Source organism: Mesorhizobium sp. P2_E10 (genome assembly GCF_056404235.1).
This window is the reverse complement of record NZ_JBFUEK010000019.1, coordinates 1-55,394: the sequence shown is the minus strand read 5'-3', so window position 1 is coordinate 55,394 and position 55,394 is coordinate 1. Positions and strand designations below refer to the sequence as shown.

Annotated in this window: 58 protein-coding genes (1 of these 58 running past the window's edge); 29 read left to right on the top strand and 29 right to left on the bottom strand. The window is 63.1% G+C overall.

Features of this window, described 5'->3' with window-relative positions:
- The 4 genes from AC1D0N_RS28450 to AC1D0N_RS28435 form a co-directional block, all read right to left on the bottom strand.
- Positions 1-501: the 5' portion of a glycosyltransferase gene (locus tag AC1D0N_RS28450; RefSeq protein WP_477249562.1), read on the bottom strand. Its footprint begins 441 nt before the window's first position; the window shows 501 of its 942 coding nt (coding positions 1-501); the start codon lies at positions 499-501; the stop codon falls past the left edge of the window.
- Complete coding sequence (locus AC1D0N_RS28445) at positions 501-1,466, bottom strand: CPBP family intramembrane glutamic endopeptidase (protein ID WP_477249560.1); 966 nt, start codon at positions 1,464-1,466, stop codon at positions 501-503. Before AC1D0N_RS28445 ends, AC1D0N_RS28450 begins: the two co-directional genes overlap by 1 nt.
- Positions 1,467-1,613: 147 nt before the next feature.
- The gene (locus AC1D0N_RS28440; protein ID WP_477249558.1) at positions 1,614-2,216 is read right to left on the bottom strand and encodes a DUF1236 domain-containing protein; all 603 of its coding nucleotides are present in this window, start codon (positions 2,214-2,216) and stop codon (positions 1,614-1,616) included.
- Between the two features lie 65 nt (positions 2,217-2,281).
- Positions 2,282-3,379, bottom strand: a complete 1,098-nt coding sequence (locus AC1D0N_RS28435) for a zinc-binding metallopeptidase family protein (RefSeq protein WP_477249557.1) — start codon at positions 3,377-3,379, stop codon at positions 2,282-2,284.
- Positions 3,380-3,645: 266 nt separating this feature from the next.
- Here AC1D0N_RS28435 and AC1D0N_RS28430 point away from each other — a divergent pair, with 266 nt between their 5' ends.
- Positions 3,646-4,443 carry a lytic murein transglycosylase gene (locus AC1D0N_RS28430; protein WP_477249555.1) on the top strand — a complete coding sequence of 266 codons (798 nt, stop codon included), beginning with the start codon at positions 3,646-3,648 and terminating at the stop codon, positions 4,441-4,443.
- 82 nt (positions 4,444-4,525) lie between these two features.
- Here the strand turns inward: AC1D0N_RS28430 and AC1D0N_RS28425 are convergent, their stop codons facing one another.
- Entirely contained in the window at positions 4,526-5,215 is a 690-nt protein-coding gene (locus AC1D0N_RS28425; protein WP_477249553.1) for a TetR/AcrR family transcriptional regulator, read from the bottom strand.
- A 147-nt stretch (positions 5,216-5,362) separates the two neighbouring features.
- On the opposite strand from AC1D0N_RS28425, the gene AC1D0N_RS28420 reads away from it, so the two are divergent.
- Positions 5,363-5,839 (top strand): RidA family protein, encoded by a 477-nt coding sequence (locus tag AC1D0N_RS28420; protein WP_477249551.1) that lies wholly within the window; start codon positions 5,363-5,365, stop codon positions 5,837-5,839.
- 87 nt (positions 5,840-5,926) lie between these two features.
- On the opposite strand, the gene AC1D0N_RS28415 is transcribed toward AC1D0N_RS28420, so the two are convergent.
- The 4 genes from AC1D0N_RS28415 to rlmN all read right to left on the bottom strand — a co-directional run bounded on the left by AC1D0N_RS28415 (position 5,927) and on the right by rlmN (position 9,477).
- A complete protein-coding gene (locus AC1D0N_RS28415; RefSeq protein WP_477249549.1) occupies positions 5,927-6,256 on the bottom strand; it encodes a hypothetical protein in 330 nt (109 codons plus the stop codon).
- Between the two features lie 174 nt (positions 6,257-6,430).
- Positions 6,431-7,654: an argininosuccinate synthase gene (locus AC1D0N_RS28410; RefSeq protein ID WP_477249547.1), complete on the bottom strand. Its 1,224-nt coding sequence runs from the start codon at positions 7,652-7,654 to the stop codon at positions 6,431-6,433.
- Between the two features lie 144 nt (positions 7,655-7,798).
- Complete coding sequence (locus tag AC1D0N_RS28405; protein WP_477249546.1) at positions 7,799-8,248, bottom strand: hypothetical protein; 450 nt, start codon at positions 8,246-8,248, stop codon at positions 7,799-7,801.
- Entirely contained in the window at positions 8,245-9,477 is a 1,233-nt protein-coding gene (rlmN, locus tag AC1D0N_RS28400; protein WP_477249545.1) for a dual-specificity RNA methyltransferase RlmN, read from the bottom strand. Before rlmN ends, AC1D0N_RS28405 begins: the two co-directional genes overlap by 4 nt.
- Positions 9,478-9,737: 260 nt before the next feature.
- Between rlmN and AC1D0N_RS28395 the strand changes: the two genes are divergently transcribed.
- The gene (locus tag AC1D0N_RS28395; RefSeq protein ID WP_477249544.1) at positions 9,738-10,037 is read left to right on the top strand and encodes a hypothetical protein; all 300 of its coding nucleotides are present in this window, start codon (positions 9,738-9,740) and stop codon (positions 10,035-10,037) included.
- Between the two features lie 103 nt (positions 10,038-10,140).
- Here the strand turns inward: AC1D0N_RS28395 and AC1D0N_RS28390 are convergent, their stop codons facing one another.
- From AC1D0N_RS28390 to AC1D0N_RS28380, 3 genes are all read right to left on the bottom strand, one after another.
- Entirely contained in the window at positions 10,141-10,644 is a 504-nt protein-coding gene (locus AC1D0N_RS28390; protein ID WP_477249542.1) for an invasion associated locus B family protein, read from the bottom strand.
- A gap of 239 nt (positions 10,645-10,883) precedes the next feature.
- Positions 10,884-11,240 (bottom strand): YkvA family protein, encoded by a 357-nt coding sequence (locus AC1D0N_RS28385; RefSeq protein WP_477249540.1) that lies wholly within the window; start codon positions 11,238-11,240, stop codon positions 10,884-10,886.
- Positions 11,241-11,566: 326 nt separating this feature from the next.
- Positions 11,567-11,860 carry a 4a-hydroxytetrahydrobiopterin dehydratase gene (locus tag AC1D0N_RS28380; protein WP_477249539.1) on the bottom strand — a complete coding sequence of 98 codons (294 nt, stop codon included), beginning with the start codon at positions 11,858-11,860 and terminating at the stop codon, positions 11,567-11,569.
- A 110-nt stretch (positions 11,861-11,970) separates the two neighbouring features.
- On the opposite strand from AC1D0N_RS28380, the gene AC1D0N_RS28375 reads away from it, so the two are divergent.
- The gene (locus AC1D0N_RS28375; protein ID WP_477249537.1) at positions 11,971-12,489 is read left to right on the top strand and encodes a low molecular weight protein-tyrosine-phosphatase; all 519 of its coding nucleotides are present in this window, start codon (positions 11,971-11,973) and stop codon (positions 12,487-12,489) included.
- On the opposite strand, the gene thpR is transcribed toward AC1D0N_RS28375, so the two are convergent.
- Together thpR and AC1D0N_RS28365 are read right to left on the bottom strand one after the other, a co-directional pair.
- Entirely contained in the window at positions 12,393-12,989 is a 597-nt protein-coding gene (thpR, locus tag AC1D0N_RS28370; RefSeq protein ID WP_477249536.1) for an RNA 2',3'-cyclic phosphodiesterase, read from the bottom strand. The two genes, AC1D0N_RS28375 and thpR, sit on opposite strands and share 97 nt — an antisense overlap.
- Positions 12,990-13,120: 131 nt before the next feature.
- Positions 13,121-13,765: an arylesterase gene (locus tag AC1D0N_RS28365; RefSeq protein WP_477249535.1), complete on the bottom strand. Its 645-nt coding sequence runs from the start codon at positions 13,763-13,765 to the stop codon at positions 13,121-13,123.
- 79 nt (positions 13,766-13,844) lie between these two features.
- Between AC1D0N_RS28365 and AC1D0N_RS28360 the strand changes: the two genes are divergently transcribed.
- The 4 genes from AC1D0N_RS28360 (at position 13,845) to AC1D0N_RS28345 (ending at position 18,734) form a co-directional block, all read left to right on the top strand.
- On the top strand, positions 13,845-14,540 hold the full coding sequence (locus AC1D0N_RS28360) for an ABC transporter ATP-binding protein (RefSeq protein WP_477249533.1): 696 nt from the start codon (positions 13,845-13,847) through the stop codon (positions 14,538-14,540).
- Positions 14,540-17,089, top strand: a complete 2,550-nt coding sequence (locus AC1D0N_RS28355; protein WP_477249531.1) for an ABC transporter permease — start codon at positions 14,540-14,542, stop codon at positions 17,087-17,089. Before AC1D0N_RS28360 ends, AC1D0N_RS28355 begins: the two co-directional genes overlap by 1 nt.
- Before the next feature lie 220 nt (positions 17,090-17,309).
- A complete protein-coding gene (locus tag AC1D0N_RS28350) occupies positions 17,310-18,056 on the top strand; it encodes a Bax inhibitor-1/YccA family protein (RefSeq protein WP_477249530.1) in 747 nt (248 codons plus the stop codon).
- A gap of 108 nt (positions 18,057-18,164) precedes the next feature.
- Positions 18,165-18,734: an N-acetyltransferase family protein gene (locus AC1D0N_RS28345; protein ID WP_477249529.1), complete on the top strand. Its 570-nt coding sequence runs from the start codon at positions 18,165-18,167 to the stop codon at positions 18,732-18,734.
- A gap of 4 nt (positions 18,735-18,738) precedes the next feature.
- Here AC1D0N_RS28345 and AC1D0N_RS28340 read toward each other — a convergent pair whose 3' ends face one another.
- From AC1D0N_RS28340 to acnA, 3 genes are all read right to left on the bottom strand, one after another.
- The gene (locus tag AC1D0N_RS28340; protein WP_477249527.1) at positions 18,739-19,125 is read right to left on the bottom strand and encodes a DUF2794 domain-containing protein; all 387 of its coding nucleotides are present in this window, start codon (positions 19,123-19,125) and stop codon (positions 18,739-18,741) included.
- Positions 19,126-19,777: 652 nt separating this feature from the next.
- A complete protein-coding gene (locus AC1D0N_RS28335; protein WP_477249526.1) occupies positions 19,778-20,542 on the bottom strand; it encodes a DUF1223 domain-containing protein in 765 nt (254 codons plus the stop codon).
- 210 nt (positions 20,543-20,752) lie between these two features.
- Positions 20,753-23,443, bottom strand: coding sequence for an aconitate hydratase AcnA (gene acnA, locus AC1D0N_RS28330; RefSeq protein ID WP_477249524.1), 2,691 nt, complete (start codon positions 23,441-23,443; stop codon positions 20,753-20,755).
- A gap of 285 nt (positions 23,444-23,728) precedes the next feature.
- Here acnA and ccmA point away from each other — a divergent pair, with 285 nt between their 5' ends.
- From ccmA to AC1D0N_RS28310, 4 genes are all read left to right on the top strand, one after another.
- Positions 23,729-24,388, top strand: a complete 660-nt coding sequence (ccmA, locus tag AC1D0N_RS28325; protein ID WP_477249522.1) for a heme ABC exporter ATP-binding protein CcmA — start codon at positions 23,729-23,731, stop codon at positions 24,386-24,388.
- Between the two features lie 61 nt (positions 24,389-24,449).
- Positions 24,450-25,115 (top strand): heme exporter protein CcmB, encoded by a 666-nt coding sequence (gene ccmB / locus AC1D0N_RS28320; protein WP_477249520.1) that lies wholly within the window; start codon positions 24,450-24,452, stop codon positions 25,113-25,115.
- A 114-nt stretch (positions 25,116-25,229) separates the two neighbouring features.
- Positions 25,230-25,397, top strand: coding sequence for a heme exporter protein CcmD (gene ccmD / locus AC1D0N_RS28315; RefSeq protein WP_477249518.1), 168 nt, complete (start codon positions 25,230-25,232; stop codon positions 25,395-25,397).
- Complete coding sequence (locus AC1D0N_RS28310; protein ID WP_477249516.1) at positions 25,394-25,972, top strand: DsbE family thiol:disulfide interchange protein; 579 nt, start codon at positions 25,394-25,396, stop codon at positions 25,970-25,972. The genes ccmD and AC1D0N_RS28310 overlap by 4 nt, the downstream gene beginning before the upstream one ends.
- Before the next feature lie 264 nt (positions 25,973-26,236).
- On the opposite strand, the gene AC1D0N_RS28305 is transcribed toward AC1D0N_RS28310, so the two are convergent.
- Entirely contained in the window at positions 26,237-26,404 is a 168-nt protein-coding gene (locus tag AC1D0N_RS28305; protein WP_477249514.1) for a hypothetical protein, read from the bottom strand.
- A 284-nt stretch (positions 26,405-26,688) separates the two neighbouring features.
- On the opposite strand from AC1D0N_RS28305, the gene AC1D0N_RS28300 reads away from it, so the two are divergent.
- Entirely contained in the window at positions 26,689-27,609 is a 921-nt protein-coding gene (locus AC1D0N_RS28300) for an SMP-30/gluconolactonase/LRE family protein (protein WP_477249513.1), read from the top strand.
- A 33-nt stretch (positions 27,610-27,642) separates the two neighbouring features.
- Positions 27,643-27,852: a tautomerase family protein gene (locus AC1D0N_RS28295; protein WP_477249512.1), complete on the top strand. Its 210-nt coding sequence runs from the start codon at positions 27,643-27,645 to the stop codon at positions 27,850-27,852.
- A 124-nt stretch (positions 27,853-27,976) separates the two neighbouring features.
- On the opposite strand, the gene AC1D0N_RS28290 is transcribed toward AC1D0N_RS28295, so the two are convergent.
- The 9 genes from AC1D0N_RS28290 to AC1D0N_RS28250 all read right to left on the bottom strand — a co-directional run bounded on the left by AC1D0N_RS28290 (position 27,977) and on the right by AC1D0N_RS28250 (position 35,910).
- Positions 27,977-28,510 (bottom strand): NADPH-dependent FMN reductase, encoded by a 534-nt coding sequence (locus AC1D0N_RS28290; protein ID WP_477249511.1) that lies wholly within the window; start codon positions 28,508-28,510, stop codon positions 27,977-27,979.
- A 40-nt stretch (positions 28,511-28,550) separates the two neighbouring features.
- On the bottom strand, positions 28,551-29,171 hold the full coding sequence (locus AC1D0N_RS28285) for a pyridoxamine 5'-phosphate oxidase family protein (protein ID WP_477249509.1): 621 nt from the start codon (positions 29,169-29,171) through the stop codon (positions 28,551-28,553).
- Between the two features lie 12 nt (positions 29,172-29,183).
- On the bottom strand, positions 29,184-29,846 hold the full coding sequence (locus AC1D0N_RS28280) for a septation protein A (protein WP_477249585.1): 663 nt from the start codon (positions 29,844-29,846) through the stop codon (positions 29,184-29,186).
- Positions 29,847-29,906: 60 nt separating this feature from the next.
- Positions 29,907-31,736: a signal recognition particle-docking protein FtsY gene (gene ftsY, locus AC1D0N_RS28275; protein WP_477249508.1), complete on the bottom strand. Its 1,830-nt coding sequence runs from the start codon at positions 31,734-31,736 to the stop codon at positions 29,907-29,909.
- A gap of 12 nt (positions 31,737-31,748) precedes the next feature.
- Positions 31,749-33,056 carry a tRNA (N(6)-L-threonylcarbamoyladenosine(37)-C(2))-methylthiotransferase MtaB gene (gene mtaB, locus AC1D0N_RS28270; protein ID WP_477249506.1) on the bottom strand — a complete coding sequence of 436 codons (1,308 nt, stop codon included), beginning with the start codon at positions 33,054-33,056 and terminating at the stop codon, positions 31,749-31,751.
- A complete protein-coding gene (dapF, locus tag AC1D0N_RS28265; protein ID WP_477249505.1) occupies positions 33,056-33,940 on the bottom strand; it encodes a diaminopimelate epimerase in 885 nt (294 codons plus the stop codon). The genes mtaB and dapF overlap by 1 nt, the downstream gene beginning before the upstream one ends.
- Positions 33,941-34,013: 73 nt before the next feature.
- Positions 34,014-34,175, bottom strand: coding sequence for a DUF1328 family protein (locus AC1D0N_RS28260; RefSeq protein ID WP_224669222.1), 162 nt, complete (start codon positions 34,173-34,175; stop codon positions 34,014-34,016).
- A gap of 75 nt (positions 34,176-34,250) precedes the next feature.
- Entirely contained in the window at positions 34,251-34,817 is a 567-nt protein-coding gene (locus AC1D0N_RS28255; protein WP_477249502.1) for a hypothetical protein, read from the bottom strand.
- A gap of 73 nt (positions 34,818-34,890) precedes the next feature.
- Entirely contained in the window at positions 34,891-35,910 is a 1,020-nt protein-coding gene (locus AC1D0N_RS28250; RefSeq protein WP_477249501.1) for an MBL fold metallo-hydrolase, read from the bottom strand.
- A 374-nt stretch (positions 35,911-36,284) separates the two neighbouring features.
- On the opposite strand from AC1D0N_RS28250, the gene AC1D0N_RS28245 reads away from it, so the two are divergent.
- From AC1D0N_RS28245 to zapE, 4 genes are all read left to right on the top strand, one after another.
- Entirely contained in the window at positions 36,285-36,896 is a 612-nt protein-coding gene (locus tag AC1D0N_RS28245) for a gamma-glutamylcyclotransferase (RefSeq protein WP_477249499.1), read from the top strand.
- A gap of 75 nt (positions 36,897-36,971) precedes the next feature.
- Complete coding sequence (locus tag AC1D0N_RS28240; protein ID WP_477249497.1) at positions 36,972-38,399, top strand: hypothetical protein; 1,428 nt, start codon at positions 36,972-36,974, stop codon at positions 38,397-38,399.
- A gap of 188 nt (positions 38,400-38,587) precedes the next feature.
- A complete protein-coding gene (locus tag AC1D0N_RS28235; RefSeq protein ID WP_477249495.1) occupies positions 38,588-39,127 on the top strand; it encodes a protease inhibitor Inh/omp19 family protein in 540 nt (179 codons plus the stop codon).
- A gap of 187 nt (positions 39,128-39,314) precedes the next feature.
- A complete protein-coding gene (zapE, locus tag AC1D0N_RS28230; protein WP_477249493.1) occupies positions 39,315-40,514 on the top strand; it encodes a cell division protein ZapE in 1,200 nt (399 codons plus the stop codon).
- A gap of 54 nt (positions 40,515-40,568) precedes the next feature.
- Here the strand turns inward: zapE and AC1D0N_RS28225 are convergent, their stop codons facing one another.
- Complete coding sequence (locus tag AC1D0N_RS28225) at positions 40,569-40,997, bottom strand: GNAT family N-acetyltransferase (protein ID WP_477249492.1); 429 nt, start codon at positions 40,995-40,997, stop codon at positions 40,569-40,571.
- A 213-nt stretch (positions 40,998-41,210) separates the two neighbouring features.
- On the opposite strand from AC1D0N_RS28225, the gene mdh reads away from it, so the two are divergent.
- From mdh to AC1D0N_RS28170, 11 genes are all read left to right on the top strand, one after another.
- On the top strand, positions 41,211-42,179 hold the full coding sequence (mdh, locus tag AC1D0N_RS28220; RefSeq protein WP_477249490.1) for a malate dehydrogenase: 969 nt from the start codon (positions 41,211-41,213) through the stop codon (positions 42,177-42,179).
- Positions 42,180-42,238: 59 nt separating this feature from the next.
- Positions 42,239-43,432 carry an ADP-forming succinate--CoA ligase subunit beta gene (sucC, locus tag AC1D0N_RS28215; protein WP_477249489.1) on the top strand — a complete coding sequence of 398 codons (1,194 nt, stop codon included), beginning with the start codon at positions 42,239-42,241 and terminating at the stop codon, positions 43,430-43,432.
- 4 nt (positions 43,433-43,436) lie between these two features.
- Positions 43,437-43,808, top strand: coding sequence for a cupin domain-containing protein (locus tag AC1D0N_RS28210; RefSeq protein WP_477249488.1), 372 nt, complete (start codon positions 43,437-43,439; stop codon positions 43,806-43,808).
- Between the two features lie 2 nt (positions 43,809-43,810).
- Positions 43,811-44,308: a DUF1579 family protein gene (locus tag AC1D0N_RS28205; RefSeq protein ID WP_477249486.1), complete on the top strand. Its 498-nt coding sequence runs from the start codon at positions 43,811-43,813 to the stop codon at positions 44,306-44,308.
- A gap of 11 nt (positions 44,309-44,319) precedes the next feature.
- On the top strand, positions 44,320-45,222 hold the full coding sequence (gene sucD, locus AC1D0N_RS28200; RefSeq protein ID WP_477249484.1) for a succinate--CoA ligase subunit alpha: 903 nt from the start codon (positions 44,320-44,322) through the stop codon (positions 45,220-45,222).
- Between the two features lie 131 nt (positions 45,223-45,353).
- Positions 45,354-48,338 (top strand): 2-oxoglutarate dehydrogenase E1 component, encoded by a 2,985-nt coding sequence (locus AC1D0N_RS28195; RefSeq protein WP_477249482.1) that lies wholly within the window; start codon positions 45,354-45,356, stop codon positions 48,336-48,338.
- Positions 48,339-48,386: 48 nt separating this feature from the next.
- Complete coding sequence (odhB, locus tag AC1D0N_RS28190; protein WP_477249480.1) at positions 48,387-49,673, top strand: 2-oxoglutarate dehydrogenase complex dihydrolipoyllysine-residue succinyltransferase; 1,287 nt, start codon at positions 48,387-48,389, stop codon at positions 49,671-49,673.
- Positions 49,674-49,714: 41 nt separating this feature from the next.
- Positions 49,715-50,233: a hypothetical protein gene (locus tag AC1D0N_RS28185; protein ID WP_477249478.1), complete on the top strand. Its 519-nt coding sequence runs from the start codon at positions 49,715-49,717 to the stop codon at positions 50,231-50,233.
- Complete coding sequence (locus tag AC1D0N_RS28180) at positions 50,230-50,985, top strand: SDR family oxidoreductase (RefSeq protein ID WP_477249476.1); 756 nt, start codon at positions 50,230-50,232, stop codon at positions 50,983-50,985. Before AC1D0N_RS28185 ends, AC1D0N_RS28180 begins: the two co-directional genes overlap by 4 nt.
- Before the next feature lie 88 nt (positions 50,986-51,073).
- Positions 51,074-52,477, top strand: a complete 1,404-nt coding sequence (gene lpdA / locus AC1D0N_RS28175; protein ID WP_477249475.1) for a dihydrolipoyl dehydrogenase — start codon at positions 51,074-51,076, stop codon at positions 52,475-52,477.
- A 907-nt stretch (positions 52,478-53,384) separates the two neighbouring features.
- Entirely contained in the window at positions 53,385-53,861 is a 477-nt protein-coding gene (locus AC1D0N_RS28170; protein WP_477249472.1) for a DUF2867 domain-containing protein, read from the top strand.
- A gap of 23 nt (positions 53,862-53,884) precedes the next feature.
- Here the strand turns inward: AC1D0N_RS28170 and AC1D0N_RS28165 are convergent, their stop codons facing one another.
- The gene (locus tag AC1D0N_RS28165) at positions 53,885-54,955 is read right to left on the bottom strand and encodes a TraB/GumN family protein (protein ID WP_477249470.1); all 1,071 of its coding nucleotides are present in this window, start codon (positions 54,953-54,955) and stop codon (positions 53,885-53,887) included.
- Positions 54,956-55,394 lie beyond the last annotated feature (439 nt).

Below are 55,394 nucleotides of genomic sequence, written 5' to 3'. Positions count from 1 at the left end.
GTCGAGGCGGAAATGGAATTTCCTGGCGAGGTCGACGGCACGATTGAGGTTCTTGCCGGCGCGCGCGATGCCGGCGAGAAACAGCAGGCGGTCATTCTTCGAGCTGGCCAGCCGATAGGAATCGGCGGGAAAGCCGTTGTAGACGAACGTCTTCCGGCCGTGATTGCGCGCATGGCTGGCGCTGACGAAATTCCAGTTTTTCTGCCGCCTGGGTTCGCCCGGCAAATAGCCATGCTCGGTGTTGAGGGTCGGAAACGGAACCTCGACGTACCAGCCGTTGAAATGGACGATGTCGGTATCCATCGGAATGGCCGCCCGGCATTGCGCTTCCGACGATACGCCGCGTACCTCGCAAAGCGGATGGCTTGAGCCGGCGCCGGCAATCAACACGACATGGTGGCCGGCGCGAACCAGTTCGCTCGCCAGCCAATCGACCTGGCGCTCAGTGCCGCCATAGCCCCTGGCAGGCAGCACACCCGAAGCGACCAGGGTGATGCGCATCAGCCTGGTCCGCCGGTGCGCGAAATGTCGGGTTCGACCTTCAGCGGCGAGCGCGGGTGCAGCAGCAGCAGGATCGTCAACAGGCTGCTGACGATGCCGATCATCGCGATGAGGACCGCATTCGTCGTCGTCCAGCCGGCGCCTTCGAGCGGCTTGGCGTTGAACAAAGCGAAGGAATTGTAGCTTTCCTGGTGCGAAATCAGCAGGAAGCCGGTCAGATTGTTGCCAAGATGGGCGCCGAAGCCGGCGCCGAGGTTGCCGGAGATATAGACCAGAAGCGTCAAGAGCAGTGCGAAGGCGGCGATCGAGGCCAGCACGCTGGCGTTGATGGCGGCGGTCGAACTCGTGCTCCAGTGCAATGCGGTGAACAGCATCGCCGGCAGCAGCGCCCAGATGAGGGGGCTAGCGAAACGGCTTGCCAGGCCTCTGAGCAGATAGCCGCGGAAAAGCGCCTCCTCGGACGATGTCTGCAGCAAGGTAAGCGCTACGATCGGGATCAGGTACAACAGCCAGGACGACAGGCTGATTGCGCCGCGCGCGATCCCGGGCTGCAACCAATAGAGCAGGATTTCGGAAAACAGCGAGGTGATCAGCACCGCGGCCAGGCCTTTCAGGAAGCCGTTGCGCGAAACTCGGCGGCTGGCACCGATCAGCGCCGCCAGTGGCTCGCCATGGACCCAGCGCATCGCCGCCCACAGGCCGAGCCAGATGCCGGCGAACGAGCTCAGCGCAACGAGAATGCCGGGGGGCGATGCCAGAAAATTCTGCACCGGCTGGATGCCGACCGAGCCGCCGGTCGAGGCCATCCAGACAACAAAGGCATAGGTGCCGCCAAACACCACGACCACGGTGACTGCCAACCAGAAGACGACGACGATCACCGTTCCGAGCAGCAGGCGCGGCAAGGTCGTCTTGTCGTTCGGCGAACGCCGGTAGCGCTCGAAGGCGGCATTGTCGATGATCACGCGGGTCCCCTTGCCGAACGCTTTCGGGTCGCATGATCTATGGGATCGGGGCCTCGCGCGCAATCATCCTCGTAGGTCTCATGCGCGCGGGCCAAAATGGGGCGGGGGCCGCCTGCGCCGGCGGCCGCCCGTTTGAGCGGTTCCGCGTCAGCGCACGACGTACATGATGCGGCGTGTCTGCGGGTCAACCAGGGCCGGCTGGCCGTTCACATAGACATAGCGGTAGTTGTAGTCGGGGATTTCGCGCAGTTCGACGGTGTCAGGCAAGGTCGCGCCCGTCACCACCTCGCCATCGAGATAGACTGGGTCGAGCCGGTGGGTGCTGATATACGTGCCCACTTCAGCCGGCGGCCTGGCGATCGGATCGACCGGTTCGGCCGAGATGATGGCACCGGTATAGCTGTCGGGATAGTCACTGTCGTCGGCCGGCGCCTCGACGACCGCTATGCCGGCGTCGGCCGGACGCCGTGTCAGCACGACTGCGTTGCCGCCGAAATCGGCCGTCACATAGTCGGAATAGACCCAGCCTTGGCCATTGGCCTCGGCGATGGTGCACCATTTGCTGTTTTCGATGCAGCCATTGAGCGTTGCCGACTGGCCGGCGGCCAGCACGCCGATGACCGGATATTGCGGGCCAGGGCCGGCGCGCACGTTGAGATCGGTGACAGCAGATACCGCGGTATCGGCCAAAGCCGCGCCGGACATGGCGACGAGCGCCCCGGCGACGGCAGGAAACAGTATCCGTTTCATGGCATTCTCTCCGTTTTCGTAGTCCCTCGCGAAACGGAAACGAAGCACAGCCTTATGCGTTCCGGCTAAAATGCCTGGGCCGGCTCACGAATTATTCCCCTTTCTTTCGGCAAATCGGTCAGCAGTTCATGAACGAAAGCCAGTTTTTGCGCGGTCACGTCCGAGATGACGAACGGGTAGAGGTCGGGCAGGCCCATGCAGCGATTGATCGAGTTGGAGGCCTCCGACAGCACCAGCCAGCGGGCGAGAACATCTTCAAAGCGTTCTGGCGTGGCGGCAGGTTCGGCGGGTGCGGCCTGCGGCCTGCCGCCGGTGTCGCCTTGCGGCAGAGTGTTGGGTTCCACGGTTTCCAGCCGGCCAAGCGGAAAGTTCAGCGCATGCACCATCTCCAGCGTATCGGTGATGTGCAGATGGTGCGCCCAGGTCTCGGCCCAGTCCTCCCATGGGTGGGACGTCGCATAGGCCGAGATGTGGCCCTGCTGCCAGTCCGGCGCAGCACCATCGGCATAATAGGTCTTCAGCGCCTGCTCGTAGTCGGCGCGGTCATCGCCGAACAGGGCGCGGAAGGCCGCAAGCCGCTGCGGATCGTCGCGGATCAGTCGGTCCCAGTAATAGTGGCCGAGCTCGTGGCGGAAATGACCGAGCAGCGTGCGGTAGTTCTCGCCCATCTCGACCCGCCGCTTTTCGCGCTCGGCTGAATCAGCCTCGGCGACGTTGAGCGTGATCAGGCCGTTGTCGTGGCCGGTCAGGATGCGCTCGCCGCCGGGACCGCCGCCGATCGGATCGGCAAGCAAGTCGAAGGCAAGGCCAATTTCGTCGGCAGCGCCCTGCTTGGGCGCCACCGGCAATCCAAAGGCAAGCAGCGAATAGATGGCGCGTTTCTTGGCTGCTTCGACGCGGATCCAGCGGCTGCGGTTGCCGTCGACGGAAAGATTGGGGATCAGCTGGTTCAGCACGCAGGCGCGGCAAAAGGCGTGACCCGGCTCGGCCATCCAGTTGCAGGCGCATTCGTCGGCATTGGTGCATTGGAAGACGCCGTCGACACCCGACAGCGCAAAGCGCGCATGCTCGGGATCATAGAGCACCGGGCTGGCGCAGTTCAGGCACTGGGCGTTCTCGAAATAGAGGCGGTGGCCGCAATGCGGGCAGTCGAAGAGTTTCATCTCGATCTCAAATGGTCAGGGCAGGGATATAGTGCGCAGCCGCCCCAAAAGCCTGCCATCGGCCGGCATTCCCTGCCGAAAAGCCCGATCAGCGATGCGGCAGATGGAACAATCGGGCTTCAGCTTGCATTCTCGCCACAGTAATCCCTTGATCGTAGGCAAATTCCCCTGCATTGGCCAGCGCAGCGCCGGCAGACAGTGACAAGTGCACGTTTCGCTGGCAAATTCGCAACCGGGACGTGATTCAGGCAAATCAGGAGAACAGCATGGCATTTTTTGCCAAGGGTAGGATTTTTGTGGCCGCGGCGGTGGCGGTGCTTGCGCTGGCGACGGGCGCGCAAGCGGCGGCCAGCTGTGGCAAAACCGGCGCCGGCTTCGACGCCTGGAAGCCGGAGTTCGCCGCGGAGGCCAAGTCCGAAGGTGTCGGCGCCAAGGGTCTGGCCGCTCTGGCTGGCGCCAGCTACGCAACAAAGACGATCTCCGTCGACCGCGCCATCCACAAGGCGTTCAGCGGTTCGGTGGACGCTTTCATGAAGCGCCGTGGCGGGGCCTCGATCATTTCCAGGGGCCGTTCGCTGAAGAAGCAGAACGCAGCGCTTTTCGAAAGGATCGAGAGCAATTACGGCGTCTCGCCGGGCGTGCTGCTGGCTATCTGGGGTATGGAGACCGGCTTCGGTTCCGCTATGGGCAACCAGAATACGGTCTCTGCCATTCTGACGCTTGCCTATGACTGCCGCCGCCCGGGGTTCTTCTATCCGCATGCCATTGCGGCCTTGAAGTTGGTCGATCGCGGCGCGCTGAGCGCCTCGTCGACCGGCGCCGCGCATGGCGAGATCGGCCATACGCAGTTCCTGCCCGGAAATGTCTTGAAGTATGGCGTCGGCAACGGAAATCTGCGCGACAAGGCGACGGCGCTGGCGTCCACCGCCAACTTCCTCAAGGCGCACGGCTGGCGGGCGGGCGCGAGCGCGAGTGCGAATATGGGCGCCATTGCCGGCTGGAATTCCGCAAGTGTCTACCAGCAAGCCATCGCCCAGATCGCCACGGCGATCGACGGCGACTGACAGGTAGCAATGTCCATCCGACAAGGAAGCCCGGCCATGCGCCGGGCTTTTTGTTGATGGTGCGGAGGTAGGAAGTCGTTTCTTATCCTGGAGTGAGGCCATCGAGCAGGAAGCCGAGGCCTTTGCGGAAAGCACCATCCCAATCGTCATCTAAAAGCAGGCGGGAGCGCTCGATTGTCGGGTAGCGTTCGGTGAGACCTTCAAGGCGCTGCCGCGCGGCGGCCCGGTCGTCGTCCGAAAGGTCGAAGCTCGCCCGGGTGACGGTGGCGCCCATCACATAGTTCCAGAGCGACCATATCGCGACGTTCAGGTCTGCGTCGGCGACACCTGCTGCGGATAAGGTCTTGCCCAGCAGTTCCAGGCGGCCGAGCATGTTCGGGCCGAGCGCCCGGCGCGGCAGCAGCGATGCCGACCAGGGGTGGTGCAGCATGCTGGCGCGCCAGTCTTCGAGCATATGAACGACGTCCTCGCGCCAGTCTGGAGGCTCGGCTGTCTGCGACGGTCCGCGATAGTCGAGCACCGAGTCGAGCGACAGATCAAAGACATCCTCTTTGTTGTCGACATGCCAATACAGGCTCATCACGCCCGAGCCGAGACGATCGGCCAGCCGACGCATGGTCAATCCGTCGAGCCCTTGCGCATCCAGCAGTTCCACAGCGGTCGTCACGATGCGTTCCCTGGAGAGGGGCGGTTCACCGGCCTGCGCCGGCTGGGGCAACTCCCTTGTCTGTCGAGACCGTTTGCTTCGGGCGCCGCTGCGTTTGGCTGCCATTCGTCTTCCTCGCTGGCCGAACCTCGATTTTGGCAGTCACCGTCAGGAATGTCGATGCTGACCGCTTGACTCGTACGGCGTACCGGGACGATGACTCGTACATCGCACGAGCCATATGCTCGCAATCCGCAGAGCCAAGAGAAAATCATGTCGCGAGCAATCAAGCATCTGCTTATCGGAGGGCTAATCATCATGACCATTCCCACGGCGACGACGGCGAATGATCGCAAGCTGACCATCGTCAATCCTCAGACCCTCTACGACCCGTCGCCGAATGGCTACAGCACGGCAGTGATCACGCCCCTCGGAGCCCGGGTGGCCTACATCTCCGGGCAGGGCGGCCAAGACAGCACGGGAGGCTTGTCGCCAGACTTCGCGGCCCAGGTAAAGCAGGCCTACGCAAATTTACGCAGCGCGCTTGAGGGGATCGGCGCCAGGCCGGATCAGGTCGCCAAGCTCACCGTCTTCGTGGTCGACCACGATATGTCGAAGCTTGAGGTGTTGACCAGGAACGTCAAGGACATGTTCGGCGAGACGCTGCCGGCGCAAACCCTGGTTCCCGTTCCCAAGCTTGCCATCGACCCGATGCTGTTCGAGGTGGAGGCCGTGGTCGTGCTCGACTAGCGCGGGGCAGCCGCTGACCGAACGCAGGTGGCGTCATCCATCGAGACTGCTTGCCAAAACCGAGCCGAGTGTCTGGGCACACCACTCTCAATAATGCGAGTAGCCGCTCAGCGGGCATTTCTGGGAAATGGGAACCTGGAAGGCGCCGTCAACACCGTTGCAGGTACGGAAGTAGGAGTTCCGCGGCGGCGTAGCCGCCTTTGGCTTGCCCTCGATGACGATCGGGACTCCGGGAGCCTGCGCGTAGCCGCTCAACGGGCATTTCTGGGAAGCGGGTATCTGGAAGGGCCCGCCGTCAAAACCGTTGCAGGTACGGAATTTGGATGTCTGCGCCGCCGGGGCTTGCGTGGATTGGCACCCGGTAAAGACGATGACCGCCGAAAGAAGAAGAAAAGCATTATTTTTCACTGTCAACACCCCTCTGTCCCGCATGAGGACTAGGAAAAAGGCGCTCAGAGGTCAAACAGGAATTGATGCGGGCGGGTTTAACTTCCCTTGTATAGATGGGTCAAATAAAAACCCGGCGCCGTCGCCGGGTTTTCTCAGCCGTTTCAACGTTGACGAGGTCGGGCGCGGCCTGCTCTCAGAACATCAAGCCTTGCGGTTGCGCGCGGCAAGCGTCCTCAGCCTCAGCGCGTTGAGGCGGATGAAGCCGGCAGCGTCCTTCTGGTCGTAGGCGCCACGATCGTCCTCGAAGGTGACCAGCGCGTCGGAATAGAGCGTCTTTTTCGACTTGCGGCCGTTGACCATGACGTTGCCCTTGTAGAGCTTCAGCCGCACCGTCCCTTCGACGTCTTCCTGGCTCTTGTCGATCATCGCCTGCAGCATCAGCCGCTCGGGCGCGAACCAGAAGCCGTTGTAGATCAGCTCGGCATAGCGCGGCATCAACTCGTCCTTGAGATGCGCGGCACCACGGTCGAGCGTGATCGATTCGATGGCGCGGTGGGCGGCGATCAGGATGGTGCCGCCGGGGGTCTCGTAGACGCCGCGCGACTTCATGCCGACGAAACGGTTCTCGACTAGGTCGAGCCGACCGATGCCATTGTCGCGGCCGAGGTCGTTGAGCGCGGCCAGCATCGTGGCCGGCGACAGTTTCTTGCCGTTGAGCGCAATCGGATCGCCCTTGAGGAATTCGATCTCGATCTCGGTGACCTTGTCCGGCGCGTCCATCGGCGAGACGGTGCGCTGGTGGACGAATTCCGGCGGCTCCACCCACGGATCTTCCAGCACCTTACCCTCGGAGGAGGAATGCAGAAGGTTGGCGTCGACCGAGAACGGTGCGTCGCCCTTCTTGTCCTTCGGAACCGGGATCTGGTGCTGCTCGGCAAAGTTGATCAGATCGGTGCGCGACTTGAACGACCAGTCGCGCCAGGGCGCGATGACCTTGATGTCGGGGTTCAGCGCATAGGCCGACAGCTCGAAACGGACCTGGTCGTTGCCTTTGCCGGTCGCGCCGTGCGCAATCGCATCGGCGCCGGTCTCCTTGGCGATCTCGACCAGGTGCTTGGAGATCAGCGGCCGGGCGATCGAGGTGCCGAGCAGATAGGTGCCTTCATAGACGGCATTGGCGCGAAACATCGGAAAGACGAAGTCGGAGACGAATTCCTCGCGTACGTCGACGACGCGGATGTCCTTGATGCCCATCATCTCGGCCTTGCGGCGCGCCGGCTCCAGTTCGCCACCCTGGCCGAGGTCGGCGGTGAAGGTGACGACTTCGGCGCCGAGTTCGGTCTGCAGCCATTTCAGGATGATGGAGGTGTCGAGGCCGCCGGAATAGGCGAGCACGACCTTCTTGACGTCTTTTGCTTTTTGCATTTGGCGGTTCCGCGATCACGAGTTCTCGGCGGGCGAGGTATCACGGCGTTTCCGGCTAACGCAAGGGACGAACGGGCCTTCGGTCGCCGCAGCCACTGGACCAGACGCCGACGGCGTAGACGAAATAGGCGCTACAACGAACCTTCAGGCGGCTTGCCGCCAGCTTCCGGCCCAGCGCCCCGCGCTCAGCCAGTAGAAAATGCCCCCGACCATGCCGCAGCCGACCACCACCAACACGGCGCTGGTGTCGGTGACGTCGAAATTGGCATCGGCGGTCCGGTGGACGAAGCCGAGGAAGACCGCCGCCACCACCGCGCCAGCGAGCGCATAGAACAGCCAGTCGCGACGGCTGAGGATTTCCGAGACAATGATGACGATCGCCGCCGGCATGAAAGCGAAATAGGCGACGAACAACGCCACGAAGGGAAATGAAAAATACAGCGATGCGGTCGCCGTCGGGTGGGCATGCTCCGGCGCGTAGCCAAGCGACGCCAGCACCATGATGTTGAGAAAGGCGCTGGCCGCCAGCGAGGCGACGACATAGCCGATCAGGATGACGGCAAAGCGGATGAGATAGGCGACGAGACGGTTCACGCCTCGCCGTGCCCCGCGATCATCATGGCTTCCAGCGCCAGCCGGTCCACTTTCCGCATGCGCTCGGAGTCCGACTTGAGCTGGCCGCAGGCGGCCAAAATATCGCGGCCGCGCGGGGTGCGGATCGGCGAAGCGTAGCCGGCATTGTTGATGTAGTCGGCAAACTTCTCGATCGTCTCCCAGTCCGAGCACTGGTAGTTGGTGCCTGGCCACGGGTTGAACGGGATCAGATTGATCTTGGCCGGAATGCCCTTGAGCAGTTTGATCAGCCCCTTGGCGTCCTCGATGGAATCGTTGACGTCCTTCAGCATCACATATTCGAAGGTGATGCGCTTGGCGTTCGACAGGCCGGGATAGGCGCGGCAGGCCTCGATCAGCTCCTTCAGCGGATATTTCTTGTTAATCGGCACCAAGAGGTCGCGCAGATCGTCATTGGTCGCATGCAGCGAGATAGCAAGCATGACACCGATCTCTTCGCCGGTGCGAAAGATTTCCGGCACCACGCCGGAGGTCGACAGCGTGATGCGGCGCTTCGACAGCGACAGGCCGTCGCCGTCGGAGGCGATCAGCAGCGCCTTCTTCACCGCTTCGAAATTGTAGAGCGGCTCGCCCATGCCCATCATGACGATGTTGGACACCTTGCGGCCCTCGGCCGGCACGATGGCGCCGTCGGGCGTGTCGCGGTCGGGGAAATCGCCGAGCCGGTCGCGGGCGGTCAGAAGCTGGGCGAGGATTTCCTCCGCCGTCAGATTGCGCACCAGCTTCTGCGTGCCGGTGTGGCAGAACGAGCAGGTCAGCGTGCAGCCGACCTGCGATGAGATGCAGAGCGTGCCGCGGCCTTCCTCGGGAATATAGACGGTCTCGATCTCGACCGGACGGCCGGCGCCGCGTGGCGGAAAGCGGAACAGCCATTTGCGGGTGCCGTCGGCGGAAATCTGCTCCTCGACGATTTCCGGCCTGGCGACGGTAAAATGCTTGTCCAGTTCGGCGCGCAGATCCTTGGAGATGTTGAACATGCCGGCAAAGTCGGAAACGCCGCGCACATACATCCAGTGCCACAGCTGCTGGGCGCGCATCTTGGCCTGGCGCTCCGGCACGATGCCTGATGCAACGAGGGCCTCGCCAAGCTCGGCCCGGGTCAGGCCGATCAGCGACGGCTTCTCGGGCGCGGCGCGGGCGCGCAACGCGTCACGAGCGCCCTCAATGGTGAGATCGAATGAAAGGGTCATGGTGGCACTTGATATAAGCGGTTTGCGGCCGATTTCAGCATCGTGCCGGAATTGAAGCGCGGCGCATAGCACAGGTTGGGGGCAGAGTCATGCGCGGGGAATGCGCCGGCTGATAGCTCGCTACGGCCATCTGGCACCCTGCCCAGTCCTCGCGCTGCAAATGGACCGATCACATAGTCGTGTGTTTGCGTAACGATTCCCATCGCGCCTTCGAAGTCCGAAGGGGGCAACTATGCCCCTACAAAATGGGAGTATGCAGAATGAACTCTATCAAGCTCGCCGTCATTGCCGGCCTCGTCGGCCTTTCCGCCTCGCCGGCATTTGCCGAAGACGCGATGGGCACGATGACCATGATGAAGGGTGGAGAAGTGATGGCGATCATGCCGGACGGGCATATGGGCACCATGATGCCGGATGCAAAGATGGGCGCCGAGATGATGAAGATGGCAAAGCCGATCAAGCACTGCATGATGATGATGACCGACGCCAAGGGCAAAGCCTTCATGATCGATACGTCGACCAAGAAAGCCCAGGCCGAATGTGAAAAAATGGCCATGTAAGACTGAACCGCCGGCACGCACGCCGGCCTGAAAAAGCAAAAAGGCCGGGCTTTGCGGCCCGGCCTGTCATTGCAAAACGAAGTTGCCTAGTTACAAGCCTTGCCTACTTGCACTTGGCGATCGACGTCAGCGCCGCTGAAATGCCTTTCAACGAGAAGACGTAGGAGGTGGGGTTGCCGCGACCGGACTTGGCCGACACCTTCATGTCGGTGCCGGTCTTCATCGCGGCGATCAGCACCGGCTCCTCGGCGGCATTCTCCACCCAGGCCGACTTGCCGCGCGTGAACATCGAGAAGGACTTCTTGTCGATGGTGACGGTGGCCTTGGAGCCCTCCTGGAATTTGTAGCCGGCAATGAATTGCGGCTCGTAGGACACCTGCTGTCCCGGTCGCTGGCTGACGAAGAAGAACATGTCGCCATGGTCGAGCGTCGGCGGCTGCTTGTCGGTCGGCACGGTCAGCACGTAGCAGACCTTGCCGCCGGAAGCCTGGTAGCTGTAGGTGCCCCAGGCATTGTGCTGGCCGGTCTTGGTCGCGGTCTGCGCCAGCGCCGGCGCTGTCAAGGCCACCAGGACCAGGCTCGAAACTGTAGCAATCAATCCGCGCATCGTTTTTCCCGTATTCCAACTGGTGCGGCGGCAGGCCGGTCTGGCGTCCTGCCCGTCGCTTCATTTTGATTTAATCTGGGTTACCAAACGGTGAATTTCCCTCGCGAAAAGGACATTCACCCCGGGAAACCACCGCCATTTCCCCGCCGCCTGCCGAAAAGCGACCGTCAGAATGTCCCTGGCGCGACTTGGAGGCCACGAAAGCGGCAAGAGTTTGACTTTTCAACTGGACTGCCGGCTCAGCTCTTGTCGGCAATCGCCCGCTTGGCGGCGAGGCGGTGCGCCGGCGTGATGTGGGCGCTGACGGCGGTGATCGCGGCGGTCAGCACAGCGATATCGTCGGTGAAACCAAGCCCGAAGACGAAGTCGGGGATGACATCGACCGGCAGCACGAAATAGCCGAGCGCCGCCAGCAAAATGCCCTTGGCGCGCACCGGCGTCTTCTTGTCCATGGCGCAGTAGTAGGCGGCAACCACCTCTTCCATGAACGGGATCTGGCGGGCCGCCTTCTTGGCCGTGCGCCAGAATTTCTCGCGCACTTCGCCTTCATCGCTGCCGCCAAAGCCGAAGAAATCAAAACCGGGTTGTTGCGCCATCAGTCTCTCCTTGCGGGCTCAAGCGCATCGTTGCGTTGGCGCCTGCGAGGGAAAATGTGGTGAAAGCCTAGGTCCGCTACAAGCTCTCCTTGGAAATTAGCCGAAACACCCCTCACTTCGTCATCCACGGGCGACGCAAGGAGCGAAGCGACGCGGGGCTGACCCGAGGATCCATGCCGCTACCGCAAAGCGATGCAGCGGTTCAGAATTCTGCGCCGCTGGACTCCACGACAAGGGTCGCGGCATGGATCCTAGGGTCTTCGCGACGGAGCTTCGCTCCTGCTTCGCCCTAGGATGACGAAGCGAGGCTACTTGCGCTCCTGCACTCAGCCAAAATAGCGGTTCATCTTCTTCGCCAGTTCGATGTCGAGGGCGGTGACGCCGCCGGCGTCGTGGGTGTTCAGCGTTACGTCCACCGTCTTGTAGACGTTCGACCAGTCGGGGTGATGGTCCATCTTCTCCGCGGCAAGCGCGACGCGGGTCATGAAGGCGAAAGCTTCGGAAAAATTCTTGAAGGTGAAGGTGCGATTGATGGAGGCGCCATCCGCGGCCTGCGACCAGCCGCCGAGTTCGGCCAGCGCGGCGGCGATGGCTTCCTTGCCCAGTTTCTCTCTCGTCATCTCAGCTTCCTGTGCTATTTCGAAAAATGACCTTCACCATAATGCATGTCGCCCAAAAGTGTGTCGCGGTTTTGGGATAACGACATGCATCAAGACAAAATGCCGGATCGATGAGCGCGAACCCCATAAAATCCATTCTCTTCGTCTGCCTCGGCAACATCTGCCGCTCGCCCTTGGCGGAGGGCACCTTTCGCGCGGTGCTGGCCGAGCGCGGGCTGGGCGGGGATATCCTGCTCGATTCAGCCGCAACCAGCGGCTGGGAGGTCGGCTCTGCTCCGGATCCACGCACGATTTCGATCGCGGCACGGCACGGCATCGACATTTCCAGTCAGAGGGCGCGCAAGGTGACGCCGGACGATTTCTCCCGCTTCGACCTCATTTTGGGTATGGACCGGTCGAATGTCCAGGACCTGAAAGCGCTGGCGCCGGCCGCCTTGCGCGACCGGGTGCATCTGTTCCTGGAGTTCGCCAACGGTACAGCCCGCGACGTGCCGGATCCCTATTATGACGGGGCCGACGCGTTCGCTTTGGTCTACCGCATGATCCGCGAAGCGTCGGAGATGCTGTCCACGCGGCTCGCGACACGGGTATCCGTGCCCGACAGCGGCCAGGCCTCCTCGACGATGTAGGGTCCGCCGCCGACCGAATCGCGCGACGACATCAGGACGAAGCGGCCGACGCGGAACGGCAATGTCGAAAAATTGCCGCGTGCCGAAAGATACTGGGCGACGTCGAGCGGGCTCGAATTGCGCAAGCGCGCCAGCGTCACATGCGGGGTGAATTTGCGCGGATCGGCGGGGAGGCCGAGCCGCTGGCAGATGCGGTCGATCTCGCCCTGCAGGGCGGAAAGATCGGGCGAAGCTGAAACGCCGGCCCACACCGCATGCGGCTTCTTCTGGCCGAAAGCGCCGACACCCGACAATGTCAGCGAGAAGGAGGGGCGGTGGATCCGGTCGAGCGCATTGGCGATCTCGTCGGCGACATGGCCCTCGACATCGCCGATGAAGCGCAGCGTCATGTGGTAGTTCTCAACGTCGATCCAGCGGGCTCCGGGCAGGCCGCCCCGGAGCAGGGACAGCGAAAGAGCGGCGTCACGCGGTATTTCGAGGGCGGTGAAAAGACGCGGCATGGAGAGCCTCCCTTCCTCGAATCGAACTATGCCCCTAGCGAATCATCGATATTGAAACTCGGCAAGTGGTTTGTTGGTCGCAGGCTCGTCGGACAAGCTTCCCCAACGGCATGCCGCGGGAATAACTCACTTCAGGGATTGCCCTGCACCGCGGCAATTGCCTTTTCCACGGTCGGCAGGATGCGTTCGACCATCTGGTCGACACCCCGGGCATTTGGGTGCAGGCCGTCTTCAAGCTGCAAAGGCGCTTGGCCGGCAACGCCGTCGAGAAAGAACGGATAGAGCGGCACATCGTATTTCGCGGCCAGTTTTGGATAGATCGTGTCGAAAGCGTTCTGGTAATCGGCACCGAGATTGGGGGCAGCGCGCATGCCGGCCAGCAGCACGGCAATCTTGCGCTGTTTCAGCTTGGCCAGCATCTCGTCCAGGTTCTTTTCGGGAATGTCGGGTGAAACGCCGCGCAGCATATCGTTGGCGCCAAGCTCGAGGATGACAAGATTTGTGCCGTCCGGCACCGACCAATCGAGCCGAGCCAGGCCACCGCTCGACGTATCGCCGGAAACCCCGGCATTGGCGACGCTCACATCAAGACCTTTGGCGCGAAGGGCTGCCTGCAATTTGTCGGTAAACCCTTCGCCAGGGCCGAGGCTGAAGCCCGCCATCAGGCTGTCGCCGAAGCCGACGATCTTGAACGTCTCGGCGTGCGCCAATGAGACGGCACTGCTGAGGCCAAGAAAAAGCATGAAGCCTGCGGCAAAGATGCGTTTGAAAGACATGCGGCAGGCCCCATATGACCAAGGATTCTTCCGGCCCGACAAGCAGAGCCTTCATCCTCCCATATAGGACGCTTTCATTTTGACAGAAGCCGTCATCGCGCTGAAAGACGTATCGCTGACGCTCGGCGAAGGTGCGTCGTCCGTCCATGTGCTGAAGGGCGTCAGCCTCGATGTGGCCGAGGGCGAGGCGACCGGCATCGTCGGCCCCTCGGGGTCCGGCAAGTCGACGCTGCTGATGGTCCTGGCAGGGCTGGAAAGGGTCGATTCGGGTACGGTCCGAATCGCCGGCGAGCTGTTGAACGGCAAAAGTGAGGACCAGATTGCTTCGTTTCGGGGACGAAACATTGGCATCGTCTTCCAGTCCTTCCACCTCATCCCCAACATGACGGCGCTCGAAAATGTCGCGGTGCCGCTGGAGCTTGCCGGCCATGCCGATCCGTTCGGGGTGGCCGCGCGGGAGTTGGGAGCTGTAGGCCTCAGCGATCGCGTCACCCATTATCCGGGCGAGTTGTCCGGCGGCGAACAGCAGCGTGTGGCCATTGCCCGGGCGCTAGCGCCCTCGCCGCGTCTTTTGATTGCCGACGAGCCGACCGGCAATCTTGACCAGGCGACGGGACGACAGGTTGCCGATCTTTTGTTCGCCAAGGCGGCCGAGCGCGGCATGACCCTGGTGCTGGTCACCCATGATCCGTCGCTGGCGGCGCGCTGCTCGCGCCAGGTTTCGATGCGCTCGGGACGGATCGAGGCGCCAGCACCGGTCAAGGTGCCGGCCTGATGCCGCTGTCGCGCACGCTGAAACTGGCCTTCCGTTTCTCGCTGCGCGAGATGCGCGGCGGGCTGTCCGGCTTCATGATCTTCCTTGCCTGCATCGCGCTTGGCGTCGCAGCGATCGGCGGCGTCAATTCGGTGGCGCAGGCGATTACATCAGGCGTCGCCAACCAGGGCCAGACGCTGCTCGGCGGCGACATCCGTTTCCAGATCAATCAGCGCGATACCAGCCAGGCCGAGCGCAGCTTCCTCGATGGGCTGGGCGCGATCTCGCGTAGTGCCAACATGCGCTCGATGGCACGGCTCGAAGACGGTTCCGACCAGTCGCTGGTCGAGGCCAAGGCGGTCGACGAGGCCTATCCGCTCTATGGCGCGCTGGTGACTGCGCCGGCGCTGTCGAAACAGGATCTGTTTGGCGAGAAATCCGGCGTGTTCGGCGCCGTCGCACCCGATCTTCTGTTCGATAGGCTCAAAGTGAAGATCGGCGACCGGCTAAAACTCGGCAGCGCCACATTCGAACTGCGCGCCAGGCTTGTCACCGAGCCGGACGCCGTGTCCGACGGTTTCGGCTTCGCGCCGCGGCTGATGGTGTCGACTGAGGGGCTGGCCGCCTCCGGCCTGATCCAGCCGGGCAGCCTGGTCGAGAATGCCTACAAGATCCGCCTGCCCGCCGGGGCCAGCGAGGCCGATATCAAAGGCATCCAGGAGCAGGCGGCAAAGGACTTTCCAGAAGCCGGCTGGTCGATCCGCTCGCGCAGCAATGCCGCGCCGGCGCTGTCCTCCAACATCGAGCGCTTCTCGCAATTCCTGACGCTGGTCGGGCTGACGGCGCTGGTGGTCGGCGGCGTTGGCGTCGCCAACGCGGTGCGCGCCTATCTCGACGGCAAGCGCGGCGTCATCGCCACCTTCAAGAGCCTGGGCGCTTCCGGCGGCTTCGTCTTTACCGTCTATCTCGTGCAGATCCTGATGATCGCCGGGCTCGGCATCATGCTTGGCCTGGTGCTTGGCGCGCTGATGCCGTTTGCGGCAAGTGCTGCCCTGCAGTCGGTCATTCCGGTGCCGGCCGAGGGCGGCTTCTATCCCGGCGCGCTCGCCATGGCGGCGCTGTTCGGGCTTTTGGTGACGCTGGCCTTTGCGCTTCTGCCGCTCGGCCGCGCCCGCGACGTGCCGGCAACCGCGCTGTTTCGCGAAATGGGGTTTGAGGGTCGCGGCTTTCCGCGCCCGCCCTATGTCGGCGCGGCAATCGGCATTGCGCTGCTCCTGGCGGCGCTGGCCATTTTGTTCTCCGGCGACCGCCGTATCGCCTCGATCTTCGTCGGCGCCACCATTTTTGCCTTTCTTGTGCTGCGCCTGGTTGGTGGGCTGGTGCAATGGGTGGCGAAAAAGAGCCCGCGCGTTCGCTCCGTGGCGCTCAGGCTGGCCATCGGTAACATCCATCGGCCAGGCGCGCTGACCCCGTCGGTGGTGCTGTCGCTGGGCCTCGGGCTGACTCTTTTGGTGACGCTGGCGCTGATCGACGGCAATCTGCGGCGGCAGATCTCCGGCAGCCTGCCGGAACGGGCCCCGAACTTTTTCTTCGTCGATATCCAGAGCAATGACGTCGATGCCTTCTCGACGCTGATCGGCAGGCAAGCGCCGCAAGGCACGCTGCTCAAGGTGCCGATGCTGCGCGGCCGGGTGATGGCGCTGAACGGCGTCGATGTCGGCAAGGTCAACGTTCCGCCCGCAGGCGCGTGGGTGCTGCGCGGCGATCGCGGCCTGACCTATGAGGCGAAACAACCCGCCAACGCGACACTCACCGAAGGCGCGTGGTGGCCGGACAATTATGCCGGCGAGCCGCTGGTTTCGTTCTCGGCCGAAGAGGGCAAAGAGATCGGGCTGAAGCTGGGCGATACCATCACCGTCAATGTGCTGGGCCGCAATGTGACGGCCAGGATCGCCAATTTCCGCCAGGTCGAGTGGGAGACGATGGGCATCAACTTCGTCATGGTGTTCTCGCCCAACACTTTTGCCGGGGCACCGCATGGCTGGCTGGCGACGCTCACCGAGAAGAACGCTTCGGCGACCGACGATGCCCGCCTGCTCAACGCCGTCACCCGTGCCTTCCCTGCGGTGACGACGGTCCGGGTCAAGGACGCGCTCGACATCGTCAACCGGCTGGTGGCGCAGCTCGGCACGGCGATCCGGGCGGCGGCCGGCGTGGCGCTGTTCGCCTCGGTGCTGGTGCTGGCCGGGGCGCTTGCCGCCGGCAACCGCGCCCGCATCCATGACGCGGTGGTGCTGAAGACGCTGGGCGCGACGAGGAAAACGCTGATTGCGGCCTTCTCGCTGGAATACATGCTGATCGGGCTTGCCACCGCCATCTTCGCGCTGGTTGCGGGCGGGGTTGCGGCGTGGTTCGTCGTCGCGCGCATCATGACGCTGCCGTCGCATTTCATGCCCGAAGTGGCAGTCGCCACAATCGTCTTTGCGCTGGTGATCACGGTCGGCATCGGCCTTGCCGGCACATGGCGGGTGCTGGGGCACAAGGCGGCCCCGGTGCTGCGGAATCTCTAGTCTGGGCGACCCGCTTTTGGTTAAATTTTGTTAATGTTGCGGGTCTGAAAGCCGCCAAACCGGGTCTGCAATGTTTCACAAAGCATTACATCCGGTTACGGCCTTGTTCTTGAGGCAAAGAACCATCATATTTCGCCATAGGCATGCTGGAGCCCCGCCAGCGGCGCCTGGGCCCAAATGGGCCTGACACCGGACGGGGCAGAAGCAATAGAGGACTCTCATGGCTGAACCCCTTCGCAACTACCAGACGCGCGCCGTGCCCGGCGCCCGCGTTGACGCAGGCATCGACCAGGGCCTGCGCGCCTACATGATCAAGGTCTACAATCTGATGGGGCTTGGCCTCCTCATCACCGGCCTTGCTGCCTGGGGCGCTTTCCAGCTCGCCGTCACGGGTGATGGCCAGCTTACCGCTTTCGGCGCGCTCATCTACACAAGCGCTTTCCGCTGGGTCGTCATTCTGGCCCCGCTGGCTGCCGTGTTCTTCCTGTCGTTCAGAATCCAGTCGATGAGCGTTGCCGCGGCGCAGACGACCTTCTGGGTCTATTCGGCCCTGGTTGGCCTGTCGCTGTCGACCATCTTCCTGGTCTACACCGGCGCCAGCATCACCCAGACCTTCTTCGCCACGGCGGCCGCCTTCGGCGCGCTGTCGCTCTACGGCTACACGACCAGGCGCGACCTGACCGCCTTCGGCTCGTTCCTGATCATGGGCGTGGTCGGACTGATGATCGCGATGGTGATCAACATCTTCCTGCAGTCGTCGGCGCTCGGCTTTGCCGTCTCGGCGCTCGGTGTGCTGATCTTCGCAGGCCTCACCGCCTATGACACGCAGAGCATCAAGGAAATGTATTACGATGGTGACGCCACGGATGTCGCCGGCCGCAAGGCGATCATGGGCGCTCTGAGGCTCTACCTCGACTTCATCAACCTGTTCATGTTCCTGCTGCAGTTCATGGGCGACCGCCGCTAATCAGCAGCGCTGGACCATCGAGTTCAAGAAGGGCGGCCCAACGGCCGCCCTTTTCTTTTGCGCCGGCCTTTGCTGTAATAGCGGGCAGATGGATCACTTGCATAAATTATGAGCAGCATCACGATACGCGCCGCTATTGCCGCCGACCTTGACCGGATCACGGAAATCTATGCCGACGCGGTGACTCATGGCACGGCGAGCTACGAGCTGGAGCCACCGAGCCGTGCCGAAATGGGCACGCGATTCGACAGTCTGACGGCTGGCGGCTTTCCCTATCTGGTGGCGGAGAAGGACGGCACGGTGCTCGGCTACGCCTATGCCGGCGCCTTCCGGCCGCGCCCGGCCTATCGCTTCATCGTCGAGGATTCCGTCTATGTCGCGCCCGATGCCAAGGGACAAGGCGTCGGGCTCAAGCTGATGCTGGCGCTGATAGAGGCAGCCCGAGCGGCGGGCTTTCGCCAGATCGTCGCCGTCATCGGCGACGGCCACGCGGACAGTGCCTCGGTGCGGCTGCACGAAAAGCTCGGCTTTCGCCATTCGGGGCGCCTGGAAGGCTCCGGCTACAAGCACGAGCGCTGGCTGGACACCGTGTTCATGCAGCTGTCGTTGAATGGCGGGGCGCAGGTGCCGCCCGATCCCGAATCACTTCCGGAGCGGAAATTTCGTCAGCAGAAATAAGGGTTTAGGCTTCGACCAGCTTCAGCGTGCGGTCGAAGACGCCAAGCACACGGCCAAGCTCCTGGCCGCGCTTGAGGATGCGGCCGCCGGCGGCGATGACGGCGAAGGCGCCTTGTCGGCGCGCCAGCTGCGGGTCCTTGACGATCTGGAATAACGGCACCTCGCTGGTGCGGCGGAACACCGAAAAGACGGCGCGGTCGGCAAGCTGGTCGATGGCGTAGTCGCGCCATTCATTGGCGGCGACCATGCGTCCGTAAAGTCTGAGTATCTGGTCCAGCTCGCGCCGGTCGAAGCGAACCGGCTGGTCGAGGCGTTCGCGTCTTGCCTCATGCAACGGGATCAATATTGCGGATGCGTCCCCATCCTCCGCCCCACTGCCGCGATCGGTCATGCGTCGATCCTTCAAAATGAATCTTGCCAGCCAAAGTTGGCGTGTTCGTCGCCGAATTGCAAGACCCGGCTAAGCATCCCGCAACCGCGCTGTTTTCGTCACGTCCAGTCACTTTTGTGAAACGCGTTGATGGAATTGGTGATCCTTCGCCACATTTCTGCCTTTTTTTATCCGCGCTCATGCCCCAATGTCCGACGAGTTTACCGGCGTTGCCTGAGACGGTTCGGTCCGGCACCGGCTCGTAAACCCCAAGCCCCCCGCCCACGGGTCTGCGTCGGATCGAACCAACCTCGGTTTTCCCAAGGGAAAATCGGGTGCGACGATCCCAAAACTAAATGACCGACGTCAGAAGCAAGCTGACGTCGGTTTTTTATTGCTGAAACGACTTCACGCTACCGTGACGTCGTCATCCACGGGCGGAGCGGAAGCGAAGCGGACGCGCAGACCCGAGGATCCATGCCGTGACGTTTGTCGAGGCATGCTGCTTGTCAGAGTGGTCATTTGTCTCAAACGGGACAGCTTAAGAGCGCGACCCTCGATTCTGGGCTTTCGTGCGCACGATGTCACGGCATGGATCCTGGGGTCTTCGCGACGGAGCTTCGCTCCTGCTCCGCCCCAGGATGACGAAGGCAGGGTCGTTTCGGCGATTCTGCTACGGCTTGTGAATGAACGCAGCGCCGAGGATCGGCCCGGGCATGCCGTCTTTGCCGACCGATTGTAGCAGCACCGCGCAGCCGGCCTTCTTGGAGATCTCGCTCATCGGCAATTCGTAGCGCTGCGCCTTGCCGTGCCACATGCCGGCGGTCTGGATGCCGGAGACGGCGTTCCAGTAGGTCATGCTGCGACCGCTGTTTTCGCCCTTGCCGATGTCGATCGTCTGCGGCGGGTCGAAATAGACGATGACGACATGGGCGTCGCGGGGACCGCTGCCGGCGTCGCCGGCGTCGATCATGACGCGGTCGCTGGTCTGGCTGACCTTGATGCCGACGCGCATGCCTTCGCCGGCTCGTTCCATGCGGGCCAGCGCGCCATCGACTTCTTTGCGGCTGGCGCCGTTGACGTGGCTGCGGCCGTTGATGACGGCTTGCGGCGTGTAGACCGAACGGTTGCCGAAGGCGCGCATATAGTCATATTGGCGCTCGGTGTTCTCCTTGCGGCTCAGCGTGTCCTGCCAGCCAAGATAGTCCCAGTAGTTGACGTGATAGGCGAGCGCGACGATGTCTTCCTTGGCGGCAAGCTCGGCAAAGAACGCGTCGGCCGGCGGGCAGGAACTGCAGCCCTGGCTGGTGAAAAGCTCGACCACGCCTAAGGGCCTGTCGGTCTGAGATTTGCCGGTTTCGGCGGCAAGCCCGGTGCCGGCGAGCGCCGAAAGGGCCAGCGCTAGAGCCGCAAGCCGCAATGGTCTGTTGAAGGCCATGGTCGTTCCGATTTCCCGCCGGTGCTGCCGGCCTTGTTCTGGTTGCTGAAATATGTGGCAGAAGCCACAGTCAACGGGAAGTCACGTTGCGGTGAAATTTTGCCGTTGCAGGTGACCGGCACACGGCATGAGGGCCGAATGCAGACAAGAAAAAACCGCCGGAGCCTTGGCTCCGGCGGTTTTCTGGTTCAGCTCGACCGTCTGTTGGGCTTAAGCCGCCAAGTCACGCAGCACATATTGCAAGATGCCGCCGTTCTTGAAGTAGTCGAGCTCGTCCAGCGTATCGATGCGGCAGATGATCGGCACGTTCTTCACCGTGCCGTCGCCATAGGTCACCTTGGCGGTCATCGTCTGCCGAGGCTTGATGGCGCTCAGGCCGTCGATCTCGACGATCTCGTCACCTTTGAGATTGAGCGTGGCCCATGACGTGCCCTCCTCGAAGACGAAGGGGATGACGCCCATGCCGACCAGGTTCGAACGGTGAATGCGCTCGAAGGACTGGGCGATGACGGCGCGGACACCAAGGAGATTCGTTCCTTTGGCCGCCCAGTCGCGCGACGAGCCGTTGCCGTATTCGACACCGGCGAAGATGACCAGCGGCACGCCTTCCTTCTTGTACTCCATGGCGGCGTCGTAGATCGATGTCTCTTCCTTGCTGGGGTAGTGGATGGTGTAGCCGCCTTCGCGGCCGTTCTCGCCCAGCATGTGGTTGCGGATGCGGATGTTGGCGAAGGTGCCGCGCATCATCACCTCATGGTTGCCGCGCCGCGTGCCGTACTGGTTGAAGTCGGCCACGCCGACGCCGTGGTCGGTGAGGTATTTGCCGGCCGGCGACGCCGCCTTGATCGAACCCGCCGGCGAGATGTGGTCGGTGGTGATCTTGTCGCCGAACAGGCCAAGCACGCGCGCGCCCTTGATGTCGCCGATCTTGCCGAAGCCGGCGGTCATGCCGGCGAAATAGGGCGGGTTCTGCACATAGGTGGAGTTGTCGTCCCAGGCATAGGTCTGGCCTTCCGGCGCCTTGACGTTCTGCCAGTACTCGTCGCCCTTGAAGACGTCGGCATATTTGCGGGCGAACAGCTCGCGCGTGACGTTCTTCTCTATAAACTCCTGGATCTCGGCCGAGCTCGGCCAGATATCCTTCAAGTAGACCGGGTTGCCGTTCCTGTCCTCGCCGAGCGGCTCGGTGGTCAGGTCTTTCGTCACGGTGCCGGCCAGCGCGTGGGCGACGACCAGCGGCGGCGAGGCGAGATAGTTGGCCTGTACATCAGGTGAAACGCGGCCTTCGAAATTGCGATTTCCCGACAAGACCGCGGCAGCAATCAAGCCTTTATCGTTGATGGTCTTTGAGATCGGCGCCGGCAACGGGCCGGAATTGCCGATGCAGGTGGTGCAGCCGAAGCCGACCAGGTTGAAGCCGATCTGGTCGAGTTCCTTCTGCAGGCCGGATTTCTCCAGATATTCGGCGACCACCTGGCTGCCCGGGGCCAGCGAGGTTTTCACCCACGGCTTTTGCTTGAGGCCGAGCCGGTTGGCGTTGCGGGCCAGAAGGCCGGCGCCGATCAGCACGCTCGGGTTCGAGGTGTTGGTGCAGGAGGTGATGGCGGCGATGACGACGTCGCCATGGCCAAGATCGTGGTCGGTGCCTTCGACGGCGTAGCGCTTGTGGATCTCGGCGGCCTTCTTGTATTCGGTCTCCATCGCCTTGGCGAAGCCTTCCGGAATGCCTTCCAGGGCGACGCGGCCCTCGGGACGCTTGGGGCCGGCCATCGACGGCACGACGCTGCCGAGTTCGAGCTCGAGCAGGTCGGTGAACACAGGGTCGGCCGAGCCGGTGTCGCGCCACAGACCCTGCGCCTTGGCATAGGCCTCGACCAGAGCGATGCGGCTTTCCTCGCGGCCCGACATTGTGAGGTAGCGGATGGTTTCGCCGTCGACCGGGAAGAAACCGCAAGTGGCGCCATATTCGGGCGCCATGTTGCCGATGGTGGCGCGGTCGGCCAGCGTCATGTTGGAGAGGCCAGGGCCGAAGAACTCGACGAACTTGCCGACGACGCCCTTCTTGCGCAGCATCTGGGTGACGGTGAGCACCAGGTCGGTGGCGGTGACGCCTTCCTTGAGCTTGCCGGTGAGGCGGAAGCCGATGACTTCGGGCAACAGCATGGAAACCGGCTGGCCTAGCATGGCGGCCTCGGCCTCGATGCCGCCGACGCCCCAGCCGAGCACGCCAAGGCCGTTGATCATGGTGGTGTGCGAATCGGTGCCGACGCAGGTGTCGGGATAGGCGGTGGTTTCGCCGTCCTCGGTGTTGGTCCACACCACCTGTCCCAAATATTCGAGATTGACCTGGTGGCAGATGCCGGTGCCGGGCGGCACGACGCGGAAATTGCGGAACGCCTGCTGGCCCCATTTGAGGAACTTGTAGCGCTCCTCGTTGCGCTCATATTCGAGCTCGACATTGCGGGCGAAGGCCATCGGCGTGCCGAACTCGTCGACGATGACCGAGTGGTCGATGACCAGATCGACCGGCACCAGCGGATTGATCTTTTGCGGGTCGCCGCCGAGCGAGGCCATGGCATCGCGCATGGCGGCCAGGTCGACCACGGCGGGAACGCCGGTGAAATCCTGCATCAGCACGCGCGCCGGACGATAGGCGATCTCGACGCCGGCGGTGCCCTTGTCGGTCAGCCAGCCAGCCACCGCCTGGATCGATTCCTTGGTGACGGAGCGGCCGTCCTCGTTGCGCAGCAGGTTCTCCAGCAGCACCTTCATCGAATAGGGCAGCTGGGCGATGCCGGTGAGGCCGTTCTTCTCGGCCTCTATGAGGTCGTAATAGATATAGTCTGTACCGCTCACGGTCAGCGTGCGGCGGCAGTTGAAACTATCGAGGGATTTTGACACGTGCGGTCCGTCCTTGTCTGTTCAGCCTGAAAGGGAACGGACGCCGATGGCATGCAATCACGCGCAAAGGTGCGGGTACGGCCATTTCCGCTGTCCGTTCCCAGCCAACCCGAGCCGTTCAAGGCGGCGCGTGCGCTGGTTCGGCGCAAATTCCTGTTCCCGTGCCGACCGCTGGCACGGATGACCCGGATATAGAGAATTTTCTGGAATAGTTCTAGACACGGATTGGCCATTTTTGCTGCGGCGCACCGAAGCCGCTCCTAGACTTTAGCCGAAGGGGAACGAATGCGGCTGCTTGCCGAAAATCTGGGCGGTGAACGCGGCGGCGAGACGGTGTTTTCCGGCATCCACTTCGCACTTGCTCAAGGTCAGGCGCTGATCGTCACCGGGCCGAACGGTTCTGGCAAATCGACGCTGCTGCGGGTCGTCGCCGGGCTGCTGCCGGTGGCGGAAGGCCGCGTGTCGATCGAGGGCGGTGGTGAGGACTTTCCGACGGTCGCGGCGGTCTGCCATTATCTCGGCCACCTCAACGCGATGAAGACGGCGCTGAGCGTGACGGAAAACCTGCGCTTCTGGCGGGATTTTTCGGGTGCGGGTGTGGCGAGCGTCGAAGAGGCGCTGGAAACCGTCGGGCTTGGCGGCATCGGCCATCTGCCGTTCGGCTATCTCTCGACCGGGCAACGGCGGCGGGCGGCAATCGCGAAATTGCTGGTCAGTCATCGGCCGCTGTGGCTGCTCGACGAGCCGACGGCGGGGCTGGACAAGGCTTCGGAGGCGCGGTTTGCCGCGCTGATGACGAAGCATTGTGAAGAGGGCGGGATGATTGTCGCGGCAACGCATCTGCCGCTGGGGATCGAGGGGGCGAAAGAGTTGGTGATGGGCTTACCCTCCCCCTTGTGGGGAGGGTCGATCCGCGAAGCGGAGCGGGGTGGGGGTCTCTTATGATTACCGCCGCTCCCCCACCCCGGCGCTACGCGCCGACCCTCCCCACAAGGGGGAGGGTGAAGTGCTAGCCCTCTTCCTGCGCGAGATCCGCCTCAACATCCGCGCCGGTGGCGGGGCGCTGACTGGCGTCATCTTCTTCCTCGCAGTCATCGCCACCATCCCTTTCGGCGTCGGGCCGGACCTGAAGCTGCTCGCCCGTATCGGCCCGGCGATCCTGTGGATCGGCGCGCTGCTCTCTTGCCTGCTCGGCCTCGATCGCTTGTTCCAGGCCGACCGCGAAGACGGCTCGCTCGATCTCTTGGTGCTCGGCAACGACCGCCACATGCTGGCGCTGACCGTGCTGACGAAATGCCTGGCGCATTGGGCCGGGAGCGTGCTGCCGCTGGTCATCGCCGCGCCCTTGCTCGGCCTGTTCATGAACATGGAGCCGGTCAGCATCGGCGCCACGGCGCTCACGCTTCTCGTCGGCACACCGGCCATCACTTTCATTGGTGCCGCCGGTGCGGCGGTGGCCGTCGCGCTGCCGCGCGGTGGGCTGCTGATCTCGGTGCTGGTGCTGCCGCTGACCATTCCAGTGCTGATCTTTGGTGTCGCGGCCAGCTATGGGGCGGTGGCGGATCCCGACCCGTTCCTGCAGCCCTTCCTCATTCTTGCCGCGCTGACCTTGTTTCTTGCCGTGCTGGGGCCGGTGGCGGCGGCGCTGGCATTGCGGCATGGAACGGATTGAAGGCTGCGGCGCGGCGGCCAATTGCGAAGCCGCTGGCGCGAGGCTAAGGAAAAGCATGATCGAAAAAGGCGAAACGGTCGGATTGGAAGGCTGCGCGCTGGCGGAGCGAGCCGCATGAGCGCGCATGCGCTGTATGTGACGGCCGCCTATGCCATCACGGCCGTGGTTCTGGCCGGGCTGATCGGCTGGATCCTCATCGACCAGCGCGGGCGCAAGCGCGATCTTGCTGAACTGGAAGCCGCCGGCGTGCGGCGACGCTCCGACAAGGCCGCCAAGCCATGAGCATGGACAACGAAACGCCGGTACGTGGCCGCCGCCTGATCGTGCTGTTGCCGCTGTTGATTTTCCTCGGGCTGGCCGGGCTGTTCCTGGCGCAGCTTTTGTCGGGACGCGATGTTTCGGAGGTGCCGTCGGCGCTGATCGGCCTGCCGGCGCCGCAGACCAGCCTGCCGGCGTTGGAAGGAATCAATCTGCCGGGGCTGGAGTCAAAATCGTTTGCCGGCAAGGTGACGCTGGTCAACGTCTTCGCGTCATGGTGCGCGCCGTGCCGGGAAGAACATCCGGTGCTGCTGGCGCTGTCGCAGGACAAGCGCTTTGTCATGGCGGCGCTGAACTACAAGGACCAGCCGGAAAACGCGCGCCGGTTCCTCGGTGAAGTCGGCAATCCGTACCAGGCGATCGGTGTCGACGCGGCGGGCCGCACCGCGATCGACTGGGGTGTTTACGGCGTGCCGGAGACCTTCGTCATCGGCAAGGACGGCAAGATTGCCTACAAGCATGTCGGCCCGTTGACGCCGGAGTCGGCGAGAGATCTCTTGCTGCCACAGATAGAAAAGGCGCTGGCGGTGCCGAACTGACGGCGCTCACTCGCCTTCGTCATCCTAGGGCGAAGCAAGGAGCGAAGCGACGCGGCGCAGACCCTAGGATCCATGCCGCGACCTTTGCCGAAGGATGCGACCGTCCAGAATAGGCGCCTTCAACGTGCCAAATCACGGATCATCGCAGAACAAGTGTTCTGCACCGCTGCGGTGCTCGAAAGTCACGGCATGGATCCTTGGGTCTTCGCTCCGCTTCGCGTCGCTACGCCCAAGGATGACGAACGTGATAGGTCGGCCGAATACTCAGCCGTAGATCTGCTTGTGGACCTGATAGAGCATTTCCGAGCGGTCGGCGCGCATGTCGGCGAGGTCGCGGCTGGAGAAGCTGTCGATTTCCGCAACGAGACGGTTGTAGTGCTTGCGCTTGGCAATGCTGGCACGAGCGCGGGTCATAAGGCTGTCGATGATCATAGCAAGGTTCCTTTTCAGCGCCGCATTGCTGCGGCAGTTATTCCTCCCTTGATCGATACGAACCATGACATAGTTACGCTGCGTTGCAAAAAGAAGATGTTGCAATGCACCATTGCACTGGGCGCATAGCCGGTTAATGCGGCGCTAACGTCCAAGCGCAGGCAATAGGCCGGCAAGCCATCTGTCCTGGCCGCCCTTTTTGCATGACACTGTGCGGACGCACATTGCCTTCTGTTTCACGGGCTGGCTTGATCCCTCGCGTTGTGTAGTGCCCGGAGGAAAGCATGGCGGCCGCAGACTATTACGAAATTCTCGATCCGCGTTTCGCGCGGCTGTTCAATTCCAACGCGCAAGTGGAAAAGCTGTTCACGGGATGCCAGTGGGCGGAAGGGCCGGCGTGGTTCGCCGCCGGGCGCTATGTCGTCTGGTCCGACATCCCCAACAATCGCATGCTGCGCTACGACGAGACCGACGGCAATGTCAGCGTCTTTCGTCAGCCGTCCGGCAATTCCAACGGCAACACCGTCGACCGGCAGGGCCGGCTGGTCTCCTGCGAGCATTCGGGCCGCCGCGTCAGCCGCACCGAGTTTGATGGCTCGGTCACCACAATCGCCACGAAATGGAAGGGCAAAAGGCTGAACTCGCCGAACGACGCGGTGGTGAAATCCGACGGCTCGATCTGGTTCACCGATCCGAGCTACGGCATCGACACCGACTACGAGGGCGACAAGGCCGAGAGCGAGATCGGCGCCTGCCATGTCTACCGCGTCGACCCCGACAGCGGCGAGGTCGAAGCCGTCATCACCGACATGGTCAGGCCCAACGGGCTCGCCTTCTCGCTCGACGAGAGCAAGCTCTATGTCGTCGACACAGGCCGCACGCATGGCGCCAAGAACCCGGCCCATATGCGGGTGTTCAATGTCGGCAAGGGCGGCAAGAAAGTGTCGGGCGACAAGGTCTTTGCCGACTGCACCGCCGGCCTGTTCGACGGCTTTCGCCTCGATGCGGACGGGCGCATCTGGACCAGTGCGGCCGACGGCATCCATTGCTACGACCCCGACGGGACGCTGATCGGCAAGGTCAAGGTGCCGGAAGTCGTCGCCAACTGCGTGTTCGGCGGCAACAAGCTGAACTGCCTGTACATCGCCGGCACCACCTCACTCTATATGGTGCGGTTGATGGTCAACGGCGCCAAGACCTACTGAGCTGCCGTCAACAAAATCGAAGGGGAGGACATCATGCCATTCGTCAACATCCGTATCGTCAAGGAGGTGATTGCCGCCGACCCGACCGGCAAGAAGGCGGACATCGCCAAAAAGGTAACGGCGGCCATCATGGACGCCACCGGACTGGGCAATGACGATGTGTGGGTGGTGTTCGAGGAGGTCAACGCCCGTGACTGGTATGTCGGCAAGACGGATGTCGAGACGCTGCGGAGCAAGAAGTAGGCTGCCAATCGCTGACGTTGGAGATTGGCCGAAGCCTCTCTCCTTCGTCATCCTAGGGTCTGCGCCGCGTCGCTTCGCTCCTTGCTTCGCCCAAGGATGACGAAGGCGTGGTGGGTCGTCGTCCTCAACGCGCGCGGATAAACTCTGCGAACGCCGACAGCGCGTCGCGCATCGCCTGCACGTTCATCGGCTCCGCTAGGATAGCCTCCACCTCCGGCGGCTTCTTGCCGAGCAAAGCGATTTCGCACACCGCTTCCTCGTAGAGCGCAAACGACATCGTCCGCATGATCTCGGCGAGCGCCGTGCGGGCAAACAGCGAGCGTGGCGAGGCGTGCGCCAGCATAGCCGGCTTGGCGACGGCGGCGTCGCGCGACACCAGCCAGTCGAGTGCATTCTTCAGGCCACCTGGCACGCCATGGGCGTATTCCGGGCAGGAGATGATGACGCCGTCGGCGCGGGTGACGGCGTCGATCAGCCGGGAAGCCTCCTGCGGCGTCCGCTCACCTTCGTCGTCGGGGTTGAAGATCGGCAAGCGGCCAAGCCCGTCATAGACGCTGACGCGGCAGCCGGACGGTGCGTTTTGCGCCAGCGCCGCGATCAGCGCCGAATTGGTGGAGGCGGCGCGCAGGCTGCCAGAAAGGGCGAAGATTTCGATCAAGGGAGGCGAGCCGTATGCGAGCGAATCGTGTCCGGAAAACCTACCACATCGTCTGCTTGTATTCCTCGTCGAGCCGGCGGTCGGTCGCCTCTGCCGAATCGGCAACCGCCAGCTGGTCGCGCAGGATCTGGCCTAGCGTCGGCAGCGTCGCGCGGTCATGCCAAGTCTCCGGCTTCCACAGATCCGAGCGCATAAAAGCCTTGGCGCAATGCATGTAGGCAGCTTTGACCGTCACCACGACGATGCTCTGCGGCTCCTTCCCGTCGACCGCCAGCCGCTCGCGCAAACCGGCATCGACGGTGATGCGGGCGTCGCCGTTGACGCGCAGCGTCTCGTTCATACCCGGGATGAGAAAGAGCAGCCCGACCGAAGGGTTGAGAAGGATGTTCTCCAGCGTGTCGAGCCGGTTGTTTCCTGGGCGGTCGGGGATGGCGATGGTGTTGTCGTCGAGCACCGCGGCGAAACCGGGCCTGTCGCCCTTGGGCGTCACGTCGGCATTGCCGGCGCCGTCGGACGAGCCGATCAGCACGAACGGGCTCTTGCCGATGAAGGAACGGCAGTGGCCGTCGAGCGCCTTCAGTTCCTTGCGGATGGAGCCGTCGGTCGGCCGCGGCGTCTTGTAGATCGTCCTCAGCTGGTCGCGCGAAGTGACAAACTCCATAGCCGCATCTCCCTACTTGCCGGCCTCTCCGGTCTTGTCCTCCAGCGAATGGCGCAGGATCAGCGGCATCTGGCTGAAGGTGAACAGAAGCGTGATCGGCATGATGCCCCAGACCTTGAAGGTAACCCAGGCGTCGGTGGAAAAATTCCGCCAGACCACTTCGTTGACGAGTGCCAGGAACAGGAAGAACAGCCCCCAGCGGAAGGTGAGTTTGCGCCAGCCTTCGGCATCGAGGCTGAAGGCGGAATCGAAGACGTAGCCGAGCAGCGACTTGCCGAAGAACAGGCCGCCGAGCAGCGCGCCGCCGAACAGCGTGTTGACGATGGTCGGCTTCATCTTGATGAAGATGTCGTCCTGCAGATAGAGCGTCAGCGCACCGAAGATGAGGACGACGACGCCCGACACCATCGGCATGATAGGCAAGGTGCGCAACAGCAGCCAGGAGGCGATCAAGGCGATCGCGGTGGCGGCCATGAACAGGCCGGTGGCGACGAAGATCGGTCCGCCGAGTTCGGCCAAAACAGGGAATTTCTGCACCAGCCAGGCGCCGCGCGCATTGGCGAAGAAGAACACCATCAACGGGCCGAGTTCCAGCACCAGCTTGAGCAGCGGGTTGACGCTCTCCTTCTTCTTCTGCGGGTCGGACGGGTCGCGTTCGAGGATGGGCGGGTTCATGATTTCCTTCTGACGCATGATCTTGTCCAAAAAGCCTGCAGCTCCTGGAGATCGTGCCTGCTATGCTACGCCCGCGATCGCCCTGGCGAATTCGCTGGCTGAAAAGGGTTCGAGGTCGTCGACCTGTTCGCCGACGCCGATGAAATAGACCGGCAATTTGTGCTTTGCCGCGATCGCCACCAGAATACCGCCACGTGCCGTGCCGTCCAGCTTGGTCATCACCAGGCCGTTGACGCCGGCAATGTTGCGGAAGATCTCGACCTGGTTCAGCGCATTCTGGCCGGTGGTGGCGTCGACCGTCTGCAGCACCGTGTGCGGCGCTTCCGGATCGAGCTTGCCCAGCACGCGGACGATCTTTTCGAGTTCCGCCATCAATTCGGTCTTGTTTTGCAGCCGGCCGGCAGTGTCGATGATCAGCACGTCGGAGCCGGCCTCCTTGGCCCGCTCGAAGGCGTCATAGGCAAGGCCTGCGGCATCGGCGCCGATCTTGGAGGCGATGACCGGCGATTTCGTGCGCTCGCCCCAGATCTTCAGCTGTTCGATGGCGGCGGCGCGAAACGTGTCGCCGGCGGCAAGCATCACCGACAGGCCGCCATCGGTTAGCTTGGCTGCCAGCTTGCCGATGGTGGTGGTTTTTCCGGTGCCGTTGACGCCGACAACCAGAATGACATGCGGCTTGTGGCTGAGGTCGAGCTCCAGCGGCATGGCGACGTGGGTGAGCACCTTCTCTACCTCGGTCGCCATGATGGCGCGGACTTCGGCGTCGGAGACGTCCTTGCCGTAGCGGCTGGCAGCCAGCGCATCGGTGACGCGCAGGGCGGTTTCCATGCCAAGGTCGGCGCGGATCAGCACGTCTTCCAGATCCTGCAGCGTCTCTTCATCCAGCTTGCGCTTGGTGAAGACGCCGGCAATGTTGCCGGTCAGCTCCTTGGAAGAACGGGCAAGCCCGTCCTTCATGCGCTGGAACCATGAGCGTCTCGGTGCCGGTTCCGGTGCCTTCTGCGGTTCGGCCTTCTGCTCGACCTTCTTGGTGACGGTCACCTTGCCGACGGACGGCGCAGGCTTTGGTTCGGGAGCAGGTTGCGGCACCAGTAGCGGGGCGGGCGCTGGCTTTACCTCCCCCTCGATGGGGGAGGTCCCGAGCGCAGCTCGGGGGTGACTGGCGCCGGCGCTGTCACCCCACCCCGCCGCTTCGCGTCGACCCTCCCCATCAAGGGGAGGGTGGGGCGCTGGCGCGGCCACCGCCGTTGGCTGCGTGGAAGGCGAGGCCGGTTGTGGCACCTCGATCGGCGCCGGCGCTTCGGCCGGCACCTCGGCAGGTGTTGGCACTTCGACAGGTGCTGGCTCCGGCTGCTTCGGCTCGGGCTGCGGAATTTCCTGCGGTTCGGGTTCAGGCTCCGGCACCACAGGCGCGACCGGGATTTCCACCGGAGCCGGCTCCTCAGCAGGTGCTTCCGGCGGCTGCGGTTCCTCGGCCGGAGCAGGCTCCGGCTGGATCTCCGGCTCCAATGGAATGGACGGGGTCGGTTCGGGCGAGGGCTCCGGAACGGCAGGCGGTGCAGGAATTTCGGGTGTCGGCGACTCGGGAGCCGGCTCCTCTACAGGCTCAGGCTCCGGCAGAGGTTCTGGCCCGGACGGAACGGTCGGCTCCGGCGCAGGCGGGATGGTCGGCTCTGGCCTCGGCTCCTCGTGCTCCGGCTGGGGCGCCAGCGCGACCTCCGCCTCAGCCTCGTCGCGCTTCAAATATTCCGGCAGCGCCTGTTCAGCCGCCGGCTTCAGCGCGTCAAGCGCTTCCCATTTGATCGGCGGCTGCGGCGCGGTCTCGTCGACCCGCTCCTCGACCACTTCCTTCTTGCCGAACGAAAATATCTTCTTGAAAAAACCAGCCATGCTTTGCGTTTCTCAGGCGGCGCGGGCGCTAAGCGGCGCGGCGATCAGGCGGGCGCCGTCATGGCCGGAAATATAGGCCTCGACGATGTCGCCCGGCGAGCCCGTGGGGACAGCGGCCAATGTGAAGCCTTCGGTGCGGCCGAGGCCGTCGCGCTCGACCAGGATCGACTGGCGGGTCCCGGCAAGCGAAGTGAGATGGCGGCGATAGGCGGCCTCTCCGGCGGCGCGCAGCCTAGCGGCGCGCTGCTTGACCACCTCGCGCCGCAGCTGCGGCATGCGCGCTGCGGGCGTGCCTTCGCGGGGGCTGAACGGGAAGACGTGGAGATGCGTCAGACCGCATTCCTCGACGATCTTTTCCGAGTTTTCGAACATGGCGTCGGTTTCGGTCGGGAAGCCGGCGATGATGTCGGCGCCAAAGACGATTGCAGGGCGCAATTTGCGCACATCCTCGCAGAAGCGGATCGACTGATCGCGCAGATGCCGGCGCTTCATGCGCTTCAGGATCATGTCGTCGCCAGACTGCAGCGACAGATGCAGATGTGGCATCAGCCGCTTCTCGGTGGCGATAGCGTCGAGCAGATCGTCGTCGGCCTCGATCGAATCGATGGAGGAGAGCCGCAGGCGCTTCACGTCCGGCACCTGCTTCAAAATGGTTTTCACCAGCCTGCCGAGTTTTGGCGCACCCGGCAGGTCAGCGCCAAAACTTGTCATGTCGACGCCGGTCAGCACGATCTCGGCATAGCCATTGCCGCTCAAACGCTTGACCTGCTCGACAACGGCGCCCATCGGCACCGAGCGCGAATTGCCGCGGCCATAGGGAATGATGCAGAAGGTGCAGCGGTGATCGCAGCCATTCTGCACCTGGACGAAGGCGCGTGCCCTGCCCTCGATGGCGTCAACCATGTGGCCAGCGGTCTCACGCACGGAAAAGATGTCGTTGACGCGGGCCTTTTCGGTGTCGTTGACGCCGAAATCCGGCAGCGCGCGATAGGAATGCGCCTTCAGCTTCTCCTCATTGCCAAGCACGAGATCGACCTCGTCCATGGCGACGAAATTGTCAGGCTCGGTCTGCGCGGCGCAGCCGGTGACGATGATGCGCGCCCCAGGGTTTTCGCGGCGGGCTTTGCGGATCGACTGCTTGGCCTGGCGCACGGCTTCTGATGTGACGGCGCAGGTGTTGAAGATGATGGCGCCGCCTTCGAGCGCGCCGAGGCCGGCGCTTTCCGCTTCGCGCCGCATCACTTCGGATTCATAGGTGTTCAGCCGGCAGCCGAAGGTAACGACATCAATACCCTTGGGACCCATGGAGAGGGGTGCCATCAGGCGGCGCTTTCGGTGTCGCGGGCCCAGAGGCCGGTCGACGGGTCGAAACTGCCGGAAAATTCCCATTCGGCGGCACCGGTGAGGATGACATGATCGTCGTCGCGCCATTCGACATGCAGCGAGCCGCCGCCGGGGGTCATCAATGTGACGCTGCGGCCGGTGCGCCTGGTGCGGGCCGCGGCAACCACCGAGGCGCAAGCGGCCGAGCCGCAGGCCTTGGTCAGGCCGGCGCCGCGTTCCCAGGTGCGGATGATCATCGTGTCGGGCGAGGTCACCTGCGCCAGCGTAATGTTGGCGCGCTCGGGGAACATCGGGTGGTTCTCGAGCAGCGGGCCGAAACGGTCGAGCTCATAGGACCAGACGTCCTGGTCGACCCAGAAGATGGCGTGCGGGTTGCCCATCGACACCACCGAGGGCGAATGCAGCACCGGCGCGTCGATCGGGCCGATCTGCAGCTCGATCATGCGGGTGTCGCGGAATTCCTCAGCCAGCGGGATATCCTGCCAGCCGAAGCGTGGCATGCCCATGTCGACCGAGATCGTACCATCGGTATGCTCTATGGCGTTGAGGATGCCGGCACGGGTCTCGAAGGTGAAAGTCTTCTGGCCGGTCTCGGCGGCGAGCGCCTGGACGACGCAGCGCATGCCGTTGCCGCAGGCCTGCGCCCCGGAGCCGTCGGAATTCAATATGTCGATGTAATAAGCGGTGCCCGCCGTCCTGGCGTCATGGATCGCCATGATCTGATCGAACTTGGTCGCTGCGTCGGCATTCAGCGCCACGGCAGCCGGCGCCGTCACGCGATCGGCACGGCCGCGCATGTCGGCAACGATGATCTCGTTGCCGATGCCGTTCATCTTGGCGAAAGGGGCAGCACTTGCCATGGGTCGAAAGGTCTCTTGCCGGTTTGGCGCCTATATGGCGGATACCGGCCGAAATTACCAGTCCGCGCTGCTCTTAGGTTATCGCAAAGACCCCGAGCACGATCAGCAGGAAGACGATCAGAACGATGCCGATCAGCACCCGGGCGCCGGTTGCGGCGGCTCCGGCCAGGGCCGGCATGCCGAGCAGGCTCGCCGCAGCCGCGACAATCAGCAGAATGATGATCCATTTGATCATGGGAAATGCCTCACAGCCCAGTTTGAAACTGTCGATAAACGCGGTTGCGAGGCCGGCGGTTCCCTTGGCTCTTGTCTAGCCGGCGATCTCGATATCGGTGGTGAAGGGCGCCGTCTTGCTCGAATTCTCATCGTGCATGACGAAATCGCACCGGTATTTGCCGGGCGGCAGGCCATCGAGGGAGAGGTCGAGTTTGAAGAACAGTTCGCGGTTGTGCGAGCGCGAAGCGACCTGAATGCGACCGACCTTCTCCATCGTGCCGAGAGTCTCGCCCGCCTCGGAAACAACGGTGATGTCGACGGAAAGCGCGATCAAGCTGTTGCCGAGGCCGTCCGAGCCGTAACCATAGCCAACAGGCTCCATGTACAGGATGATCTTCTCGCCAGGCTTGTAGATGTGGTTGGCGCGCTCGCTATAGATGCCAAAGCCGCTCGCCGTGTCGATCTGCCTGACATTCTGCACGCCAAGCGGCATCGCTTGCCACAGAGCGTCCTCGGCGCTGCGGAATTTTTCCAGCGCGCCGGCGCCGTCACCCGACTGCAGCGCCTTTTCGGCCTCTGTTGCGCGATCGCTGATTTCGCCTGCGAAAGCAGCCGGTGCCGAAATCACCAGCGCCATCAGAACTGCCAGGATTGATTTCATATGATTCCCCTACGCCGGTTGAGGGGGGACCATCAACGAAAACGGCAGTGCCGTAAACGGCCAAATGCAGACCTCAGCCGGGCTCGATCTCCGGCACGTCCCAGATCTCGCCCGGGCGCAAGGCGCGAAAGCGCTCTTGAGAAATCCCTTGATCGTCGAGCGCCTCGACCAGTTTCCTCACCGGCTCGTCGATCGGTTCGTCGGTCAGATGGAACGTGCCCCAGTGGCAGCCGGCGGCGTAGGCGGCGTTGCACAATGTCATGCCTTGCACCGCCTCCTCCGGGTTCTGGTGCTGCGGCGCCATGAACCAGCGCGGCTCATAGGCGCCGATCGGCAGGATGGCGAGGCGGAAGCCGCCATGTTTTTCGGCCATCAGCCGGTAGTTGGCGCCGCCATGAAAGCCGGTGTCGCCGGCGAAATAGACCTTTGCATTAGGCGTCTCGATGACAAAACCGGCCCACAGCGCCATGCGCCGGTCACGCGCGCCGCGTGCCGACCAGTGATGCACCGGCTCGACATGGATGGCGACGCCGTTGCCGAGATCGATGCGGTCGCCCCAGTCATGCGCCGACAGCCGCATGCCTGATATGGCATCGTCGATGATGGCGTCGTTGCCGAGCGGCGTCAGCAGCAGCGGGTCGTGTTTCGCCTGCAGCCGCTGCAGCGTGGTGAGGTCGAGATGGTCATAATGGTTGTGGCTGACCAGGACGAGGTCGATCGGCGGCAGCTGGGAAAAGGCGATGCCCGGCGCATTGACGCGCTTCGGCCCGGCAAAGGACAGCGGCGAGACGCGCGGCGACCAGACCGGATCGGTGAGGATGTTCAACCCGGCGGTCTGGATGAGCAGCGTGGAATGGCCGACCATGGTGAGCCGCAACTCGGAACCGGCGATCCGCTCCGCCGGTCTTGCCGGTTCAAACGGGCTCGGGTTGGCCGCCGGCCATTTCGAGCGCTCGCCGCTCAATTGCCATTTCAACAGATCGGAAAAACGGCCGGGCGGCTTGCCGTCGGGGTTGAAGAACAGAGTGCCGTCGAAATGATCGCTTGGCGGACCGCTGTAATAGCGGTTGGCGGCTTTCTTTCTGGCTGCCAATTTTTCGGCTCCGGCAGGTTTCAGTCTCAGCAAACATAGGGACGCGGGCCTTTGGCGCAATACCGGGCAGCGGCCAGACACCAGCAAGCCGGTATGCCCGGTAGTGGGTCAGTTTTGAAATTTCCCGCTCTTGAGGGGCGTTGGAGGTGCTCGGCAAGAGTGGCATACTCCCGGCATGACGAAACACCCCAAGCGTCGGCGCGATCCAACCCGGCAAAGCGCGAGTGCCAAGAGAAACGCATCTCCGCTCAGAGAACCTTTCGGGGCGGTCAGTTGTGCCTAGAGTCGTTCAGCAGATGGCGCTCACAGCGGAGCTTGTGGCTCGGGCCGCTCGCGTGGTTGAGGATGCGGGGCCGACTCCAGGCGCGGTCTACATGACCGATGAGGATTATGTCATCGCAATACATAACGTCCTGACGAACACGCCAGAGGGTGACATTTGGCTCTTTGGATATGGCTCCCTGCTCTGGAAACCTGCCTGTGAGTTCGTCGAAAGTCGCATAGCCACCGTTCAAGGGTGGCACCGGGCGTTCTGCTTTCGGGTGGCGCGATTTCGAGGGACGCGAGACCAGCCCGGATTGATGCTTGCTCTTGATCGGGGCGGCAGCTGCAAGGGTATGATTTTCAGGCTTCCTGCCGAACAGGTCGCGGCAAGCTTGGACACCTTGTTTCGGCGTGAATTGATGATCAAACCATCGGTAAATGTGCCCCGTTGGATGACGGCTGAGACTGTCGACGGTCCGATCCGGGCGCTCGGTTTCGTCGTAAACCGACAGAGTCCACATTATTCTGGCAAGGTGTCCCTTGATGCGGCAGCCGATGTTCTTGCGACGGCAGCAGGGCATTGGGGCTCTTGCGCAGAGTATCTAAGAGAGACGGTTTTTCGGCTGGAGGAACTGGGCATTCACGACCGATCCCTGTGGCGACTCCAGGCTCTTGTCGCAGAACGGCTCGCAGCCGGAATCAGCCTCGAAATTTCAAACTGACCCACTACCGAATGCCCAGCTTGCTGGTGTCTGTGGGGATTTTGTACGATGTTGTCGTGGCGGAGGGTTCACACCATGCGCTGGCTGGCTTTTCTTGCGGTCATCGGGATAGCGTCCGCGCCGTCGATGGCTGTTGCGCAGACGCAGCCCGACGGTGCCTGTATCCATGCGCCAACCATCCTGGACGCGAGCGATTTCCTGCTTGTTGAACCAGCGGTATTTCCGAATTTCTGGCGCGACCCTTTTGGCGATGACGCGGCGTATCTGAAAATCCGCTATGGCGGCCTCGCCTATGCCGAGGGTGCCGCGCTGCTGGCCGGTCTGGAAAAACGCAGCCATCCGCCGCTGCGGATTGGCGAACTCAGACTTGCCTATGCAACAACGCCTGAGCGGGCGGCGATGATTGCCGGCCTGCAGCCGCTGCGCAACGCGAAGTCGGTTGTGCCTCAGCTTGGCCAATCCGCCTTGCGTGCGCTCGTCACCGAGGACGGCGGCGACTGGCTGCTGGGCGAACTGGCGCGCTGGCGCGCTGCCGACGCCGACCAGTTCGACGCATCGAGGACTTCCGTGGGGCTTGCCCAGGTGCTGGCGGACCTTGACGATGAGGCCAAATCGCGCCTTGCCAAAAGAGCGGAAGATGCGGGCATCTGGCCCATGGCTCTGGAGATGCGGGCAGTCAAAGACGACCTCTCGGACTACGTCGCTTACCTCGACAGGCTTCCACCTGCGGTACGTCCCGACAAGAGTGGCCGCACAGGGTTTATCCGCAAAGCCCTGAACCTGGCCAATCTTCGCCCTTCCTTCGATATGTCCAAACAGCCAGCGGAGGTGCGGGCGCTCGACGGTCAAAACGATCTGGGCTCAGCCATCCGCTCGATCGGGCAGCTGATTGCCCATGTTCCTCAAACTGCGATCTTGCTGCCCCTCGTGAACCAGACCGGCAATTTGAGCCTCGGCACAGCGGTGGCTGGGGCGATCAACGCGCAGATTGCCGCAAAACATCTCGACCCGGTCAACTATCCCGATACGGTCACGGCAGCCATGCTCGACGGGATCGACTACGTTCTTGGCCGCCGCGACCGTGAGCACAATTTGAGCGACGCTCTGATCTCCGAAATACAGGGCGAAACGGCGGGGGAATTCATAGACAGGGCGTTAGCCCGGGTGATGTTGGCCTCCTTCATGCTCGACAATGGGGCCGAACCGCCACCTCGCCCGGGTCTGCTCGCAGCGACCTTCCCCTGGGAACAGTGGGTTGGATTGGCCGGCAAGCTGAAGACCGGCGAAGCCATCGCGCCGGAAGATCGCATCGTTGCTGCCGATCTCATGATCGCAGCCGACCGTCCCGCGGATGCGTTGGCCTTGCTGAAAACGGCCGGCGATTGGAAGACGGCAGTGCGGCGCTCTCATCAGCTGGCGCTTAGGCTGGACCGCCGATGCGCCGACCTGCTGCGGCCGCCAATGCCGGTTTCGCTGCCGCTGTACCGGTTCGAGCCGCGTTAGGGCACCTTTGGGTCACGTTCCGATGACAGACGGGCGCGCCTTGGCCGGATGATTGCGTTAAATTTGCAACAAATGTTGCCGCAAACCGTATTTTAACCATATCAGGTTGAAATTTCGCCACCTTCTCCGTCTTGGTGGGGGTGAGATTGTGCGGACGGCAGCCCCAGCCGGATCCGACGGAGGTTGACATGAATTTTTCGAAGACCGGCCTGCTGGCCGTATCGCTGGCCGCTCTCATTGCGAGCGGCTGTTCGACCTCGCGCTTTTCATCAATGGACGATCAGCAGCCGGCGCCGCTGCAGCCTGCGCCCGCCGGCCAGGTCACCGGCAACCAGCTGCCGCCGCCGGCGACGCCCGGCGCCACCGACCCGTCGCAATTCCCGACCGCGCCGGCAAACACGCAGGTCGCCTCGCTGCCGCCGGATGGATCGGCGCCGGCCGGCGCCACCGACCTGACCGCGGCCAGCGTCGCCGGCGTCTGGAACGCCAGTGTCTCCGGACAGAGCTGCAAGGTGGCGACGCCGCAGACCAAATTTGGCGCCGGCTTCCGTGCCGGGCCGCTGCACTGCCCGGCCCCCATCGACGGCATCAAGTCGTGGAACGTCGCCGGCAAGCAGCTGACGCTCTATGACGAGAATGGCGGCACGCTGGCGCGGCTCTATTCCTCGGGCGGCTCGAAATTCGACGGCCAGACTTCCAACGGCTTGCCGATTTCGCTTACAAGATAGGCAGGGTATGCTGATATTCAGGTGAGGCCGGCCTGCGAACGGCGGCTTCCTGCGCTTCCGGTGCTCACGTACTTAAGTACGCTTCGCTCCGGTTCTCGGGAGCCACCATTCTCGGCTCGGCCTGACCTGAATCTCAACACACCCTGATCTTCCTGGAGCAACCTGCTTAAACTAAGCGACGTGACCGATGCATCTGCGTGACGGCCTCCAGACCCATGCGACCGTCAGGCAGCGCTACGACCATCTGGTCGAGACCGGCGCGATCGAACGCGACCCGGCGCAGATGCGGATCGCCGCCGCGCTCGACCGGCTGACCGACGAGATTTCGGCCAAGCGGCTGGCGCACAAATCGAGTGCGCTGGGCTGGCTGTTCGCCCGCAAGCGCGAAACGCATGAGCCGGTCAAGGGCCTCTACATCCATGGCGGCGTCGGCCGCGGCAAGACCATGTTGATGGGCATGTTCTTCGAGCTGCTGCCGGTGCGGCGCAAGCGCCGGGTGCATTTCAACGACTTCATGGCCGACGTGCAGGACCGCATCCAGAAGCACCGGGCGGCGCGCAAGAACGGCGACGTCAAGGAGGACGATCCGATCCCGCCGGTGGCGCGCGCCCTGGCCGAGCAGGCCTGGGTGCTGTGCTTCGACGAGTTTTCGGTCACCGACATCGCCGATGCGATGATCCTGTCCAGGCTGTTCTCGGCGTTGTTTGCCAATGGCGTGGTGCTGGTCGCCACCTCCAATGTCGCGCCGCAGGATCTCTATCGCGACGGGCTGAACCGCCAGCTGTTCTTGCCCTTCATCGGCATTCTCGAACGGCAGACGCATGTGCTGTCGCTGGATGCCGACAAGGATTACCGCCTGGAAAAACTGGCGCGTACGCCGGTCTATGTCACTCCCGACGATGCCGCCGCCGAGCGGACGCTCGACGACGCCTGGGAAGCGATGACGCATGGCGCGCCGACGGTCGAGACGACGCTGACGGTGAAGGGCCGGCACGTTGTGGTGCCACGCGCGGCCGGCGCGGCGGCGCGGTTTTCCTTCGCCGATCTGTGCGAAAAGCCGCTCGGCGCCCGCGATTTCCTGGCCATTGCCAACCGCTTCTCGACCATCTTCATCGACCATGTGCCGGTGCTCGGCGAAGGCCGGCGCAACGAGGCCAAACGCTTCATCCTGTTAATCGACACGCTCTACGACCATCACGTGCGGCTGGTGGTGAGTGCCGCGGCACAGCCACAGCTGCTCTACACCGCCAAGCGCGGCGTCGAGGTGTTCGAATTCGAGCGGACTGCGTCGAGATTGATCGAGATGCAGAGCCGCGACTGGCTGGAAGACTGGGCGGAGCGGCACAAGGCGAAGGCGACGGCCGAAGTGCAGCAGGCGCAGGCCTAGCCCACCACGCATTCGTCATCCTAGGGCGGAGTTGGGGAAGCTTTCGGCCAGTCTCTAAAGTTCAAACACATACATCACAAACTCCTCCGCCGGCCCATGCGGCTCCTTGCGCGTATCATAGAGCGCCCGCGCCGCAACATTATCGGGCTCGGTGCCAACCCATGCTTCCCCACAGCCATGCTCGCGGCCGAGTGCGAACATGGCGTCGAGCATTTTTCGGGCGATGCCCTGGCGCTGCAAGGTGGGCGAGACGCCGACCTCGTCTATGTAGAGTTCGCTGACCTTGTCCGGGTGGCGGTGGATGACGGCGGCGCATTGGCCGACGACGACACTTTCGGCCATGGCCACGATCATGAAGTGACCCGGCATGGCGAGATAGGCGGCCAGCCTGTCAGCCTGCACCGGTTCGTCGAACACATCTTCGGCGACTTGCATCAAAACGACGTCATCGCCCGGAAACAGCCTTCTGATTTCCACAGTCATGTGCAAAATCCCCCAAGTCAGCTTACAAACTTTGACGTTTACGTAAATCCCAATGTTTCTAACCGATTGAAATTATTCACTCGAAAATAATCGTTTGAATATTTTCTCCACCAAGGCTATTGGGTGCGGCGAAAATTCGCGGTTCCCCGCAGCATTCCGGCTCTTCTTCGACGCCGTTCGGCGCCGTCACCGACAAAGGGAAAACATCCTCACATGGCACGCAACAAGATAGCGCTCATCGGCTCTGGCATGATCGGCGGCACCCTCGCACACATGATCGGCCTCAAGGATCTCGGCGACGTGGTGCTGTTCGATATCGCCGAGGGCGTCCCGCAAGGCAAGGGTCTCGATATCGCGCAGTCGTCGCCGGTTGATGGTTTCGACTCCCGGCTGACCGGCGTCAACGACTATGCCGGCATTGAGGGTGCGGATGTCTGCATCGTCACCGCCGGCGTGCCGCGCAAGCCGGGCATGAGCCGCGACGATCTGCTCGGCATCAATCTGAAGGTCATGGAGCAGGTCGGCGCAGGCCTCAAGAAGTATGCGCCAAAGGCCTTCGTTATCTGCATCACCAACCCGCTCGACGCCATGGTCTGGGCGCTGCAGAAGTTCTCGGGCCTGCCGAAGAGCCATGTCGTCGGCATGGCCGGCGTGCTCGATAGTTCGCGCTTCCGCTATTTCCTGGCCGAGGAGTTCAAGGTCTCGGTCGAGGACGTCACCGCCTTCGTGCTCGGCGGCCACGGCGATTCCATGGTGCCGATGATCCGCTATTCGACGGTATCAGGCATTCCGCTGCCCGACCTGATCAAGATGGGCTGGACCTCGAAGGAAAAGCTCGACCAGATCGTGCAGCGCACCCGCGACGGCGGCGCCGAGATCGTCGGCCTGCTCAAGACCGGCTCGGCCTTCTATGCGCCGGCCGCCTCGGCGATTTCGATGGCCGAAGCCTACCTCAAGGACAAGAAGCGCGTGCTGCCCTGTGCGGCGCACCTCTCCGGCCAGTACGGCGTCAAAGGCACCTATGTCGGCGTGCCCGTGGTGATCGGCGCCGGCGGCGTCGAGCGCATCATCGAGATCGACCTCAACAAGGCGGAGCAGAAGATGTTCGATGCGTCGGTGGCGACGGTGCAGGGCCTGACCGAGGCCTGCGTCAAGATCGCTCCGCATCTCGCCAACAAGTGACGTCTCGCCGTCATCCCGCCAAGTGACATCCTAGCTGCCAAGATCCGGAGACATTCTCGATGAACATCCATGAGTATCAGGGCAAGGCGCTGCTGAAGAGCTTTGGCGCACCGGTTGCCGAAGGCGTGCCGGTGTTCAAGGCGAGCGAGGCGGAAGCCGCGGCCAAGGCGCTGCCCGGCCCGCTCTATGTGGTGAAGAGCCAGATCCATGCCGGCGGCCGCGGCAAGGGCAAGTTCAAGGAGCTTTCGCCCGATGCCAAGGGTGGCGTGCGGCTGGCCAAGTCGGTGGCCGAAGTGGCCGCCAACGCCAAGGAGATGCTCGGCAACACGCTGGTCACCAAGCAGACCGGCCCGGCCGGCAAGCAGGTCAACCGCCTCTACATCGAGGACGGCGCCGACATTGCGCGTGAGCTTTATCTGTCGATCCTGGTCGACCGCACGGTCGGCCGCATCGCCTTCGTCGTCTCGACCGAAGGCGGCATGGACATCGAGGCGGTCGCCCATGATACGCCGGAAAAGATCATCACCGTCGCCATCGACCCGGAAAAGGGCGTCACGGCGTCCGACCTGAAGGCGCTCAACGGCGCGCTGAAGCTCGACGGCAATGCTGCCAAGGACGGCGATACGCTGTTCCCGATCCTCTACAAGGCCTTCGTCGAGAAGGACATGAGCCTGCTCGAGGTCAACCCGCTAATCGTCATGAAGGACGGGCGGCTGCGCGTGCTCGACGCCAAGGTGTCGTTCGACAACAACGCGCTGTTCCGCCACCCCGACGTGCTCGAACTGCGCGACACCACCGAAGAGGACGAGAAGGAGATCGAGGCGTCGAAATACGACCTCGCCTATGTCGCGCTCGACGGCAATATCGGCTGCATGGTCAATGGCGCAGGCCTTGCCATGGCGACGATGGACATCATCAAGCTCTACGGCGCCGAACCGGCCAACTTCCTCGATGTCGGCGGCGGCGCGTCGAAGGAGAAAGTCACGGCGGCGTTCAAGATCATCACTAAGGACCCGGCGGTCAAAGGCATATTGATCAACATTTTTGGCGGCATCATGAAGTGCGACATCATCGCCGAGGGCGTCATTGCCGCGGTCAAGGAAGTCGGGCTGCAGGTGCCGCTGGTGGTGCGCCTGGAAGGCACCAATGCCGAGCTCGGCAAGAAGATCATCAACGACAGCGGGCTCAACGTGGTTTCGGCCGATGATCTCGACGACGCAGCCAAGAAGATCGTGGCGGCGGTGAAGGGCTGAGCGGATGCCTCCGCGCAAGATAAACCTCGTCGAGGCGGCGGACGCGAAGATCAAGAAGGTCTTCGATCCGCATATCGCCGGTGACGTGAATGACAGCCAGGCGAAGGTCGCCAAGTTCGGCGAGATCTTCGACTGGCACGCGCATGAGCAAGAGGATGAAGCCTTCCTCGTGCTGCGAGGGCGCATCGCCATCGATTTTCGCGACGGTCCGGTCGAACTCGGCGAGGGCGACTTCATCGTCGTGCCGCGTGGCGTCGAGCATCGTCCGCGCTCACTCACGGCGGAGCCGTTGGTGCTGATGTTCGAGCCGGCGACGACGCTCAACACCGGCAATGCCAAGAGCGACCTTACCGTCGCCGATTTGAAGCGGCTCTGACTATGAACGCGGCCTCCTTCTCCTCGCTCTCGGCCGATCACCAGCGCCTGCAGGCGCTGGTCGGCGCGTGGCATGGCGAAGAAGAGGTGGCGGCCACACAATGGACCGATGCCGGCACGGCGACCTCACAAGTGCTGGCAGAGGCACAGTTCGGCGGCCTGTTCGTGGTGCAGCGCTATCGCCAGCGCCGCGACGGCACGATCTCGTTCGGGTCGCACAATGTGTTTGGCTTCGACCAGCAAAACGGCGTCGTCACCATGCATCAGTTCGATTCGATGGGCTTTGTCCCGGCGTCGCCGGCCACAGGCGTATGGAATGGCAGCGAACTGATGCTGGTCCGCTCGTCGCCGCGCGGATCGGCCCGGGTGACTTATGTTTTCGATACAGACGACAGCTACCGCATGCGGCTGGAGTTCCAGCCGGCCGGTAGCAATGCCTGGCAAGACATGGTGAGCGGCGTTTACCGACGCGTTTCGCCTTCCTCGATCAACGGTTTGTAAAAAGGGCCATCATGTCCATTCTCATCGACAAGAACACCAAGGTGCTGGTGCAAGGCCTGACCGGCAAGACCGGCACGTTTCACACCGAGCAGGCGCTGGCATATCACGGCACCAAAATGGTCGGCGGCATCCATCCCAAAAAGGGCGGCGAGACCTGGACCGGCTCGAAGGGCGAAAGCCTGCCGATCTTCGCCACCGTGGCCGAAGGCAAGGAAAAGACCGGCGCCAATGCCTCGGTCGTCTATGTGCCGCCGGCGGGTGCTGCCGAAGCCATCCTGGAAGCCATCGAGGCCGAGATCCCGCTGATCATCTGCATCACCGAAGGCATTCCGGTGATGGACATGATCAAGGTCAAGGCACGGCTCGATCGCTCGACCTCGCGGCTGATCGGCCCGAACTGCCCCGGCGTCTTGACCCCCAACGAATGCAAGATCGGCATCATGCCCGGCAACATCTTCCGCAAGGGTTCGGTCGGCGTTGTTTCGCGCTCGGGAACGCTTACCTATGAGGCAGTCTTCCAGACCACCAATGTCGGCCTCGGCCAGACCACCGCCGTCGGCATTGGCGGCGACCCGGTCAAGGGCACGGAGTTCATCGACATGCTTGAGATGTTCCTCGCCGATGACGAGACCAAGTCGATCATCATGATCGGAGAGATCGGCGGCTCGGCCGAGGAAGACGCGGCGCAGTTCCTCAAGGACGAGGCCAAGCGCGGCCGCAAGAAGCCGATGGCCGGCTTCATCGCCGGACGCACGGCGCCGGCGGGACGCACGATGGGCCATGCCGGCGCGGTCATCTCCGGCGGCAAGGGCGGCGCCGAGGACAAGATCGCGGCGATGGAATCGGCCGGGATAAAAGTTTCGCCCTCGCCAGCGCGGTTGGGCACGACGTTGGTCGAGGCGATCAAGGGTTAAGTGAGTAGTGAGTAGGGAATAGCGAATAGGGAAGAACAGAGTAACGGCGCGACCCAGGGAAATCCCTACTCGCTATTCGCTACTCACTATTCGCTCTGACAAGGAGACGGAGCGCGGCTCCGCTAAGTGACATGGCAAGACAAGATCAGGCCAACGACCAATTTTCGCTTACCTCTTTCCTCTATGGCGGCAATGCCGACTATATCGAGGCGCTGCACGCGGCCTATGAGGACGATCCGGAATCGGTCAATCCCGAATGGCAGGACTTCTTCGCGGCGCTGAAGGACGACGCCGGCGATGTGCGCAAGAACGCCAAGGGCGCCTCATGGGCCAGGCCCTCCTGGCCGCTGCAGGCCAATGGCGAACTGGTGTCGGCGCTCGACGGCAATTGGGGCGTCGTCGAGAAGCACCTGGAAAAGAAGGTCAAGGACAAGGCGGTCACCAACGGCATCGTGCTTTCCGACGCCGACGTGCACCAGGCGACGCGCGATTCGGTGCGCGCCATCATGATGATCCGCGCCTACCGCATGCGCGGCCATTTGCACGCCAATCTCGACCCGCTCGGCATCGCCAAGCTCGAGGACTACAACGAGCTGTCGCCGGAGAATTACGGCTTTACATCAGCCGACTACGACCGGCCGATCTTCCTCGACAATGTGCTCGGGCTCGAATTCGGCACCATCCGGCAGATGCTCGACATCCTGACCCGCACCTATTGCTCGACGCTGGGCGTCGAGTTCATGCACATTTCCGATCCGGTCGAGAAGGCCTGGATCCAGGGCCGCATCGAGGGTGTCGACAAGGAGATCTCCTTCACCGCCACCGGCAAGAAGGCGATCCTGCAGAAGCTGGTCGAGGCCGAAGGGTTCGAGCAGTTCATCGACGTCAAGTACAAGGGCACCAAGCGCTTCGGCCTCGATGGCAGTGAGGCGCTGATCCCGGCGCTCGAGCAGATCATCAAGCGTGGCGGCCAACTCGGCATGAAGGAGATCGTGCTCGGCATGGCGCATCGCGGCCGGCTGAACGTGCTCTCCCAGGTGATGGCCAAGCCGCACCGCGCCATCTTCCACGAGTTCAAGGGCGGTTCGGCTGCCCCCGACGAGGTCGAAGGTTCGGGCGACGTCAAGTACCATCTAGGCGCCTCGTCGGACCGCGAGTTCGACGGCAACAAGGTGCACCTGTCGCTGACCGCCAATCCCTCGCATCTGGAAATCGTCGATCCGGTGGTGATGGGCAAGGCGCGCGCCAAACAGGACTATCTGTTCGGCCGCAGCCGCGAGGAAATCGTGCCGCTGGAAGAGCGCGCCAAGGTGCTGCCGCTGCTCTTGCATGGCGACGCCGCCTTTGCCGGCCAGGGCGTGATTGCCGAGATCCTCGGCCTGTCGGGCCTGCGCGGTCATCGCGTTGCCGGCACGCTGCATGTCATCATCAACAACCAGATCGGCTTCACCACCAATCCGCGCTTCTCGCGCTCGTCGCCCTATCCGTCCGACGTCGCCAAGATGATCGAGGCGCCGATCTTCCACGTCAATGGCGACGATCCGGAAGCCGTGGTCCACGCCACCAAGGTGGCGATCGAATTCCGCATGAAGTTCCACAAGCCTGTTGTGGTCGACATGTTCTGCTACCGCCGCTTCGGTCACAATGAGGGCGACGAGCCGGCCTTCACCCAGCCGATCATGTATCGCAACATCCGCAGCCACAAGACGACGGTGCAGATCTATGCCGAACGGCTGATCGCCGAGGGACACCTGACCCAGGCCGAGTTCGACAAGCTCAAGGCCGACTGGCGCCTGCATCTCGAGCAGGAATGGGAAGTCGGCCAGCACTACAAGCCGAACAAAGCCGACTGGCTGGACGGCGCCTGGTCGGGCCTGCGTACGGCCGACAACCAGGACGAACAAAGGCGCGGCAAGACCGCGGTGCCGGTCAAGACGCTGAAGGAAATCGGCAAGAAGCTGACCGAAGTGCCGAAGGAGTTCGAGGCGCACAAGACGATCATCCGCTTCCTCGAGAACCGCCGCCAGGCGATCGATTCGGGCGAAGGCATCGACTGGTCGACGGCCGAGGCGCTGGCCTTCGGCGCCATCCTGCTCGACGGCAATCCGATCCGGCTGTCCGGCCAGGATTCCGAGCGCGGCACGTTTTCGCAGCGCCATTCCGTGCTCTACGACCAGCGCGACGAGACCCGCTATATCCCGCTCAACAATCTGTCGGCGGCGCAGGCCGGCTACGAAGTCATCAACTCGATGCTTTCGGAAGAGGCGGTGCTCGGCTTCGAATATGGCTACAGCCTGGCCGAGCCGAAGGCGCTGACGTTGTGGGAAGCGCAGTTCGGCGACTTCGCCAATGGCGCCCAGGTGGTGTTCGACCAGTTCATCTCGTCCGGCGAGCGCAAGTGGCTCAGAATGTCGGGTCTCGTCTGCCTGTTGCCGCATGGCTATGAAGGCCAGGGTCCGGAGCATTCGTCGGCCCGTCTCGAGCGCTTCCTGCAGCTTTGCGCCGAAGACAACATGCAGGTGGCCAATGTCACCACGCCGGCTAACTACTTCCACATCTTGCGCCGGCAGTTGAAGCGCGACTTCCGCAAGCCGCTGATCCTGATGACGCCAAAATCACTGCTGCGCCACAAGCGGGCGGTGTCGACGCTGCCGGAAATTTCGGGCGAAAGCGCCTTCCACCGGCTGCTGTGGGACGACGCCCAACTACTGTCCGGCCAGGCGATCAAGCTGGTCAAGGATTCGAAGATCCGCCGTGTCGTGCTGTGTTCGGGCAAGGTCTATTACGACCTCTACGAGGAGCGCGAGAAGCGCGGCATCAACGACATCTATTTGCTGCGCGTCGAACAGCTCTATCCGTTCCCGGCCAAGGCGCTGATCACCGAACTGTCACGCTTCCGCAACGCGGAGATGGTGTGGTGCCAGGAGGAGCCCAAGAACATGGGCGCCTGGTCGTTCATCGATCCGTATCTCGAATGGGTGCTGGCGCATATCGACGCCAAGCATCAGCGGGTGCGCTACACCGGCCGGCCGGCGGCGGCGTCGCCGGCGACCGGATTGATGTCGAAGCATCTCGCCCAGCTCGCTGCCTTGCTCGAAGACGCGCTCGGCGAATAGAACAGAATTGGGCGAATAAAACAGAACCGAAAGAAACGGACAGGCACAATGGCTACCGAAATCCGCGTTCCCACTCTCGGCGAATCCGTCACCGAGGCGACCATCGGCAAATGGTTCAAGAAGGTGGGTGACGCCATTGCCGCCGACGAGCCGCTGGTCGAGCTCGAAACCGACAAGGTGACGGTGGAAGTGCCGGCCGCCGCCGCGGGAATGCTGAGCGAGATCGCCGCCAAGGAAGGCGACACGGTTGGCGTGGGCGCGCTGTTGGGCATGATCGCGGCCGGCGGCGACGCCGCTGCCCCGGCGACCAAGCCGCAAGCCGTATCGCAGGCCTCGTCACCGAACGCCGCCTCCACGGTCAAGCAGGCGGCGGCCGAAACCGCCAAGATCGCCGGCGATGCCGGCGCCATCGAGGCGCGCTCCATGCCGCCGGCGCCGGCGGCGGCGAAACTGATCGCCGAGAACAATCTGTCGGTCGACCAGCTCTCCGGCTCCGGCAAGCGCGGCCAGGTGCTGAAGGGCGATGTGCTGGACGCGATTTCCAAGGGCGCGCCGTCGCAACCGGCGGAGACGCCGAAGGCGGCGCCCGCACCAGCGCCGGTCGTTGCCCGTGCGCCGACCTCTGCCGACGATGCCTCGCGCGAAGAGCGCGTGCGGATGACCAAATTGCGCCAGACCATCGCGCGCCGGCTCAAGGAAGCGCAGTCGACCGCCGCCATGCTGACCACCTTCAACGAGGTCGACATGTCAGCGGTGATGGCGCTGCGGACCAAGTACAAGGATGTGTTCGAGAAAAAGCACGGCGTGAAGCTTGGCTTCATGGGCTTCTTCACCAAGGCGGTGACGCACGCGCTGAAGGAAATCCCGGCCGTCAATGCCGAGATCGACGGCACCGACATCATCTACAAGAACTATGCCCATGTCGGCGTCGCCGTCGGCACCGAAAAGGGCCTCGTCGTGCCGGTGGTGCGCAATGCCGACCAGATGTCGATCGCCGAGATCGAGAAGGATATCGGCCGGCTGGGCATCGCCGCGCGCGACGGCAAGCTGTCGGTGGCGGATATGCAAGGCGGCACGTTTACGATTTCCAACGGTGGCGTTTACGGGTCGCTGATGTCGACGCCGATCCTCAACGCGCCGCAGTCGGGCATTCTCGGCATGCACAAGATCCAGGACCGGCCGGTGGTGGTCGGCGGCCAGATCGTTATCCGGCCGATGATGTACTTGGCGCTCTCCTACGATCACCGCATCGTCGACGGCAAGGAAGCGGTGACCTTCTTGGTGCGGGTCAAGGAAAGCCTGGAGGATCCGGAGCGGCTGGTGCTCGATCTGTAATGCGCTGCCCGGGCTGAGCCGAAGAAGGACTGCGCCGCCGCATGACGACCCGTTCCTTTCGCCTGTTCAGAAGTTTGTCGATCGCATCGGTCGCGGTCGGCATGGCGCTGGTCGCGGCGAATGCCCATGCCGCCTGCCCGCTGGCGCTCGCCGTCTATGGCGATGCCGAGAGCGAGGCCGGTATTGATTTCCGGCCGACGACGGATTCGGCAACCGTCACCAACAGCTTCAGGATGATGCTCGACAAGGATGTCGTCCTCGACGGCATCGTCATGTGGACGGATGGCGTGGCGCGGCCGCATGGCTCGCTGATGTACAAATGCCCGACCGGCGACGTCACCGGCGACGAGCTTGCCGCCTGCACGGTGTGGGAGGGCGTCGTCTACAGCGCCGATGACAAGGGCAACATCGCCTTGCTGCCGGCCGAAAAAGTGGATGCGCCGAGGAGCCTGATCTTTCCAGACCTCGGAGCGTCGCTGCAGATGTCGGCGGCCTATGGCGAGAACGGATTTTCGAAAGTGCCGTGGGATGTTTTTCTGCTGAAGGGTTGCCAGGAATGAGCGCGGCGAAAAAAGTGCTGCTGGTCACCGGCGGCAGCCGCGGCATCGGCGCGGCCATCTGCCGGCTCGGGGCCGCGGCCGGCTACCGCGTCGCGGTCAACTATGCGTCGAACCAGGCCGCCGCCGACGCGCTGGTCGCTGAAATAAAGGCCGCATGCGGCGAGGCTTTTGCCGTCAAGGGCGATGTCGGCGTCGAGGCCGATATCGTCGCCATGTTCGAAGCGGTGGACCGCGCCTTCGGCCGGGTCGACGCGCTCGTCAACAATGCCGGCATCGTCGACGTCAAGGCGCGCATCGACGAGATGAGTGCGGCAAGGCTGGAGCGAATGATGCGCATCAACGTCATCGGCTCCTTTCTCTGCGCGCGCGAGGCGGTGAAACGCATGTCGACCCGTCATGGCGGCAAGGGCGGCGCCATCGTCAACCTCTCCTCGGTTGCTGCAATTCATGGCGCGGCGGGCGAATATGTCGACTATGCCGCGTCCAAGGGCGCGATCGACACCATGACCATCGGGCTGGCGCGCGAGGTTGCGACCGAAGGCGTGCGCGTCAATGCGGTCAGCCCCGGTATCACCGACACCGAGATCCATGCTTCAGGCGGCCAGCCGGACCGTGTGGCGCGGATGCGGGATGTGCTGCCGATGAAAAGGGCCGGCACGGCGGATGAAGTTGCGCATGCGGTCCTCTATCTTCTATCCGACCAGGCGTCCTATACGACGGGCGCTATTTTGAATGTGAGCGGCGGCCGCTGAGCCATAAATCAAAGGGATCGAGCATGATGCTCTCCGAAAACCGCGTCACACTTTTCGGCATCATGCTCTAGGCAAGAAGGACATCATCATGGCTTATGACGTCGTTATCATCGGATCGGGGCCGGGCGGCTATGTCTGCGCCATCAAGGCGGCACAGCTCGGGCTGAAGACGGCAGTGGTCGAGAAGAATGCGACCTTCGGCGGCACATGCCTCAACATAGGCTGCATCCCGTCCAAGGCGCTGCTGCATGCCTCCGAGATGTTCGCCGAGGCCAGCCATTCCTTCGACACGCTCGGCGTCGAGGTGACGCCGAAGCTCAATCTGAAGAAGATGATGGCGCACAAGGATGCGACGGTAACGTCCAACGTCAACGGCGTCGCCTTCCTGTTCAAGAAGAACAAGATCGACAGTTTTCGCGGCACCGGCAAGGTGCTCGCGGCCGGCAAGGTGTCGGTCACCTCGGAGGACGGCAAGGTCGAGGAGATCGAGACCAAAAACATCGTCATCGCCACCGGCTCCGACGTCGCCGGCATTCCGGGTGTCAAGGTCGATATCGACGAGAAGGTGATCGTGTCCTCGACCGGCGCGCTGTCGCTGGACAAAGTGCCGGGCCATCTGGTGGTGGTCGGCGGCGGCGTCATCGGGCTGGAGCTCGGCTCGGTGTGGGCGCGGCTTGGCGCCAAGGTCACCGTGGTCGAGTTTCTCGACACCATCCTCGGCGGCATGGATGGCGAAGTCTCCAAACAGTTCCAGCGCCTGCTCTCCAAGCAAGGTTTCGAGTTCAAGCTCGGCGCCAAGGTCACCGGCGTCGCCAAGGCCAAGAAGGGCGCGACCGTCACCTTCGAGCCTGTCAAAGGCGGAGCGGCGGAGACGATCGAGGCCGACGCGGTGCTGATCGCTACGGGACGCCGCGCCTTTTCTGACAGCCTTGGGCTGAAGGAGGCCGGCGTCGAAGTCGACGAGCGCGGCCGGGTCAAGACCGACGGCCATCTCAGGACCAATGTGCCGGGCATCTACGCCATCGGCGACGTCATCGCCGGGCCGATGCTGGCCCACAAGGCCGAGGATGAGGGCGTGGCGGTGGCGGAGACCATTGCCGGCCAGGCCGGCCATGTGAACTACGACGTGATCCCAAGCGTCGTCTACACCAGCCCGGAGATCGCCTCAGTCGGTAAGACCGAGGAGGAATTGAAGAAGGCCGGCGTCGACTTCAAGGTCGGCAAATTCCCATTCACCGCCAATGGCCGGGCGCGCGCCATGCTGCACACGGATGGCTTCGTCAAGATCCTCGCCGACAAGGCGAGCGACCGCGTGCTCGGTGTCCACATCGTCGGCTTCGGCGCCGGCGAGATGATCCACGAGGCGGCGGTGCTGATGGAGTTCGGCGGCTCGTCGGAAGATCTAGCCCGCACCTGCCACGCGCATCCCACGATGTCGGAAGCGGTGAAGGAAGCGGCGCTGGCCACGTTCTTCAAGCCGATCCACATTTAAGGCCTTTCATAAACTCTACTCCCGGCGGCCATCTGGCGCGGTTTTCTCCGCTTCCGGTGCTCACGGACCCAAATGTCCGCTGCGCTCGTCGCCTGCGGCGACCCCTAAAACCACACCAGCTGACTCACCGGAGCGAGTTTCTGGAAAGGCCTTTCAGGCGCTAGTCTAAAACAAAACGGCCCGCTTTGCAGCGGGCCGTTCTCGTTTGCAATCAGGGGCCTGATCAGTTGGCCGGTGCGGGCGCAGGTGCCGGTGCAGGTGCGGGCGCAGGAGCCGGCGCTGGCTCAGGAGCCGGTGCGGGCGCTGGGGCTGGTGCGGGAGCAGGCGCCGGTTCGGCGGGCTTCATCGGCTCGGCGGGCGCAGGTGCTGGCGCCGGTGTGCTGGCTGCCGGCGGTTCAGCTGGCGCCGGATGTTCGCCACTTCTGCCGAAAACATAGTAAGCGACAATCGCCAGGATAATGACAACCAGGGCAATCAGCCATGCGCTGCCGCCACCCGACTTGGGAGCGTCGTTTGGATTCGCCATAAAAAGTCCTCCTCCGTGGATGAAAGATATCAATCAATAGCCATCAACGCGCAATCGTTGAATGGGTTTCACGCTAGGGTTGGAAAACGCCAAAAACACGGCAATCCGCCCCCCTCTCTGCCATGCGACTCAGTTGACAACGCTTACAGTATAGCCGGCTTTGTGGAAATCCTCGACTGGGGCCTATTCCATCCCGATTCACCGCGATGGGGCTTTTTTGAGCATAATCTTTTCCGAAAACCGGTACCCACTTCTTGCTAACGCGGACCTTCGGTTCGGGATCAGGCTCCAGGCCTTCAGATCCTAGAGATGGCTGGCGACGTTTCGCCACGCAGCGCGGCGCGACCGCCGCTGCTATTCTACTTTTAGAGGATGGCCGCGATGAAGCCGCTTTCACAGATTTTCCCCAATCCCCAGGACGTTCTTTCCGGCGCGCAATTCGCCGACCGCTACGTGCTGGTCGCAAACGGCCTGTCGTTGAGCGCAATTGCCGCAACCGAACGCGTCATGGGGCGAACACCGCGATGGGTGGGCACGCTGTTGGCGCTGCGCAATCTCGCCGTCCGGCCATTTCGCCTGAAGACAGGCGCGGATGCCGCGTCGGCGCCCGAAGACAAGGTCGGGATATTTCCGCTCATCAGCCGGTCCCCAGGCAAGGTCGTCCTCGGTCTCGACGACCGGCATCTCGACTTTCGCGTTCTGGTCGAGGTCAGGGAGCTTGGCGGCGGCCGCCAGGAAGTCGCCGCGTCGACGATCGTCAAGACACACAATCTGTTCGGCCGGGTGTATCTCGCGATCGTCAAACCCTTTCACCGGATTATCGTGCCGGCGATGCTGGCTCAGGTCCTGGCCAAGTAAGCGTCGGACCCAACAACGGGAACCTAAAGGCCGGCCGGCGTAACCGTGTATCCGGCCTTGCGGAAATCCTCGATCAGGCCTTCAGGACCGGGAAGATGCAGGGCGCCGACCGCCATGAAGGCGTTGCCCTTGGCAAGGATCGGCCCGGCGTGATCGACCATCACCTTGTTGCGGCTGGTGATCATGGTTTCCTCAAACGCGGCGTAGCCGGCCTGGTCATCGTCGCCGCCGGGAATCACGGCGCGAAACATCGGCCAGAACATGCCGGTCTCGCCGCGCTGGTAGAGCACGATCATGGTCTCGTTGACGTCATTGACCTTGTCGCCGAGCTTCAGCGTGTCGACGAGCCCCTTCATGTGAAAGGCGAGCGGCAGTGAGGCCATGGCCCGCAGCTGGCTGACAGCCGTCTCCAGCCCTTCGACCGACTTGCCTGAGGCCTTGGCACCTTCCGCCAGCTTGACGTCGAGCACCGGTGCCCCGCCCGACTGGCGGGCGAGTTCGCAGGCCGGCAGTGCCAGCATCGCCGACAGCAGCCAGGGCTTCATCTTGGCCACCGTCAGCGGCGGAATACCGCGCGCGTCGAGCGCGCTGTTCATTGCCGCCGCATCGTCCGGCGACAGCAGCGACGACAGCGTCGTGTTGTCGGTGAACATCATCAGGCCCGGCTCTTCGAGCATCGCCGCCATCATCTTTTGCTTGTCGAGCACGTCGGTGGTTTCGATGATGATGGTACCGGCCGCGTCATAAGCCGTTTGCGCTGCGGGCGGCAGCACGGTCACGCGCGGATCGGTCATATGCATGGTGCCGAACAGCCAGGACGGCTTTTCGCCCGGCTTTTCCAGCTTCCACAACAGGCCCTTGCCGTTCGGCGTCGCGGCGGCTTCCGCCTCGACCTTTTGGTAGGCTGCGGGATCGCTTTTCTGCAAGGCGGACAGCATGTCGGCGCCGCTGCAGGTCGGGATTTCGGCATGCGCCTTGCCGGCAGCGATGAGGGCGATGATGAGGAAAGACAGGAAAAACAGGAAATTGAGCGCGACAAGCAGCTTCAGCGACACAAGTGCCGCCCGGTCGGCGATGGCGATGACGCGTTTCATGACCCGGTTCTAGGGACAAAAAGCGGCAAAACGGTTAACCGGGGCCATGAAATTGTCTTCGACCGGCTCTGGGCGCAGAGACTATGAGAGGTGATCTGACGTGGCGCGCACGTTGGTGGTTAGCTGAAAAGCACCCACGCCGTCGTCATCCACGGGCGGAGCGGAAGCGAAGCGACGTCGCGAAGACCCGAGGATCCTGTGTGTTGGTTCGGGTGTATGGTTGAAGTGGGAAGGAGGCCGAGAGGATCCTGGTCATCCCTTTCGGGATAGTCCGCGGCATGGCTCGGTCCCTTCCCACCACTGAACCATCAACCTGAACAGTTGCACGGGGCTGTTAGCAGCAGACCCCGCACCACAGGAAGAGGCCTGGACATGATAGTGCAGAACTATGTCGGCTGCGACATCTCCAAGCAGCGGCTCGACTTTTTTGATGAGGCAA

Coding starts and splice junctions, on each gene's coding strand:
- AC1D0N_RS28440 (WP_477249558.1), bottom strand. CDS start 2,216: ATGAAACGGATACTGTTTCCTGCCGTCGCCGGGGCGCTCGTCGCCATG.
- AC1D0N_RS28435 (WP_477249557.1), bottom strand. CDS start 3,379: ATGAAACTCTTCGACTGCCCGCATTGCGGCCACCGCCTCTATTTCGAG.
- AC1D0N_RS28430 (WP_477249555.1), top strand. CDS start 3,646: ATGGCATTTTTTGCCAAGGGTAGGATTTTTGTGGCCGCGGCGGTGGCG.
- AC1D0N_RS28425 (WP_477249553.1), bottom strand. CDS start 5,215: ATGGCAGCCAAACGCAGCGGCGCCCGAAGCAAACGGTCTCGACAGACA.
- AC1D0N_RS28420 (WP_477249551.1), top strand. CDS start 5,363: ATGTCGCGAGCAATCAAGCATCTGCTTATCGGAGGGCTAATCATCATG.
- AC1D0N_RS28410 (WP_477249547.1), bottom strand. CDS start 7,654: ATGCAAAAAGCAAAAGACGTCAAGAAGGTCGTGCTCGCCTATTCCGGC.
- rlmN (WP_477249545.1), bottom strand. CDS start 9,477: ATGACCCTTTCATTCGATCTCACCATTGAGGGCGCTCGTGACGCGTTG.
- AC1D0N_RS28395 (WP_477249544.1), top strand. CDS start 9,738: ATGAACTCTATCAAGCTCGCCGTCATTGCCGGCCTCGTCGGCCTTTCC.
- AC1D0N_RS28390 (WP_477249542.1), bottom strand. CDS start 10,644: ATGCGCGGATTGATTGCTACAGTTTCGAGCCTGGTCCTGGTGGCCTTG.
- AC1D0N_RS28385 (WP_477249540.1), bottom strand. CDS start 11,240: ATGGCGCAACAACCCGGTTTTGATTTCTTCGGCTTTGGCGGCAGCGAT.
- AC1D0N_RS28380 (WP_477249539.1), bottom strand. CDS start 11,860: ATGACGAGAGAGAAACTGGGCAAGGAAGCCATCGCCGCCGCGCTGGCC.
- AC1D0N_RS28375 (WP_477249537.1), top strand. CDS start 11,971: ATGAGCGCGAACCCCATAAAATCCATTCTCTTCGTCTGCCTCGGCAAC.
- thpR (WP_477249536.1), bottom strand. CDS start 12,989: ATGCCGCGTCTTTTCACCGCCCTCGAAATACCGCGTGACGCCGCTCTT.
- AC1D0N_RS28365 (WP_477249535.1), bottom strand. CDS start 13,765: ATGTCTTTCAAACGCATCTTTGCCGCAGGCTTCATGCTTTTTCTTGGC.
- AC1D0N_RS28355 (WP_477249531.1), top strand. CDS start 14,540: ATGCCGCTGTCGCGCACGCTGAAACTGGCCTTCCGTTTCTCGCTGCGC.
- AC1D0N_RS28350 (WP_477249530.1), top strand. CDS start 17,310: ATGGCTGAACCCCTTCGCAACTACCAGACGCGCGCCGTGCCCGGCGCC.
- AC1D0N_RS28345 (WP_477249529.1), top strand. CDS start 18,165: ATGAGCAGCATCACGATACGCGCCGCTATTGCCGCCGACCTTGACCGG.
- AC1D0N_RS28340 (WP_477249527.1), bottom strand. CDS start 19,125: ATGACCGATCGCGGCAGTGGGGCGGAGGATGGGGACGCATCCGCAATA.
- AC1D0N_RS28335 (WP_477249526.1), bottom strand. CDS start 20,542: ATGGCCTTCAACAGACCATTGCGGCTTGCGGCTCTAGCGCTGGCCCTT.
- ccmA (WP_477249522.1), top strand. CDS start 23,729: ATGCGGCTGCTTGCCGAAAATCTGGGCGGTGAACGCGGCGGCGAGACG.
- ccmD (WP_477249518.1), top strand. CDS start 25,230: ATGAGCGCGCATGCGCTGTATGTGACGGCCGCCTATGCCATCACGGCC.
- AC1D0N_RS28310 (WP_477249516.1), top strand. CDS start 25,394: ATGAGCATGGACAACGAAACGCCGGTACGTGGCCGCCGCCTGATCGTG.
- AC1D0N_RS28305 (WP_477249514.1), bottom strand. CDS start 26,404: ATGATCATCGACAGCCTTATGACCCGCGCTCGTGCCAGCATTGCCAAG.
- AC1D0N_RS28300 (WP_477249513.1), top strand. CDS start 26,689: ATGGCGGCCGCAGACTATTACGAAATTCTCGATCCGCGTTTCGCGCGG.
- AC1D0N_RS28295 (WP_477249512.1), top strand. CDS start 27,643: ATGCCATTCGTCAACATCCGTATCGTCAAGGAGGTGATTGCCGCCGAC.
- AC1D0N_RS28285 (WP_477249509.1), bottom strand. CDS start 29,171: ATGGAGTTTGTCACTTCGCGCGACCAGCTGAGGACGATCTACAAGACG.
- AC1D0N_RS28280 (WP_477249585.1), bottom strand. CDS start 29,846: ATGAACCCGCCCATCCTCGAACGCGACCCGTCCGACCCGCAGAAGAAG.
- ftsY (WP_477249508.1), bottom strand. CDS start 31,736: ATGGCTGGTTTTTTCAAGAAGATATTTTCGTTCGGCAAGAAGGAAGTG.
- mtaB (WP_477249506.1), bottom strand. CDS start 33,056: ATGGCACCCCTCTCCATGGGTCCCAAGGGTATTGATGTCGTTACCTTC.
- dapF (WP_477249505.1), bottom strand. CDS start 33,940: ATGGCAAGTGCTGCCCCTTTCGCCAAGATGAACGGCATCGGCAACGAG.
- AC1D0N_RS28260 (WP_224669222.1), bottom strand. CDS start 34,175: ATGATCAAATGGATCATCATTCTGCTGATTGTCGCGGCTGCGGCGAGC.
- AC1D0N_RS28255 (WP_477249502.1), bottom strand. CDS start 34,817: ATGAAATCAATCCTGGCAGTTCTGATGGCGCTGGTGATTTCGGCACCG.
- AC1D0N_RS28245 (WP_477249499.1), top strand. CDS start 36,285: ATGACCGATGAGGATTATGTCATCGCAATACATAACGTCCTGACGAAC.
- AC1D0N_RS28240 (WP_477249497.1), top strand. CDS start 36,972: ATGCGCTGGCTGGCTTTTCTTGCGGTCATCGGGATAGCGTCCGCGCCG.
- AC1D0N_RS28235 (WP_477249495.1), top strand. CDS start 38,588: ATGAATTTTTCGAAGACCGGCCTGCTGGCCGTATCGCTGGCCGCTCTC.
- zapE (WP_477249493.1), top strand. CDS start 39,315: ATGCATCTGCGTGACGGCCTCCAGACCCATGCGACCGTCAGGCAGCGC.
- AC1D0N_RS28225 (WP_477249492.1), bottom strand. CDS start 40,997: ATGACTGTGGAAATCAGAAGGCTGTTTCCGGGCGATGACGTCGTTTTG.
- mdh (WP_477249490.1), top strand. CDS start 41,211: ATGGCACGCAACAAGATAGCGCTCATCGGCTCTGGCATGATCGGCGGC.
- sucC (WP_477249489.1), top strand. CDS start 42,239: ATGAACATCCATGAGTATCAGGGCAAGGCGCTGCTGAAGAGCTTTGGC.
- AC1D0N_RS28210 (WP_477249488.1), top strand. CDS start 43,437: ATGCCTCCGCGCAAGATAAACCTCGTCGAGGCGGCGGACGCGAAGATC.
- AC1D0N_RS28205 (WP_477249486.1), top strand. CDS start 43,811: ATGAACGCGGCCTCCTTCTCCTCGCTCTCGGCCGATCACCAGCGCCTG.
- sucD (WP_477249484.1), top strand. CDS start 44,320: ATGTCCATTCTCATCGACAAGAACACCAAGGTGCTGGTGCAAGGCCTG.
- AC1D0N_RS28195 (WP_477249482.1), top strand. CDS start 45,354: ATGGCAAGACAAGATCAGGCCAACGACCAATTTTCGCTTACCTCTTTC.
- odhB (WP_477249480.1), top strand. CDS start 48,387: ATGGCTACCGAAATCCGCGTTCCCACTCTCGGCGAATCCGTCACCGAG.
- AC1D0N_RS28185 (WP_477249478.1), top strand. CDS start 49,715: ATGACGACCCGTTCCTTTCGCCTGTTCAGAAGTTTGTCGATCGCATCG.
- AC1D0N_RS28180 (WP_477249476.1), top strand. CDS start 50,230: ATGAGCGCGGCGAAAAAAGTGCTGCTGGTCACCGGCGGCAGCCGCGGC.
- lpdA (WP_477249475.1), top strand. CDS start 51,074: ATGGCTTATGACGTCGTTATCATCGGATCGGGGCCGGGCGGCTATGTC.
- AC1D0N_RS28170 (WP_477249472.1), top strand. CDS start 53,385: ATGAAGCCGCTTTCACAGATTTTCCCCAATCCCCAGGACGTTCTTTCC.
- AC1D0N_RS28165 (WP_477249470.1), bottom strand. CDS start 54,955: ATGAAACGCGTCATCGCCATCGCCGACCGGGCGGCACTTGTGTCGCTG.